49 protein-coding genes and 1 tRNA gene (1 of these 50 only partly in view) are annotated in these 57671 nt (G+C 72.3%); 36 read left to right on the top strand and 14 right to left on the bottom strand.

All coding sequences use genetic code 11. The features are described 5' to 3' along the window. Nucleotides 1-71: 71 nt before the first annotated feature. On the top strand, nucleotides 72-2939 hold the full coding sequence (locus tag AB0F82_RS10370; RefSeq protein WP_356811865.1) for a penicillin acylase family protein: 2868 nt from the start codon (nucleotides 72-74) through the stop codon (nucleotides 2937-2939). Here the strand turns inward: AB0F82_RS10370 and AB0F82_RS10365 are convergent. Next, nucleotides 2934-3548, bottom strand: a complete 615-nt coding sequence (locus AB0F82_RS10365; RefSeq protein WP_362625513.1) for a 5-formyltetrahydrofolate cyclo-ligase — start codon at nucleotides 3546-3548, stop codon at nucleotides 2934-2936. The two genes, AB0F82_RS10370 and AB0F82_RS10365, sit on opposite strands and share 6 nt — an antisense overlap. A gap of 91 nt (nucleotides 3549-3639) precedes the next feature. Here AB0F82_RS10365 and galU point away from each other — a divergent pair, with 91 nt between their 5' ends. From galU to AB0F82_RS10330, 7 genes are all read left to right on the top strand, one after another. Further along, on the top strand, nucleotides 3640-4542 hold the full coding sequence (gene galU, locus AB0F82_RS10360) for a UTP--glucose-1-phosphate uridylyltransferase GalU (protein ID WP_356811867.1): 903 nt from the start codon (nucleotides 3640-3642) through the stop codon (nucleotides 4540-4542). A 4-nt stretch (nucleotides 4543-4546) separates the two neighbouring features. Next, nucleotides 4547-5926, top strand: a complete 1380-nt coding sequence (glp, locus tag AB0F82_RS10355) for a molybdotransferase-like divisome protein Glp (protein WP_362625511.1) — start codon at nucleotides 4547-4549, stop codon at nucleotides 5924-5926. A gap of 123 nt (nucleotides 5927-6049) precedes the next feature. Further along, entirely contained in the window at nucleotides 6050-6529 is a 480-nt protein-coding gene (gene moaC / locus AB0F82_RS10350; protein ID WP_045321795.1) for a cyclic pyranopterin monophosphate synthase MoaC, read from the top strand. Between the two features lie 38 nt (nucleotides 6530-6567). After that, nucleotides 6568-7119 (top strand): MogA/MoaB family molybdenum cofactor biosynthesis protein, encoded by a 552-nt coding sequence (locus AB0F82_RS10345; protein ID WP_356811882.1) that lies wholly within the window; start codon nucleotides 6568-6570, stop codon nucleotides 7117-7119. A 17-nt stretch (nucleotides 7120-7136) separates the two neighbouring features. After that, nucleotides 7137-7745, top strand: coding sequence for a GNAT family N-acetyltransferase (locus AB0F82_RS10340; RefSeq protein WP_356811869.1), 609 nt, complete (start codon nucleotides 7137-7139; stop codon nucleotides 7743-7745). 191 nt (nucleotides 7746-7936) lie between these two features. Then, entirely contained in the window at nucleotides 7937-8986 is a 1050-nt protein-coding gene (gene sepX / locus AB0F82_RS10335; RefSeq protein ID WP_362625508.1) for a divisome protein SepX/GlpR, read from the top strand. A 78-nt stretch (nucleotides 8987-9064) separates the two neighbouring features. After that, nucleotides 9065-9138: transfer RNA gene (locus AB0F82_RS10330), tRNA-Ala, on the top strand. A gap of 409 nt (nucleotides 9139-9547) precedes the next feature. On the opposite strand, the gene AB0F82_RS10325 is transcribed toward AB0F82_RS10330, so the two are convergent. Further along, entirely contained in the window at nucleotides 9548-10060 is a 513-nt protein-coding gene (locus tag AB0F82_RS10325; RefSeq protein ID WP_356811871.1) for a GNAT family N-acetyltransferase, read from the bottom strand. A 38-nt stretch (nucleotides 10061-10098) separates the two neighbouring features. On the opposite strand from AB0F82_RS10325, the gene AB0F82_RS10320 reads away from it, so the two are divergent. Continuing rightward, the gene (locus AB0F82_RS10320; RefSeq protein ID WP_362625506.1) at nucleotides 10099-10902 is read left to right on the top strand and encodes an exodeoxyribonuclease III; all 804 of its coding nucleotides are present in this window, start codon (nucleotides 10099-10101) and stop codon (nucleotides 10900-10902) included. Here AB0F82_RS10320 and AB0F82_RS10315 read toward each other — a convergent pair. Beyond that, nucleotides 10884-11558 (bottom strand): MerR family transcriptional regulator, encoded by a 675-nt coding sequence (locus tag AB0F82_RS10315; protein ID WP_362625661.1) that lies wholly within the window; start codon nucleotides 11556-11558, stop codon nucleotides 10884-10886. The genes AB0F82_RS10320 and AB0F82_RS10315 overlap by 19 nt on opposite strands. A 180-nt stretch (nucleotides 11559-11738) precedes the next feature. Here AB0F82_RS10315 and AB0F82_RS10310 point away from each other — a divergent pair, with 180 nt between their 5' ends. The 3 genes from AB0F82_RS10310 to AB0F82_RS10300 are packed head-to-tail and all read left to right on the top strand — an operon-like array spanning nucleotide 11739 to nucleotide 15171. Next, nucleotides 11739-13367 carry a flavin-containing monooxygenase gene (locus AB0F82_RS10310; protein WP_362625504.1) on the top strand — a complete coding sequence of 543 codons (1629 nt, stop codon included), beginning with the start codon at nucleotides 11739-11741 and terminating at the stop codon, nucleotides 13365-13367. Next, complete coding sequence (locus AB0F82_RS10305; RefSeq protein WP_356811874.1) at nucleotides 13364-14290, top strand: alpha/beta fold hydrolase; 927 nt, start codon at nucleotides 13364-13366, stop codon at nucleotides 14288-14290. Before AB0F82_RS10310 ends, AB0F82_RS10305 begins: the two co-directional genes overlap by 4 nt. After that, entirely contained in the window at nucleotides 14287-15171 is an 885-nt protein-coding gene (locus AB0F82_RS10300; protein WP_362625502.1) for an SDR family oxidoreductase, read from the top strand. Before AB0F82_RS10305 ends, AB0F82_RS10300 begins: the two co-directional genes overlap by 4 nt. A 73-nt stretch (nucleotides 15172-15244) precedes the next feature. Here the strand turns inward: AB0F82_RS10300 and AB0F82_RS10295 are convergent, their stop codons facing one another. After that, nucleotides 15245-18514 carry a S41 family peptidase gene (locus AB0F82_RS10295; RefSeq protein WP_362625500.1) on the bottom strand — a complete coding sequence of 1090 codons (3270 nt, stop codon included), beginning with the start codon at nucleotides 18512-18514 and terminating at the stop codon, nucleotides 15245-15247. Between the two features lie 152 nt (nucleotides 18515-18666). On the opposite strand from AB0F82_RS10295, the gene AB0F82_RS10290 reads away from it, so the two are divergent. Together AB0F82_RS10290 and AB0F82_RS10285 are read left to right on the top strand one after the other, a co-directional pair. Then, a complete protein-coding gene (locus AB0F82_RS10290) occupies nucleotides 18667-19257 on the top strand; it encodes a TetR/AcrR family transcriptional regulator (RefSeq protein ID WP_030027812.1) in 591 nt (196 codons plus the stop codon). 131 nt (nucleotides 19258-19388) lie between these two features. After that, nucleotides 19389-21587: an MMPL family transporter gene (locus AB0F82_RS10285; protein WP_356814684.1), complete on the top strand. Its 2199-nt coding sequence runs from the start codon at nucleotides 19389-19391 to the stop codon at nucleotides 21585-21587. Nucleotides 21588-21666: 79 nt separating this feature from the next. Here the strand turns inward: AB0F82_RS10285 and AB0F82_RS10280 are convergent, their stop codons facing one another. Beyond that, nucleotides 21667-22059, bottom strand: coding sequence for an SsgA family sporulation/cell division regulator (locus AB0F82_RS10280; RefSeq protein ID WP_362625497.1), 393 nt, complete (start codon nucleotides 22057-22059; stop codon nucleotides 21667-21669). Nucleotides 22060-22226: 167 nt separating this feature from the next. Here AB0F82_RS10280 and AB0F82_RS10275 point away from each other — a divergent pair, with 167 nt between their 5' ends. The 4 genes from AB0F82_RS10275 (at nucleotide 22227) to AB0F82_RS10260 (ending at nucleotide 26170) form a co-directional block, all read left to right on the top strand. Beyond that, complete coding sequence (locus AB0F82_RS10275) at nucleotides 22227-23288, top strand: energy-coupling factor ABC transporter permease (RefSeq protein WP_362625495.1); 1062 nt, start codon at nucleotides 22227-22229, stop codon at nucleotides 23286-23288. 1 nt (nucleotide 23289) lies between these two features. Beyond that, on the top strand, nucleotides 23290-24051 hold the full coding sequence (gene cbiQ / locus AB0F82_RS10270; protein ID WP_356814687.1) for a cobalt ECF transporter T component CbiQ: 762 nt from the start codon (nucleotides 23290-23292) through the stop codon (nucleotides 24049-24051). Further along, a complete protein-coding gene (locus tag AB0F82_RS10265; protein ID WP_362625493.1) occupies nucleotides 24039-24824 on the top strand; it encodes an energy-coupling factor ABC transporter ATP-binding protein in 786 nt (261 codons plus the stop codon). The genes cbiQ and AB0F82_RS10265 overlap by 13 nt, the downstream gene beginning before the upstream one ends. Before the next feature lie 182 nt (nucleotides 24825-25006). Further along, entirely contained in the window at nucleotides 25007-26170 is a 1164-nt protein-coding gene (locus AB0F82_RS10260) for a serine hydrolase domain-containing protein (RefSeq protein ID WP_362625491.1), read from the top strand. 138 nt (nucleotides 26171-26308) lie between these two features. Here AB0F82_RS10260 and AB0F82_RS10255 read toward each other — a convergent pair whose 3' ends face one another. Next, on the bottom strand, nucleotides 26309-27934 hold the full coding sequence (locus AB0F82_RS10255) for a penicillin-binding transpeptidase domain-containing protein (protein WP_362625489.1): 1626 nt from the start codon (nucleotides 27932-27934) through the stop codon (nucleotides 26309-26311). A gap of 181 nt (nucleotides 27935-28115) precedes the next feature. On the opposite strand from AB0F82_RS10255, the gene AB0F82_RS10250 reads away from it, so the two are divergent. Next, entirely contained in the window at nucleotides 28116-28655 is a 540-nt protein-coding gene (locus tag AB0F82_RS10250) for a GNAT family N-acetyltransferase (protein ID WP_362625487.1), read from the top strand. 451 nt (nucleotides 28656-29106) lie between these two features. Further along, a complete protein-coding gene (locus AB0F82_RS10245; RefSeq protein ID WP_362625485.1) occupies nucleotides 29107-29796 on the top strand; it encodes a hypothetical protein in 690 nt (229 codons plus the stop codon). Between the two features lie 45 nt (nucleotides 29797-29841). On the opposite strand, the gene AB0F82_RS10240 is transcribed toward AB0F82_RS10245, so the two are convergent. From AB0F82_RS10240 to AB0F82_RS10230, 3 genes are all read right to left on the bottom strand, one after another. After that, nucleotides 29842-31140: a flavin monoamine oxidase family protein gene (locus AB0F82_RS10240; protein ID WP_362625483.1), complete on the bottom strand. Its 1299-nt coding sequence runs from the start codon at nucleotides 31138-31140 to the stop codon at nucleotides 29842-29844. Nucleotides 31141-31320: 180 nt separating this feature from the next. Then, entirely contained in the window at nucleotides 31321-31662 is a 342-nt protein-coding gene (locus AB0F82_RS10235) for a cupin domain-containing protein (RefSeq protein ID WP_362625481.1), read from the bottom strand. A 307-nt stretch (nucleotides 31663-31969) separates the two neighbouring features. Beyond that, entirely contained in the window at nucleotides 31970-33739 is a 1770-nt protein-coding gene (locus AB0F82_RS10230; protein ID WP_436842062.1) for a dolichyl-phosphate-mannose--protein mannosyltransferase, read from the bottom strand. Between the two features lie 78 nt (nucleotides 33740-33817). Between AB0F82_RS10230 and rsmI the strand changes: the two genes are divergently transcribed. The 13 genes from rsmI (at nucleotide 33818) to AB0F82_RS10165 (ending at nucleotide 50088) form a co-directional block, all read left to right on the top strand. Next, on the top strand, nucleotides 33818-34735 hold the full coding sequence (gene rsmI / locus AB0F82_RS10225) for a 16S rRNA (cytidine(1402)-2'-O)-methyltransferase (RefSeq protein ID WP_362625479.1): 918 nt from the start codon (nucleotides 33818-33820) through the stop codon (nucleotides 34733-34735). A 159-nt stretch (nucleotides 34736-34894) separates the two neighbouring features. Continuing rightward, nucleotides 34895-35389 (top strand): hypothetical protein, encoded by a 495-nt coding sequence (locus AB0F82_RS10220; RefSeq protein ID WP_436842061.1) that lies wholly within the window; start codon nucleotides 34895-34897, stop codon nucleotides 35387-35389. A 10-nt stretch (nucleotides 35390-35399) separates the two neighbouring features. Beyond that, on the top strand, nucleotides 35400-36281 hold the full coding sequence (locus AB0F82_RS10215) for a TatD family hydrolase (RefSeq protein ID WP_362625477.1): 882 nt from the start codon (nucleotides 35400-35402) through the stop codon (nucleotides 36279-36281). A 116-nt stretch (nucleotides 36282-36397) separates the two neighbouring features. Next, entirely contained in the window at nucleotides 36398-38086 is a 1689-nt protein-coding gene (locus AB0F82_RS10210) for a ubiquitin-like domain-containing protein (protein WP_362625475.1), read from the top strand. Between the two features lie 95 nt (nucleotides 38087-38181). Continuing rightward, nucleotides 38182-39093: a 16S rRNA (adenine(1518)-N(6)/adenine(1519)-N(6))-dimethyltransferase RsmA gene (gene rsmA, locus AB0F82_RS10205; RefSeq protein WP_356815148.1), complete on the top strand. Its 912-nt coding sequence runs from the start codon at nucleotides 38182-38184 to the stop codon at nucleotides 39091-39093. Next, nucleotides 39090-40001, top strand: a complete 912-nt coding sequence (locus AB0F82_RS10200; RefSeq protein WP_356815147.1) for a 4-(cytidine 5'-diphospho)-2-C-methyl-D-erythritol kinase — start codon at nucleotides 39090-39092, stop codon at nucleotides 39999-40001. The genes rsmA and AB0F82_RS10200 overlap by 4 nt, the downstream gene beginning before the upstream one ends. 122 nt (nucleotides 40002-40123) lie before the next feature. Continuing rightward, nucleotides 40124-41461 (top strand): acyltransferase family protein, encoded by a 1338-nt coding sequence (locus AB0F82_RS10195; RefSeq protein WP_362625472.1) that lies wholly within the window; start codon nucleotides 40124-40126, stop codon nucleotides 41459-41461. Nucleotides 41462-41489: 28 nt separating this feature from the next. Continuing rightward, a complete protein-coding gene (locus tag AB0F82_RS10190) occupies nucleotides 41490-43292 on the top strand; it encodes an ABC-F family ATP-binding cassette domain-containing protein (protein WP_356815145.1) in 1803 nt (600 codons plus the stop codon). 154 nt (nucleotides 43293-43446) lie between these two features. Continuing rightward, nucleotides 43447-45075 (top strand): outer membrane protein assembly factor BamB family protein, encoded by a 1629-nt coding sequence (locus tag AB0F82_RS10185; RefSeq protein WP_362625470.1) that lies wholly within the window; start codon nucleotides 43447-43449, stop codon nucleotides 45073-45075. Nucleotides 45076-45118: 43 nt separating this feature from the next. Next, the gene (locus AB0F82_RS10180; RefSeq protein ID WP_362625468.1) at nucleotides 45119-46828 is read left to right on the top strand and encodes an outer membrane protein assembly factor BamB family protein; all 1710 of its coding nucleotides are present in this window, start codon (nucleotides 45119-45121) and stop codon (nucleotides 46826-46828) included. A gap of 128 nt (nucleotides 46829-46956) precedes the next feature. Next, the gene (locus tag AB0F82_RS10175; protein ID WP_362625655.1) at nucleotides 46957-47649 is read left to right on the top strand and encodes a response regulator transcription factor; all 693 of its coding nucleotides are present in this window, start codon (nucleotides 46957-46959) and stop codon (nucleotides 47647-47649) included. A 113-nt stretch (nucleotides 47650-47762) separates the two neighbouring features. Then, on the top strand, nucleotides 47763-48722 hold the full coding sequence (galE, locus tag AB0F82_RS10170) for a UDP-glucose 4-epimerase GalE (RefSeq protein WP_362625466.1): 960 nt from the start codon (nucleotides 47763-47765) through the stop codon (nucleotides 48720-48722). A 598-nt stretch (nucleotides 48723-49320) separates the two neighbouring features. Next, nucleotides 49321-50088 carry a response regulator transcription factor gene (locus tag AB0F82_RS10165; protein ID WP_362625464.1) on the top strand — a complete coding sequence of 256 codons (768 nt, stop codon included), beginning with the start codon at nucleotides 49321-49323 and terminating at the stop codon, nucleotides 50086-50088. Here AB0F82_RS10165 and AB0F82_RS10160 read toward each other — a convergent pair. Further along, entirely contained in the window at nucleotides 50047-50544 is a 498-nt protein-coding gene (locus AB0F82_RS10160; RefSeq protein WP_030659599.1) for a MarR family winged helix-turn-helix transcriptional regulator, read from the bottom strand. The genes AB0F82_RS10165 and AB0F82_RS10160 overlap by 42 nt on opposite strands. Nucleotides 50545-50705: 161 nt before the next feature. On the opposite strand from AB0F82_RS10160, the gene AB0F82_RS10155 reads away from it, so the two are divergent. Together AB0F82_RS10155 and AB0F82_RS10150 are read left to right on the top strand one after the other, a co-directional pair. Continuing rightward, nucleotides 50706-51563 (top strand): trans-aconitate 2-methyltransferase, encoded by an 858-nt coding sequence (locus AB0F82_RS10155; protein ID WP_362625462.1) that lies wholly within the window; start codon nucleotides 50706-50708, stop codon nucleotides 51561-51563. A gap of 2 nt (nucleotides 51564-51565) precedes the next feature. After that, the gene (locus AB0F82_RS10150; protein ID WP_356815139.1) at nucleotides 51566-51943 is read left to right on the top strand and encodes a VOC family protein; all 378 of its coding nucleotides are present in this window, start codon (nucleotides 51566-51568) and stop codon (nucleotides 51941-51943) included. A 75-nt stretch (nucleotides 51944-52018) separates the two neighbouring features. Here the strand turns inward: AB0F82_RS10150 and AB0F82_RS10145 are convergent, their stop codons facing one another. Both AB0F82_RS10145 and AB0F82_RS10140 read right to left on the bottom strand, forming a co-directional pair. Next, on the bottom strand, nucleotides 52019-52693 hold the full coding sequence (locus tag AB0F82_RS10145) for a TetR/AcrR family transcriptional regulator (RefSeq protein WP_356815138.1): 675 nt from the start codon (nucleotides 52691-52693) through the stop codon (nucleotides 52019-52021). Then, a complete protein-coding gene (locus tag AB0F82_RS10140; RefSeq protein WP_356815137.1) occupies nucleotides 52690-53670 on the bottom strand; it encodes an acyl-CoA desaturase in 981 nt (326 codons plus the stop codon). Before AB0F82_RS10140 ends, AB0F82_RS10145 begins: the two co-directional genes overlap by 4 nt. A 371-nt stretch (nucleotides 53671-54041) precedes the next feature. Between AB0F82_RS10140 and ppc the strand changes: the two genes are divergently transcribed. Next, nucleotides 54042-56810: a phosphoenolpyruvate carboxylase gene (ppc, locus tag AB0F82_RS10135; protein ID WP_390076498.1), complete on the top strand. Its 2769-nt coding sequence runs from the start codon at nucleotides 54042-54044 to the stop codon at nucleotides 56808-56810. 74 nt (nucleotides 56811-56884) lie between these two features. Here ppc and pth read toward each other — a convergent pair whose 3' ends face one another. Further along, nucleotides 56885-57475 (bottom strand): aminoacyl-tRNA hydrolase, encoded by a 591-nt coding sequence (pth, locus tag AB0F82_RS10130; protein ID WP_356815136.1) that lies wholly within the window; start codon nucleotides 57473-57475, stop codon nucleotides 56885-56887. A gap of 99 nt (nucleotides 57476-57574) precedes the next feature. Continuing rightward, nucleotides 57575-57671 carry the final stretch of a 50S ribosomal protein L25/general stress protein Ctc gene (locus tag AB0F82_RS10125; RefSeq protein ID WP_362625459.1) on the bottom strand. The gene runs 491 nt beyond the window's last position, so only the last 97 of its 588 coding nucleotides appear in the window; its start codon lies beyond the right edge, outside the window; its stop codon occupies nucleotides 57575-57577.

Here is a 57671-nt window from a genome sequence, read left to right as displayed (position 1 = left end):
AACGGAGTCGGTCCTGCGCCTATGGTTGCTCCCAGCACTCCCAGGACCACCCTGCCCCTCTAAGGACAGCGATGCCCGCCAACGAAACCGCTCCTCCCGTCAAGAAGAAGGGACGACGCGCCCGTCTGATCGTGCTCGTACTGGTCCTGGGACTCGTCGCGGGCCTCGGCTACGGGGCGTACTGGAGCGTGGACGGCGTGCGCGCCTCCTTCCCCCAGACGACCGGCTCCCTCGACGTGCCCGGCCTGACCGGGACGGTCGAGGTGAAGCGCGACGCCAACGGCATTCCCCAGCTCTACGCGGACAACGACGGCGACCTCTTCCGCGCGCAGGGCTTCGTGCACGCGCAGGACCGCTTCTGGGAGATGGACGTACGCCGCCACATGACCTCGGGGCGGCTCTCGGAGATGTTCGGCGCCGGCCAGGTCGAGACCGACGCCTTCCTGCGCACGCTGGGCTGGCGCCAGGTCGCGCAGGAGGAGTACGACACCAAGCTCTCCGCCGAGACGAAGAAGAACCTGCAGTCCTACGCCGACGGGGTCAACGCGTACCTGAAGGGGAAGTCCGGCAAGGACCTCTCCGTCGAGCACGCCGCCCTGGGGCTCAGCGACGGCTACGCCCCCGAGAAGTGGTCGCCGGTGGACTCGGTGGCCTGGCTCAAGGCGATGGCCTGGGACCTGCGCGGCAACATGCAGGACGAGATCGACCGCGCGCTGATGACCGGCAAGCTCTCGCAGGCGCAGATCGCCGAGCTCTACCCGCCGTACCCCTTCGACCGGAACAAGCCGGTCGTCGAGGGCGGCAAGGTCGACGGCGGGAAGTACACCCCCCAGGGCCAGACCGGGAACTCCGGCAGCGGCTCGGGCAGCGGCTCCGGATCCGGCAGCGGCTCGGGCGGCGGCCCCGCCGCGTCCCAGGCCTCCACCGCCGCGGGCGCCGGCGACCCCACCGGCCTCGCCGGCAACGCCACCGCCCAGGGCGCGACCGTGGGCCTGCGCACCCAGCTGAGCGCCCTGGCCGACACCCTGGAGAAGGTGCCCGCGATCCTCGGCCCCAACGGCAGCGGCATCGGCTCGAACTCCTGGGTCATTTCGGGCAAGTACACGACCACCGGCAAGCCGCTGCTCGCCAACGACCCGCACCTGTCGCCGCAACTGCCCTCGGTCTGGTACCAGATGGGCCTGCACTGCCGCACCGTCTCGGCCCAGTGCAAGTACGACGTGGCCGGCTTCACCTTCTCCGGCATGCCCGGCGTGGTCATCGGCCACAACGCCGACATCGCCTGGGGCATGACCAACCTCGGCGCCGATGTCACCGACCTCTACCTGGAGCAGATCAAGCCCGAGGGCTACGTCTACGACAACCGGGTGATCCCCTTCGGCCTGCGCGAAGAGGTCATCAAGGTCGCGGGCGGCGCCAGCAAGAAGATCACGGTCCGCACCACCAACAACGGCCCGCTCGTCTCCGACCGCAGCGAGGAGCTCGGTACGGTCGGCACCCGCGCCCCCGTGGACGTCTCCGCCCCCGACCGCGGCGACGGCTACGCCATCGCCCTGCGCTGGACCGCGCTGGACCCGGGCAGGACCATGGACGCGGTCTTCAAGCTCGACCAGGCCAAGAACTTCGACGACTTCCGCAAGGCGGCCGCCGACTTCGACGTCCCCTCGCAGAACCTGATCTACGCCGACAACAGGGGCCAGAGCGGCAACATCGGCTACCAGGCCCCCGGCCGCATCCCGGTCCGCGGCCAGGGCGACGGCCGGATGCCCGCCCCGGGCTGGGACTCCAAGTACGCCTGGAAGGGCGGCCGGGACGGCAACACCGGCTACATCCCGCAGAACGAGCTCCCCTGGGACCAGAACCCCTCGCGCGGCTACATCGTCACCGCGAACCAGGCCGTCGCGGAGGGCGGGACCGGCGCGGGCAAGTACCCGCACCTGCTGACCACCGACTGGGGTTACGGCGCCCGCAGCCAGCGGATCAACGACCTCATCGAGGCGAAGATCAAGGACGGCGGCAAGATCTCGACCGACGACATGCGCACCATGCAGATGGACAACAGCAGCGAGATCGCCGCGCTCCTGACCCCGATGCTGTCGAAGATCCAGATCTCGGACCCGGGCGTGCGCGCCGCACAGAAGCTGCTGGACGGCTGGAACTACACGCAGGAGTCCGACTCGGCGGCCGCGGCCTACTTCAACGCGGTCTGGCGCAACATCCTCAAGCTGTCCTTCGGCGACAAGATGCCCAAGGAGCTGCGCATCGAGGGCAGCTGCATGAACGTCCTCGGCAACGGCACCGGCCCGGCCGACGACCTGTCCAAGACGGTCCGCGAGTGCGGCACCCGTGACGCGGACTCGGCGCAGCCCGACGGCGGCGACCGCTGGTTCGAGGTGGTCCGCCGCCTGGTCAAGGACGAGAAGTCGGCCTGGTGGAGCGCGCCCGCCAAGGGCCTGAACAAGCCGGCCACCACCACCCGCGACGAGCTGTTCGCGCGGGCCATGGCGGACGCCCGCTGGGAGCTGACCGCCAAGCTCGGCAAGGACCAGTCCACCTGGAGCTGGGGCCGGCTGCACCAGCTGAACCTGAAGAACCAGACGATCGGCACCGAGGGCCCCGGCTTCATGCAGTGGCTCCTCAACCGCGGCCCGTGGAACGTGGGCGGCGGCGAGGCGACCGTCAACGCCACCGGCTGGAACGCCTCCAGCGGCTACGGGGTCACGTGGGTGCCGTCGATGCGGATGGTCGTCAACCTCAACGACCTCGACAAGTCCCGCTGGATCAACCTCACGGGCGCCTCGGGCCACGCGTACAACTCCCACTACACGGACCAGACGCACATGTGGGCCAAGGGCGAGCTGCTGGAGTGGCCCTTCGGCAAGGACGCCGTCGACAAGGCCACGGTCGACACCCTGACCCTCAGGCCGGCCGCCTCATGAGCTGAAGCGGCGCACCCCCGAGGGGGTGGCCACCGCCTGTACGGGGTGGTCGTGCGGTTCCTCCGGGACCCGCGCGACCACCTCGTCGTCGTAGAGGAGCACGACCAGCGCCGGATGCGCCCCGGCCCGCTCCAGCCGCTGGAGCACCCGGTCGTAACTGCCTCCGCCGCGGCCCAGCCGCATGCCGCGCCCGTCCACCGCGAGCCCGGGCAGCAGCACGGCGTCGGCCCCCGTCACCGCGTCCGGGCCGAGCGCCGGGCCGGACGGCTCCAGCAGCAGCATCCTGCCCGGGTGCGCCACCTCGGCGAGGCTGCCCGGGCCCTCGTACGCCGCCCAGTCGAGGTCGTTGTCGGGCAGCAGGAGGGGCAGCAGCACCCGCTTTCCGGCCGCGCGCAGGGCGTCGAGGAGTGCGCGGGTGCCGGGCTCGCCGCCGACCGAGACGTACGCCGCGACCGTGTGCGCACCGGCCAGTTCGGGCAGTTCGAGAGCGGTCACGGCGAGCGCCGCGGCCGCCGTGCGGCGGGCGTCGGGGGACAAGGCGCGACGGGCCGCGAGGAGTTCCCGGCGCAGCTCGGACTTGGCGGACGCCGTGGGCGGTTTCTCTGCCACGAGAATCAAATTTCCTTCGAATCAGGGCATATATGGACCTACTGACCGCGGACTCGTCGGGCGTTCGGCAGGACCCACTATCGTTCTGGCCATGACTATGTTGCACCCCGTGATCAAGAAGGCCGTCATTCCGGCCGCTGGCCTCGGCACCCGCTTCCTTCCGGCGACCAAGGCGACCCCGAAGGAAATGCTCCCGGTTGTGGACAAGCCGGCCATCCAGTACGTGGTGGAGGAGGCCGTCGCGGCCGGGCTCGATGACGTCCTCATGATCACTGGGCGTAACAAGCGTCCCCTGGAAGACCACTTCGACCGCAACTACGAGCTGGAGTCGGCCCTCATCGCCAAGGGCGACGACGACCGACTGAAGAAGGTCCAGGAATCCAGCGACCTCGCGACCATGCACTACGTCCGCCAGGGCGACCCGCGGGGCCTGGGCCACGCGGTGCTGTGCGCCGAGCCGCACGTCGGCCGCGAGCCCTTCGCCGTCCTCCTCGGTGACGACCTCATCGACCCGCGCGACCCGCTGCTGCGTCAGATGGCCGACATCCACGCCCGCACCGGCGGCACCGTCATCGCCCTCATGGAGGTCGACCCGGCCAGCGTCCACCTCTACGGGTGCGCCGCCGTCGAGGCCACCGACGAGGCGGACGTGGTCCGCATCACCGGCCTCGTGGAGAAGCCGGAGCCCCAGGACGCCCCCAGCAACTACGCGGTCATCGGACGCTACGTCCTCAACCCCGCGATCTTCGACATACTGCGGGAGACCGAGCCGGGCCGCGGTGGGGAGATCCAGCTCACCGACGCCCTGCAGAAGCTGGCCGCCGACGAGAGCGTCGGCGGCCCGGTGCACGGCGTGGTCTTCCGGGGCCGTCGCTACGACACCGGGGACCGCGGCGACTACCTGCGGGCCATCGTCCGCCTCGCGTGCGAGCGCGAGGACCTGGGCCCCGAGTTCCGCACCTGGCTTCACCGTTACGTCACGGAGGAGATGTAGCACCTTGAGCAGTTCCGCACCGCAGCATCCACGACCGGCGGGCGGCCACCGTCTGTGGTCCGTGGACGAGCACCTCGCGGACGTCCTCGGGGCCGTCCGGCCGCTGGAGCCGATCGAGCTCCAGCTGCTGGACGCCCAGGGCTGTGTCCTGGTCGAAGACGTCACCGTGCCCGTCGCCCTCCCGCCCTTCGACAACAGCTCCATGGACGGCTACGCCGTCCGCACGGCCGACGTTCAGGGTGTGAGCGAGGAGTTCCCCGCGGTGCTGACGGTCATCGGGGACGTCGCGGCGGGCAGCGGCGAGCTGCCCACCGTCGGCCCCGGCGAGGCCGCGCGGATCATGACCGGGGCCCCGCTGCCGCCCGGTGCGGAAGCCGTCGTACCGGTGGAGTGGACCGACGGCGGCACCGGAGGCGGCGCCGCCCCCGGGATGACCCCGGCCAGCGCCGCCCCCGAGCAGGCGGGCGGCGAGGTACGGGTGCACCGCGCGGCCGAGGCGCGGGCGCACGTCCGCGCGCGCGGCAGCGACGTCCAGGCGGGCGACCTGGCCCTCGCCGCCGGCACGGTGCTCGGCCCGCCCCAGATCGCCCTGCTCGCCGCCATCGGGCGCGGCACCGTCCGGGTGCGCCCGCGCCCGCGCGTGGTGGTCCTGTCGACCGGCAGCGAGCTGGTCCAGCCCGGCGAGCCGCTCACCGCCGGCACGATCTACGACTCCAACAGCTTCGCCCTGGCGGCGGCCGCGCGGGACGCCGGCGCCATCGCCTACCGGGTGGGCGCCGTGGCCGACGACGCCGACACCCTGCGCTCCACCATCGAGGACCAGCTGATCCGGGCCGACCTGCTGGTGACCACGGGCGGCGTCAGCGTCGGCGCCTACGACGTGGTCAAGGAGGCCCTCTCCTCCGTCGGTTCGTCCGGCTCGTCCGGTACGGGCGACAGCGACGCGGACGTGGACGTGGACGCGACCCGGATCGACTTCCGCAAGCTCGCCATGCAGCCCGGCAAGCCGCAGGGCTTCGGCACGATCGGCCCGGACCACACCCCGCTGCTGGCGCTGCCCGGCAACCCGGTCTCCTCCTACGTCTCCTTCGAGCTGTTCGTGCGCCCCGCGATCCGCGCCCTCATGGGGCTGCCGGAGTCCGAGGTCCGGCGGCCGAGCGTGCGGGCCGTGCTCAAGGCCGACGAGGCACTCGGCTCCCCGGCCGGCCGCCGCCAGTTCCTGCGCGGCAAGTACGACGCCGAGACCGGCACGGTCAGTCCGGTCGGCGGATCGGGCTCCCACCTGATCGCCGCACTGGCGCACGCCGACTCGCTGATGGTCGTACCGGAGGACGTCACCTCGGTGGAGCCCGGAACCGAGCTGGAAGTGGTCCTGCTCGGCTGAGCCGCGTCGTCGCCGCGGGCGGGCCCGGAGCCGTTCCCCCGGGGCGCCCCTCCGGCGGCCCGTGCGGGTAGCGTGTGTCGCACCACACAGGCCCCCGGGGGCCCAGAGCGGAGCGGCACAGCAATGAGTACCGAGAGCAGGCTCACCCACATCGACGAGGCCGGTGCGGCCCGGATGGTCGACGTCTCCGCGAAGGACGTCACCACCCGGACGGCGCGCGCCAGTGGACGCGTACTGGTCTCCCCCCGGGTGATCGAGCTGCTGCGCGGCGAGGGCGTGCCCAAGGGGGACGCCCTCGCCACAGCGCGCATCGCCGGGATCATGGGGGCGAAGAAGACCCCCGACCTGATCCCGCTGTGCCACCCGCTGGCCGTCTCGGGCGTGAAGGTCGACCTGTCGGTCGCCGACGACGCCGTGGAGATCCTCGCCACGGTGAAGACGACCGACCGCACGGGCGTCGAGATGGAGGCGCTGACCGCCGTCGCGGTCGCCGGCCTCACCGTGATCGACATGGTGAAGGCGGTCGACAAGGGCGCCGTCATCACGGACGTCCGGGTGGAGGAGAAGACCGGCGGCAAGTCCGGCGACTGGACGCGCTCGTGAACGCCCCGCGCGGCGGGGAGGTGCACAGCCACCACGCGGTGGCGGCGCCGGAGGCCGGCGCGGCCCCGGCCGGGGCCGCGGAGTCCCTCGGGAGGGCTCTCGTCGTCACGGCGTCCAACCGGGCCTCGCAGGGCGTGTACGCCGACAAGGGCGGCCCGCTGCTGGCCGAGGCCCTGGAGAAGCTCGGCTTCACGGTGGACGGCCCGCGGGTCGTCCCGGACGGCGACCCCGTCGAGCGGGCCCTGCGCGAGGGCGTGGCCGCCGCGTACGACGTCATCCTGACCACCGGCGGCACCGGGATCTCGCCGACCGACCGCACCCCGGACGCCACCGCGCGGGTGCTGGACTACGAGATCCCGGGGATCCCGCAGGCGATCCGCGCCGAGGGCCTGGCGAAGGTGCCGACCGCGGCTCTGTCCCGGGGCCTGGCGGGCGTCGCCGGGCGCACCCTCATCGTCAACCTCCCCGGTTCCACGGGCGGGGTGCGCGACGGCCTCGCGGTTCTGTCCCGCATCCTGTCGCACGCGGTGGACCAGATCCGCGGCGGCGACCACCCCAGACCGGCGGGACCCTCCGGGAGTGCGAGCTGAACGGCCCCACCTGGCCCGTGGTCCTGACCGACGGCGATGTCACGCTCCGGCCGATAAAACTGCGCGACCAGAAGGACTGGCGCGAGGTCAACCAGCGCAACCGCGACTGGCTCCGGCCGTGGGAGGCCACGATCCCGCCGCCCGCGCCGTGGGGGCCGGTGATCCAGCGGCCCACGTACCGCCAGATGGTCCGCCACCTGCGGGCGGAGGCGAACGCGGGCCGGATGCTGCCCTTCGTCATCGAGTACCAGGGGCGGCTGGTGGGCCAGCTGACGGTCGCCGGCATCACCTGGGGGTCGATGTGCGCGGCGCACATCGGCTACTGGGTGGACCGCGACGTGGCGGGCCGCGGCGTGATGCCGACGGCGGTCGCGATGGCGGTCGACCACTGCTTCCGCAAGGTCGGCCTGCACCGGATCGAGGTGTGCATCCGCCCCGAGAACGGGCCGAGCCGACGGGTCGTGGAGAAGCTGGGCCTGCGCGAGGAGGGACTGCGTCCGCGCTACCTCCACATCGACGGCGCGTGGCGCGACCACCTCGTGTACGCGATCACCGAGGAGGAGGTGCCGGAAGGGCTGCTGCGCCGCTGGCACCGGTCGCGCCACTCGCAGTCCCCGCCGAAATAGGGATGACGAACCGGCCGTGCCCGGACACAGCGATAAACGAATCTGTGTTCGAATTAATGGCCCGGGGTAACCGATTCGCCCATAACCTGATCCGAAGAATCACAAAAAAAGTCCGTGATATCAGCGAGAACGCGCGACACACCGGCCCAATTGGCCGATCCCCTCGCCCGCGCCCCTCTACGGTGTGAGGTGTGAGCAGCAGCGGCCTCATCTACGCAGTCATTGTCGGGGCCTGGGCCGCCTACTTGGTGCCCATGTGGCTCCGGAGGCAGGACGAGCTGAACGAAGCCCGTCCGACGGAACGCTTCTCCACTGCCATTCGGCTGCTTTCCGGCCGGGCGGGAATGGAGCGCCGTTACGCCAAGGGGCTGCGTGAGCGCGGTGACGAGGAGGCGGAGCCCGAGCCCCACGCGGACCCGGACGCCGAGACGGAAACGGTGAATTCCGTCGACGCCGGCGCCCGGGCCTTCGGCGTGTCCCCGACCAGGGCGGAGCCGCGCTCGGCGGCCGCCGAGCGGGAACACCGGGCGGAGCGGGCCCGGCGGGAACAGCGCCTCCAGGTCCTCGCACGCCGTCGGCGTACGACCGCACTCCTCTTCCTGGTCTTCACCGCCGGCGCCGTCGTCGCGGCGGTGGGCGGGCTGCGCTACCTGTGGGCCCCCGCCGTGCCCGCCCTCCTGCTGAGCGCGTACATCGCGCACCTGCGGGTCCAGGAGCGGCGGCGCTACGAGTTCACCATGGACCGGCGGCGCGCCGAGGCGGCCGCGCGGCAGCTGCGGGAGGCCCGCCCGCGCCGCCGCCACCCCGAGGAGAGCGCGGAGGCGGGCAGCGAACCGGACCCTGCCCCACCGGTCTCCCCGCAGGAGGCCGGACGGCGCGCGCTGGTCGAGCAGACCGACCACGCCGAGTGGGTGGACCAGCAGCGCGAGCGCGAACGCGGCCCCGTCCGCGGTGACAGCTGGGAGCCGGTCCCGGTCCCGCTGCCGACGTACGTGACGGCCCCGGTCGCCCCCCGCGCCACCGGCCCCCTGACCCCGGACGCCTGGAGCGCGACCCGCTCCAGCACGGCCGAGCCGACGGAGCCCCGCCTGCGCGCCCAGCCGGCGGTCCCCGCTCCGGCCACCGGCGAGGACGACGCGCAGGACCGGACCGCCCAGCGCCCCCGCGGCCAGGGCCGCGGCCGCACCCCGCTCTTCGACCAGTACGAGAGCGAGGACCGCCCGCGGGCGGCGAACGAGTGATCGGTGACCTGCGCGGACCCTCGTGCATACGCGTTTTGGAGCACCGGCGCGGGGGTGCTAATGTTTCACACGTCGCAAGGGCCTGTGGCGCAGTCTGGTAGCGCACCTCGTTCGCATCGAGGGGGTCTGGGGTTCAAATCCCCACAGGTCCACAGACGACAGTTCGCGAGTAGCTCTCGTGAACGTCACGAGATCCCGTCCGGTCGAAAGACCGGGCGGGATCTCGGCGTTTCCGGGGGCGGTTGGGACTTCGGGCCGGCCCGGTCCAGGGGGGCGCGCGGTGGCGCACCGGAGCTCGTCGGACGGGCGCGGTACGCCGCAAGCGCCGCTGTCGGGAAGGGCCGCTCCCGGTGCGGGAGTTGGCGCGCGCGGCCGTCGCGGTCCGCGGACCGCGACGGCCGGGTCCGCAGGCACGCCAACTACCCGCACCATGAAGCCGCGCTGGTACGGGCGCTGCGGCTGCCGTCCCCGACACCGGAGGCGCCTGGTCGGCGGAGCCGTGGCTGCGGGAGACGGGTCGGTGGCGCCGTCGCCGGGGGCGCCGCCCAGGGCCCCCGCGCCTCAGACCCCGGCGGGGCTGTGTGCCCGGAGGGGTTTGGCCATGCAGCGGCTGGAGTCGTAGAAGCGGTAGAAGCCGAACTTCGGCGACGGGGTGTAGCCCGCGGAGAGGTAGAGGGCTATCGCCTCCGGCTGCCGGTCGCCCGTTTCGAGGACCATGCGCAGGCGGCCCGCCGCGCGGGCGTCCTCCTCCAGGGTCGCCAGGATGCGGCGGGCCAGGCCCAGGCCGCGGGCCTCCGGGACGACGTACATCCGCTTGAGTTCGGCGTCGCCGTCCGAGTAGCCCTCGTCGTTCTGCTCCTGGCTGCGCCAGCCGCCGGTCGCCACCGGGGCGCCCGTGGTGTCGTACGCCACGATGTACAGGCCCTGCGGCGGGGCGAACATAGCCGGGTCCAGATGGGTGGCGTCGCCCTCGCCCTGGTACCGCACCTGGTATTCGAGCTGGACCTGGTCGTTGAGCTTGACCGCGTCCGGGTGGTCGTACGGCACGGTGCGGAGGTCGATCCCATGAGACATCCGAACATCGTACGGAACCATCCCGCTATGGTGCTGGGATGCTCACTGTGACCTCCGTGAATGTGAATGGGATTCGGGCCGCCGCCAAGAAGGGCTTCGGGGCGTGGCTCGCGGGATCCGACGCCGACGTGGTGTGCCTGCAGGAGGTACGGGCCGAGGAGGGGCAGATCCCGGACGGGGTGCGCTCTCCCGAGGGCTGGCACACCGTCTTCGCTCCGGCCGCCGTGAAGGGGCGCGCCGGGGTCGCGCTGTACACGCGGCGCGCGCCCGAGCAGGTGCGGGTCGGGTTCGGCAGTGCGGAGTTCGACGCCTCCGGGCGGTACCTGGAGGTCGACCTGCCCGGTGTGACCGTGGCCAGCCTCTACCTGCCCTCCGGTGAGGCGGGGACGGAGAGGCAGGACGAGAAGTACCGGTTCATGGGGGAGTTCCTGACCTACCTCGCCGAGCTGAAGGTGCGGGCCGCCGCCGACGGGCGCGAGGTCGTCGTCTGTGGTGACTGGAACATCTGTCACCAGGAGGCCGATCTCAAGAACTGGAAGACCAACCGCAAGAACGCCGGCTTCCTCCCCGAGGAGCGCGAGTGGCTGGGGAAGGTCTACGCGCAGGCCGGCTACGTCGACGTGGTGCGCGAGCTGCACCCCGACACCGAGGGCCCGTACTCCTGGTGGTCCTACCGCGGACGCGCCTTCGACAACGACGCCGGCTGGCGCATCGACCTGCAGGTGGCGACCCCGGGGCTGGCCGCGAAGGCCGTGAAGGCCTTCGTCGAGCGGGCCGAGACGCACCCCGAGCGCTGGTCCGACCACGCGCCCGTGACGGTCGTCTACGAGCTCGGCGTCTGACCCGGCCCGGAAGCCAGCAGGCGGTCCATCGCCATCGTCAGCTCCGCCTCGACCACGCTCTTGGCCAGTGGGCGCAGCCGCGTGAGCGCCTCCGGCGAGATGTGGTCCGAGATCAGCTCGGTGAACAGCAGCGCCATCGCGTCCGCGTGCTCGCGGACGCGGCGCCCCGTCTCCAGGACCGCCGCCAGCGGCACCCCTTCGCGTACCAGCGCCGAGGAGACGTCCAGCAGGCGGCGGCTGACGTGCACGATCGTGTCGCCGTCCACGGCGAGGTAGCCCAGGTCGAGGGAGGCCGCCAGGTTCTCCGGGGTGACCTCGCCCTCGAAGTAGTCGGCCAGTTCCTCCGGGGTGAGCCGCACCGGGGTCTCCTCCGACCGGCCGATGCCGAGCAGCTCGCCCAGCTGGCCGACGTCGCGGCCCTTCTCGAAGGCGGCGGTCAGCTCCGCGATGCCGCCGAGGGTGTGACCGCGTTCCAGCAGGCCGGCGATGGTGCGCAGCCGCGCCAGGTGGTGGTCGTCGTACCAGGCGATGCGGCCCTCTCGGCGGGGCGGCGGGAGCAGTCTGCGCTCGCGGTAGAAGCGCAGGGTGCGCACCGGTATGCCGGCCGCTTCGGCCAGCTCCTCGGTGCGGTACTCGCGCCCCGTCTTCGCTTGCATCTCATCCTTCGCCACGGATGCAGCCTATGAGGTACCGGCGGTAACTTTCCGGGTCCGCCCCCTACCCATGAGTACGGGGCTGCTCTACCCTCCCGATTGTGCCAGTGATTGCTGGCAGTGTTTCGATGTTGTGTGCGGCGTTGCGTGGCTGGGACTGCGATGAGGCGGAAGGCGGCGGACATGGGTGACAAGGGCGGCAGGGGGCGGGCGCGCGAGCACGTGCGCGTGGCGGTGATCGGGTCCGGGTTCAGCGGACTGGGCGCCGCCGTACGGCTGCGGCGCGAGGGGATCACCGACTTCGTCGTGCTGGAACGCGCCGGCTCGGTCGGCGGCACGTGGCGCGACAACAGCTATCCCGGGTGCGCCTGCGACGTGCCGTCGCACCTGTACTCCTTCTCCTTCGCGCCCAACCCCGACTGGCCCCGGTCCTTCTCCGGGCAGCCCCACATCCGGGCGTACCTGGAGCACGTCGCCGACACCTTCGGACTGCGCCCGCACATCCGGCTGGACTCCGAGGTCCGGATGATGCGCTGGGACGAGTCGGAACTGCGCTGGGAGATCGAGACGGCGCAGGGGGAGCTCACCGCCGACGTCGTGGTGTCGGCGACCGGCCCGCTGTCCGAGCCGAAGCTCCCGGAGATCCCGGGTCTGGCGGGCTTCCCCGGCAAGGTCTTCCACTCCGCGCGCTGGGACCACGGCTACGACCTGCGCGGCAAGCGCGTCGCCGTGATCGGTACGGGCGCCTCCGCCATCCAGATCGTGCCCGCCGTCGCCCCCGACGTGGAGCGCCTCACCCTCTTCCAGCGGACCCCGGCGTGGGTGATGCCGCGCACCGACCGGGCCATCACGGCGGTGGAGCGCTGGATGCACCGCCGGCTGCCCTTCACCCAGGCGGCGCGCCGCGGGCTGACCTGGGCGATCCGGGACCTCCAGGTCGGCGCCTTCACCAAGCGGCCGAACCAGCTCGGCTTCGTCGAGGCCCTGGCCAAGGCCAACATGGCCCGGTCGATCAAGGACCCGGCGATGCGCGCCAGGCTGACGCCCTCCTACCGGATCGGCTGCAAGCGGATCCTGCTCTCCAGCACCTTCTATCCGGCGCTGGCCCGGCCCAATGTGGACCTGGTCGCCTCCGGGCTGAAGGAGGTCCGCGGCTCGGTCCTGGTCGCCGCCGACGGAACCGAGGCCGAGGTCGACGCGATCGTCTTCAGCACCGGCTTCCGCGTCACCGACCTGCCGATCGCCGAGCGGGTCGTGGGCGTCGACGGCCGCTCCCTCGCGGACACGTGGAAGGACGGGATGGCCTCGCTGCGCGGTGCGACCGCGGCCGGCTTCCCCAACTGGATGACGATCATCGGCCCGAACACCGGGCTGGGGAACACCTCGATGATCCTGATGATCGAGTCGCAGCTCAACTACATGGCCGACTACCTGCGCCAGCTCACCGTGCTCGGCGGGAACGGCACGGCGGACGGGGCCGGGAGGGTCGCCCTGGCCGCCCGCCCCTCCGCCGTGAAGGCCTGGAACCGCATGGTGCAGGCGCGGATGGAGCGGACCGTGTGGAACACCGGCGGCTGCACCAGCTGGTACCTGGACGAGAACGGGCGCAACACCACCGTCTGGCCCGGCACGACCGGTGAGTTCCGCCGCGAGACCCGGACGGTCGACCTCGCCGAGTACGAGGTCGTACGGGTACGGGGGCGCGAGCGCGACCGGATCACGGCGCCCGCACCGCTGCCGGCCCGCGATCCGGCGCCGCTGCCCGCCGCCGATGCCGCACCGCTCGCCGCGCAGGCGGAGGGCGCCGCGTGAGCCGGCCCGCGCACGTCACCTCCGGTCCCTACGCCCCGCCCGCCGCGCGGCGCGAACTCGTCGCCGTCTCCGCCGACGGGGCCCGCCTGCACGTCGAGGTGCACGGGGACGAGGGGGCGCCGCCCGTGGTGCTGTCCCACGGCTGGACCTGCTCCACCGCGTTCTGGGCCGCGCAGATACGGGCCCTGGCCGCCACCCACCGGGTCGTCGCCTACGACCAGCGCGGACACGGGCGCAGCCCCGCCGCCCGGGAGCACAGCACCACCGCACTCGCCGACGACCTCGTGGCGGTGCTCGGCGCCACCCTCGCCCCGGGGGAGCGCGCGGTCGTCGCCGGGCACTCCATGGGCGGCATGACGATCATGGCGGCCGCGGCCCGGCCGGAGTTCACCGAGCACGCCGCGGCCGCGCTGCTGTGCAGCACCGGCAGTTCCGCCCTGGTCGCGCAGGCGCGGGTGCTGCCGGTCCGCGCCGGGCGTGCCCGGACCCGTGTCACCGGCGCGTTCCTCGGATCGCGCGCCCCGCTCGGACCGGTCACGCCCGTGGCCCGTTCGATCCTGAAGTACGCCACCATGGGCCCCGGTTCCGCGCCCGACAAGGTCGAGGCGTGCGCCCGTATCGTCCATGCGTGCCCCACCGGGGTGCGGCACGCCTGGTCCCGGGTGCTGTCCGGGCTGGACCTCGACGCCGACGTGGCACGGCTGACCGTCCCCACCACCGTGATCGGCGGCACCGCGGACCGGCTCACGCCGATCGTGCACGCCCGAGGACTCGCCGCGGCGCTGCCGAACTGCGTGGGCCTCACCGAGCTCACCGGCATCGGGCACATGACCCCGGTCGAGGCTCCCGAGGCCGTCACCCGTGCCCTGTGCGAGCTGACCGCGCACTATCTCGACACCACCGAGAAGGAGAAGACACCGTGAGTGCTCGCAGGAGTCTGGAAGGCCGGGTCGCCGTCGTCACGGGGGCCGCCCGCGGGGTCGGCGAGCTGCTCGCCCGCAAGCTGTCGGCCCGGGGCGCGCAGATCGCGCTCGTCGGCCTGGAGCCGGAGGCCCTCAAGGAGGTCTCCCAGCGCCTGCACACCGACAGCGAACACTGGTACGCCGACGTCACCGACCACGAGGCGATGGCGCGCGTGGCGCAGGAGGCCAAGGAGCGCTTCGGGAAGGTCGACATCGTCGTCGCCAACGCGGGCGTCGCCGCGGGCGGACCGTTCGCACACTCCGACCCCGACGCCTGGCGCCGGGTGATCGAGGTGAACCTGATCGGCGGGGCCGTCACCGCCCGGGCCTTCCTGCCCGTGCTGACGGAGAGCCGCGGCTACTTCCTCCAGATCGCCTCGCTCGCCGCCATCACCCCGGCGCCGATGATGACCGCCTACTGCGCGTCCAAGTCCGGCGTCGAGGCCTTCGCGCACTGCCTGCGCGCCGAGGTCGCCCACAAGGGCGTGGGCGTCGGCGTCGGCTACCTCTCCTGGACCGACACGGACATGGTGCGCGGCGCCGACCAGGACGAGGTCATGCGGGAGCTGCGCCAGAGGCTGCCGTGGCCGTCGAACCGCACCTACCCGCTGGGGCCTGCCGTCGACCGGATCGTCGCGGGCATCGAGCGGCGCTCCCCGCACGTGTACGCGCAGTGGTGGCTGCGCGGGATGCAGGGGGTGCGCGGCTACCTGCCCGGGATCATCGCGACGGTCGGGCAGCGGGAGATGAAGCGCTTCGAGCCCCGACTGTCCGGTGTCTCCCGGGGGCTCGTCGGGGCGGGCGGCGCCGCGGACGAGCAGGAGCGCACCCGGAGCCGCTGATCGGCCGGCACCGGACGCCCGGAAGGGGCGCGGCCGTCACGGACGGCCGCGCCCCTCGCGTCCGGTCCGCCGCTCACTCCCGCGGCGGCAGCTTCGGACGACGCCGGTCCGGTACGTCCGTGTAGCCGGGCGGCATCGCGGCCGGGTCCTGTTCGAGCAGCTCCAGCGCCAGGTGCACGGCGTCGTCCATCTGGGCGTGCCGCCCCTCCGCCCAGTCGAGCGGGGTGCGCAGGATCTCGAAGTCCGGCTCCACGCCGTGGTTCTCCACCGACCACCCGTACTCGGGGAACCAGGCGGCGTTCATCGGCACCGTGATCACCGTGCCGTCGCCGAGGGTGTGCCGGCCCGTCATGCCGACCACCCCGCCCCAGGTGCGCTGCCCCACCACCGGTCCCAGCCCCAGCAGTTTGAAGGCCGCGGTGATCATGTCCCCGTCGGAGGAGGTCGCCTCGTCGGCCAGCGCCACGATCGGGCCGCGGGGCGCGTTGGAGGCGTAGCTGACGGGCTGGGCGTCGCGCGTCAGGTCCCAGCCGAGGATGGAGCGGGTGAGTTTCTCCACCACCAGCTCGCTGATGTGGCCGCCCGCGTTGCCGCGTACGTCCACGATCAGCGCGGGCCGGGACATCTCCATGCGCAGGTCGCGGTTGAACTGCGCCCAGCCCGAGCCGCCCATGTCGGGGATGTGGAGGTAGCCGCACCGGCCGCCGCTGAGCTCCCGGACCACCTGGCGCCGCTTGGACACCCAGTCCTGGTAGCGCAGCGGCCGTTCGTCGATCAGCGGGACGACGGCGACCCGGCGGGAGCGGCCCGAGCCGTCCGCCGGCTGGAAGGTCAGCTCGACCGTGGTGCCGCCCGCTCCCGCCAGCAGCGGGTAGGGGCCGGCGACCGGGTCCACGGGGCGGCCGTCCACGTGGGTGAGCACCGCGCCCTCCCGGATGCCGGTTCCGGCCAGCGGGGAGCGGGCCTTGGAGTCGGAGGACTCGCCGGGCAGGATCTTGCTGACCACCCATGTCCCGTCGCGGGGGACCAGGTTGGCGCCGAGCAGGCCGATGGCCCGCTGGTAGTGCGGGGGGCCCTCGTTGCGGCGGGCGGGGGAGACGTAGGCGTGCGAGGTGCCGAGCTCGCCGAGGACCTCGCGCAGCAGGTCGGCGAACTCGTCGGGGGAGGCGACCCGTTCGACCAGGGGGCGGTACTGGCGCAGTACGCCGTCCCAGTCGATGCCGCACATGTTCGGCTCCCAGAAGTACGCGCGGATGATCCGCCCGGCCTCCTCGAAGGCCTGGCGCCACTCGGCCGCCGGGTCCACCTCGTGCAGGATGCGCCGCAGGTCCAGGTAGACCGTGGAGTCGCCGTCGCCCGACTCGGTGGCGGGGACCGCGCGCAGGTCCCCGTCGTCGTTGATGACGAGGCGGGTGCCGTCGCCGCTGACCGCGAACCAGTCCAGCCCCGAGGCCAGTTCGCTCTTGCGGGCCTTGGTCAGGTCGAAGTGCTCCAGTGTGGGCTTGCCGCTGATGTCGTTGGGGTTGGCGAAGGTCTCGCCGAGCGCGCCCGAGATCGGCCAGCGCAGCCAGACCAGTCCGCCGCCGCTGACCGGGTACAGGGCCGAGTACTTGGAGGCGCTCACCGGGAAGGGGGTGACCCGGCTCTCCAGCCCTTCCACCTCCACGGTCACGGCGCTGCCTTCGCCCGAGTTCTCCGAGTCGCCCTCGGCCGGGTCCAGTCCGCCCGCAGCCGGCCGCCCCTCGGCCGAGAGGGCGAAGGGCGAGGGGGTCGCTGAGGACAGCGGCACCAGGTACGGGCGGCAGCCCAGCGGGAAGGACAGGTCGCCGGTGTGCACGTCGTAGACCGGGTCGAAACCGCGCCAGGACAGGAAGGCCAGGTAGCGCCCGTCGCGGGTGAAGACCGGATTCTCGTCGGCGAAGCGGCCGTTGGTGACGTCGACGACGGTGCGCGCGCCGGGCCCGGAGATGCGGGCCATCTTGATCTGCCGCAGCGAGCGCCCGATGCCCGGGTGCGACCAGGTCAGCCAGGTCCCGTCGGGGGAGAAGGCCAGGTCGGTGACGGGCCCGTTGATGGACCGGATCAGCTCGGTGACCTCGCCGTCGGACTCCTCCGTCGCGTCGACGAGCAGCAGCCGCCCGTCGTTCGAGGCGATGGCGAGGCGCTCCCCGTCCGGATCCGAGAGCAGCTCGGTCACGCGACCCAGCTCGCCCGACGCCAGCCGGCGCGGCTGCCGTTCGCCGGAGGCCCGGGGCAGGTAGGCGATCTCGATGGCGTCCTCGCCCTCGGCGTCGGTGACGTAGGCGACCTGTCCGCCGCTGCCGAGCATCTCCGGCAGCCGCACCCGCACGCCCGGGGTGTCGGCGATGGTCCGGGCCGGCCCGTCGCGGTGGGTCAGCCAGTACAGGCTGCCGCGCACCACCACCGCGCTGGCCCGCCCGGTGGCGTCCACGGAGAGCGAGTCGACGTGGCTGGCGGCCGGCACCTGGTAGCTGCGCCGGCCGGCGCGCGGACCGCCGAGGCGGACCTGGAGCTTGCGCGGGGTGGCGTCGGGGGCCAGGGAGTCGACGAGCCAGAGGTCCCCGGCGCACTGGTAGACGACCCGGGAGCCGTCGCTGGAGGCGTGCCGGGCGTAGAACTCGTCGTGGTCGGTGTGGCGGCGCAGGTCGGTGCCGTCGGGCCGGCAGGAGTAGAGGTTGCCGATGCCCTCGTGGTCCGAGAGGAAGGCGATCCGGCCGCCCACGAACATCGCGGCGTCCAGGTGCCCTTCGAGGTGCTCCAGGAGCTGGCGCCCGTGGAGCCAGAGGCGGCCCATGGCGCCGCCCCGGTAGCGCTTCCAGGCCGCGGGCTCGTGCGGTGGCTTGCCGGTGAGCAGCAGACTGCGGTGCTCGCCGTCGATGTCGGCGACCTGGATGTCGGACACCGGCCCCCAGGGCAGGCGCCCGCCGGGGCTGCCGTCGGTGGGCAGTTTGTAGGCCCAGGAGAAGTACGAGAACGGCTGTTCGTGCGACGAGACCGCGAGGATGTTGCCGTCGGGGTCCCAGCCGCAGACGCGGGTGTCGGTGGCGCCCCAGTGGGTCAGCCGGCGGGCGGGGCCGCCGTCGACGGGCGCCAGGTGGATCTCGGGATCGAGGCTGCGCCAGGTGGTGAAGGCGATGTGGCGGCCGTCGGGGGAGAAGCGGGGGTGGCCGACCCGGGTCCGGTCGACGGTGACCCGCCAGGCACGTCCGGGGGTCTGGCCGTCGGGGACCAGCGGGGCGACCCAGAGGTCGTCCTCGGTGGCGAAACACAGGAGGTCGTCGTGCAGGTGCGGGAACCGGAGGTACGCGACGTCGTGACTCACCCCCCAATGCTTTCCGCGTGGAGGGCCCGCGGCAACTCGTACTGGTGATCCACGCCACCCCTTTCAGCGAAACGGAACGGTTTCGTTTCGCTTGCGAGGGGGGTATCGTCTTGAACGTACGGAACAGTTTCGTTCGGATGGAGGGCACGGAGATGACCGAGGCGATGGCGGCCCGGCGCAGCCGGATCACCCCCGAACGGCAGGCCGAACTGCACGAGGCGGTCCTCGACCTCCTGCGTGACGTCGGCTACGAGGCGCTGACCATGGATGCGGTCGCCGCCCGTACGAAGTCCAGCAAGGCCACCCTCTACCGCCAGTGGGGGAGCAAGCCGGAGCTGGTCGCCAAGGCCCTGCGGTGCACGCAGCCCGTCTCGCTGCGCGAGATCGACACGGGCAGCCTGCGCGGGGACTTCGCGCTCATGGTGGAGCACTCGGACGACGCGCAGATGGCCAAGGACACCGCGCTGATGCGGGGTCTGGCCCATGCCGTCCACGAGAGCCCGGAGCTCCACAAGGCGCTGCGGGACCTGTTGGTCGACCCGGAGATCACCGGGCTGCAGGTGATGCTGCAGCGCGCGGTGGACCGGGGCGAGATCGCCCCGGGGTGCCCGGCCCTGGGCTTCGTACCGCACATGCTCATCGGGGCGTTCATCGCGCTCCCGCTGATCGAGGACCGGCCGGTGGACCGGGCGTTCCTCGGTGACTTCATCGACGCCGTGGTCTTCCCCGCCCTCGGCGTCTGAACTCCCCGTCCCCAGTCCCGGCATCCCGTGCCGGCTTGCTGCTCCTGACACGCCGCTCTCGTCGTCGGGCCGGCTCCCCACGCCCTGATCCCTCCGGATCCATCCCACGACCTGAACGGGAGAACCACGACGTGGCCACCTTCCTTTACCGACTCGGCCGGGGCGCCTTCAGGCGCCGCGGGCTCGTCGCCCTCCTCTGGGTGGCGCTGCTGTTCGCCGCCGGATTCGGCGCGGCCTCCGCCGCCGCCCCGACCTCCGGCTCGTTCTCCATACCCGGCACGGAGGCCCAGAAGGCCTTCGACCTGCTGGACAAGAAGTTCCCGGGCATGGCCGCCGACGGCGCCACCGCGCGCATCGTCGTCAAGGCCCCCCAGGGCGCGAAGGTCACCGACCCCGGCCCCAAGGCCGAGGTCGAGAAGATCGTGGGCGGGCTGAAGACCGGTCCGGGCGCGGAGCAGATCTCCTCCGTGACCAACCCGTACGAGACGCAGGCGGTCAGCCAGGACGGCTCCACCACCTACATCAGCGCCAAGTACACCGTCAGCGGCATGGAGCTGAAGGACGCCACCCGCGAGGCGCTCAAGGAGTCCGGCGACGGCGCCAAGGCCGCGGGCCTGAACGTCCAGATCGGCGGTGACGCCCTGATGGCGGCCCCCGAGACCGGTTCCGGCGAGATCATCGGCATCCTCGTCGCCGCGATCGTCCTCGTGATCACCTTCGGCTCGCTGGTCGCGGCCGGTCTGCCGCTGCTGACGGCGATCATCGGCGTGGGCATCGGCGTCTCCTCCATCACCGCGCTCGCCAACGTGCTGGACCTCGGCAACACCACCGCCACCCTCGCCACGATGATCGGCCTCGCGGTCGGCATCGACTACGCCCTCTTCATCGTCTCCCGCTACCGCGCGGAGCTCGCCGAGGGCCGCGCGCGGGACGAGGCCGCCGGCCGGGCTGCCGGAACCGCTGGTTCCGCTGTGGTCTTCGCCGGTCTGACCGTGGTCATCGCCCTGGTGGGCCTGGCCGTGGTGAACATCCCGATGCTGACCAAGATGGGCGTCGCGGCCGCGGGCACGGTGGTCATCGCCGTGCTCGTCGCGCTCACCCTGGTCCCGGCCATCCTCGGCTTCGCCGGCAAGAAGGTCCTGCCCGCGGGCGAGAAGAGCAAGCTGTTCGGCAAGGGCAAGCCCGCCGGCGCCGAGAAGAAGGCCAACGGCGGTACCCGATGGGCCCGGTTCGTCCTGCGCCGCCCCGTCATGGTGCTGCTGGCCGGTGTGATCGGCCTCGGCGTCATCGCCGTCCCGGCGAGCAAGCTGGAGATGGGCCTGCCGGACGACGGCGCCCAGCCGGTCTCCACCACCCAGCGCCAGGCGTACGACCTGCTGTCCGAGGGCTTCGGCCCGGGCTTCAACGGCCCGCTGATGGTGGTCGTCGACGGGAACAAGGCCCTCGCAGACTCCACCGTCGACCGGATCAAGGGCCTGGAGGGCGTTGCCGCAGTCACCCCGCCGACCCCCAACGAGGCCGGGGACGCCGCGGTGATCACCGTCATCCCGAAGGACCGCCCCTCCTCCACCCAGACCGAGGACCTGGTCCACGAGATCCGCGACGGCAGCGGCGACGACGTCCTCGTCACCGGCGCCACCGCGATGAACATCGACTTCTCGCAGAAGATGAACGACGCGCTGCTGCCCTACCTGGCACTCGTCGTCGGCCTCGCCTTCCTGCTGCTGATGCTCGTCTTCCGCTCGGTCCTGGTCCCGCTCAAGGCGGCCCTCGGCTTCCTGCTCTCGGTCGTCGCGGCCCTCGGTGCGGTCGTCGCGGTCTTCCAGTGGGGCTGGCTCGGCTCGGTCTTCGGGGTGGAGCAGACCGGTCCGATCATGTCGATGATGCCGATCTTCATGGTCGGCGTGGTCTTCGGCCTGGCCATGGACTACGAGGTCTTCCTCGTCACCCGCATGCGCGAGGCGTACGTCCACGGCGAGCGCCCGGGCCAGGCGGTCGTGACCGGCTTCCAGTACAGCGCGCGGGTCGTCGTGGCCGCCGCCGTCATCATGATCGCCGTGTTCGCGGGCTTCATCGGGGCCAGCGAGCAGATGGTCAAGATGATCGGCTTCGGTCTGGCCGTCGCGGTCTTCTTCGACGCCTTCGTGGTCCGCATGGCCATCGTCCCGGCGGTGCTCGCGCTCCTCGGCCACAAGGCCTGGTGGCTGCCCAAGTGGCTGGACCGGCTGCTGCCGAACGTGGACGTGGAGGGTGAGAGCCTGCGCAAGCACCTCGCCGAGTCCGCGCAGGGCGAGGGCCCGGACAAGGACCGCGAGCTGGTCAACGCCTGACCGCCGCGTCAGGACGGCCCGGCCCCGTACCCCCCGATCGACAGGGGAGTGCGGGGCCGGGCCCGTTGCGCCGGGCGGGCTAACGCGTGGCGGAGGCGGCGTACGTGCGGCGCAGGAAGCGGCGCAGGGCGGCGATGTCGAACTGCACCACCGCCACGCCCTCGGGGGAGTGGAACTCCACGATCGCCTGGACGCGGCCGCAGGGCCAGACGCGAACGTCCCCGGTCCCCGTAGGAGCCTGGAGGCCCGCTTCGAGCAGCGCCCGGGGGAAGACCCACTCGTTGTCGGTGCCCTCGGGGGACAGGTCGGCGGGGAAGACGATCCGCACGGCCAGGGGCTCGGCGGGGGTGAAGCGCAGGGCTACGGGGATCGCCCGGTAGAGGGGGTCGTCCGTGATCACACGGGCGCGGACCCGCTCTTCTACGGGGGCCGCGGTCGCGGTCGCTGGGAGATTCTCGGCGGGGGCTGACATCGACCAGACTCCTCGAATCGGAACGTACCCGTCCGTTTACCCTCCAGCCTCGCACATTCCCACGAAAACGCGCGACGCTATTTGTGGTGCACCCGCTCTTGCCAACGGTTTGCAACTGGGCATTACTCTTGAACGGTTAAAGACCGTAAAGAAGCGGAGCCCACTCCATGCATGTGCCCGACGGATTCATCAACGCACCCGTCTCGGTGGCCGCCGGAGTGGCGGCGGCCGCGGCGGTGGCCGTCAGCCTCCGCGGCGCCCGCCGCGAACTCGACGAGCGGACCGCGCCGCTCGCCGGACTCGTCGCCGCCTTCATCTTCGCCGTGCAGATGCTGAACTTCCCCGTCGCCGCCGGCACCAGCGGCCACCTGCTGGGCGGCGCGCTCGCCGCGATACTCGTCGGCCCCTACACCGGTGTGCTCTGCGTGTCCGTCGTCCTGCTGATGCAGGGCATCCTCTTCGCCGACGGCGGCCTGACCGCCCTCGGCGTGAACATCACCGTCATGGGCGTCGTCACCGTCGTCACCGCGCACCTGGTCTTCCGCGGCCTGCTCCGCGTCCTGCCGCCCACCCGCCGCTCCGTGACCGTGGCCGGCTTCGTCGCGGCCCTGCTCTCGGTGCCCGCCGCGGCCGCCGCCTTCACCGCCGTCTTCGCCGTCGGCGGCACCACCGACGTGCCCCTCGGCAAGGTGCTCGCCGCCATGGTCGGTGTACACGTCCTCATCGGCATCGGCGAGGCCCTCATCACCGCAGCGACCGTGGGCGCCGTGATCGCCGTACGGCCCGACCTGGTGCACGGGGCCCGCCGGCTGACCACGCCGCTGAAGCTGCGCGTCGACGGCGCGCTCGTCGACGCGCCCGCCGCGACTCCGACGCCCGCGGCCGGTGCCGCGGCCGGCTCGACGAAGAAGGTGTGGGCGACCGGCCTGGCCACCGCCCTCGTGCTCGCCGGGTTCGTCTCCTTCTACGCCTCCGCCAGCCCCGACGGCCTGGAGAAGGTCGCCGCCGACAAGGGCATCGACGAGAAGGTCGAGGAGCACGCCGCCGCCGGCTCGCCCCTCGCCGACTACGCCGTCGAGGACGTCGACGACGCCCGCCTGTCCGGCGGACTCGCCGGCGTCATCGGCGTCGGCGTCACCGTCGTCGCCGGCACCGGGATCTTCTGGGCCGTGCGCCGCCGCCGCACGGACGACATGACCGCCACCGCCACCTCCACCCCGGTCGCCTGACATGGGCGCCGGCCACGCCCACAGGCTCTACCGCCCGGGCCGCTCGCCGGTCCACGCCCTGCCCCCGCACTGCAAGCTCGCCGCGACCTTCGGCTTCGTCCTGGTCGTCGTGTCCACCCCGCGGGAGGCGGTGTGGGCCTTCGGCCTGTACGCACTCCTCCTCGCCGGCGTCGCGGCCGTGGCCCGGATCCCGGCAGGCCTCCTGCTGCGCAGGCTGCTCATCGAGGTCCCCTTCGTCGCGTTCGCCGTGCTCATGCCCTTCGTGGCCGAGGGCGAGCGGGTCGAGGTGCTCGGCATGTCGCTCAGCGTCTCCGGCCTGTGGGGCGCCTGGAACGTCCTCGCCAAGGGAACCCTCGGCGTGGCCGCGTCCGTCCTGCTCGCCTCGACCACCGAGCTGCGGGCCCTGCTGCTGGGCCTCCAGCGGCTGCGGCTCCCGCCCCTGCTCGTCCAGATCGCCTCCTTCATGATCCGCTACGGCGACGTGATCGGTGACGAGCTGCGCCGGATGTCCGTCGCCCGCCGCTCGCGCGGTTTCGAGGCGAGCGGAATCCGGCACTGGGGAGTGCTGGCGAAGACCGCCGGCGCGCTGTTCATCCGCTCCTACGAACGCGGCGAGCGGGTCTACCTGGCGATGGTCAGCCGCGGCTACGCCGGTTCCATGCCGGTGATCGACGAGGCCGTGGCCACGCGCGGCCAGTGGGCGTACGCGGCCGTGCTCCCGGTGACGGCCCTCGCCGTCTGTCTGATGGGATGGACCCTGTGACCGCTACCCCCGCCCCCGCCCCCTCGCTCGAAGTCGCCGGGCTGGCGTACGCCTATCCGGACGGCCACCAGGCCCTGTACGGCGTCGACCTGACCGTCGGGCGCGGCGAACGCGTCGCCCTGCTCGGCCCCAACGGCGCCGGCAAGACCACCCTCGTGCTGCACCTCAACGGCATCCTCACCGGCGGGGTCGGCTCGGTGGCCGTGGCCGGGCTCCCGGTGGAGAAGCGGAACCTGGCCGAGATCCGGCGCCGGGTCGGGATCGTCTTCCAGGACCCCGACGACCAGCTGTTCATGCCGACCGTGCGGGAGGACGTGGCCTTCGGACCGGCGGCGGCCGGCATGCGGGGCGCGGAGCTGGAGGAGCGGGTCAGGGCCGCACTCGACCAGGTCGCCATGGCCGACTTCGCCGACCGGCCGCCGCACCACCTGTCCTTCGGGCAGCGCCGCCGGGTGGCCGTGGCGACCGTACTGGCCATGCGGCCGGAGATCCTCGTCCTGGACGAGCCCTCCTCCAACCTGGACCCGGCCTCGCGCCGCGAGCTCGCCGACATCCTGCGCTCGCTCGACGTGACCGTGCTGATGGTGACCCACGACCTGCCGTACGCGCTGGAGCTGTGCCCGCGCTCGGTGGTCCTCAGCGAGGGGGTCATCGCGGCGGACGGCCGCACGCAGGACCTGTTGTGCGACGAGAAGCTGATGCGGGCCCACCGGCTGGAGCTGCCCTTCGGCTTCGACCCCCGTACGCCCCTTGTGGCGCACCCCTCGCACTGATCGGCGCCGGGACGCCTCGCGGCCTTCGGGCCGCTGCGTCGGACTCCGTCCGCCGGCCGGTATGCCGGGCCCCACGGGTCGCTCCCGGGACCCGGGAAGCAGGACCGTCCGGTCAGCGTTGCTCTGTGGCGTAGGGGTAGACGTAGGCGCCCTCGGCGTCGCGGCAGGTGGTGGGAGCAGACGTGGATGTCCGCGGGACGGTGGCGGAGGGCTTCGAGCCCGTCAGGGACGCGTTCGTACGCAACTTCGAGGTGCTCGGGGACCGGGGCGCGGCCGTGGCCGTCTACCGGGACGGCCGCAAGGTCGTCGACCTGTGGGGCGGCACCCGGGACGCCGACGGCACCGAGCCGTGGACCGAGGACACCGCGCAGATCGTCCGCTCCGCCACCAAGGGCGTGGCCGCCGCCGTCCCGCTGCTCCTGCACCAGCGCGGGCTGCTCGACCTGGACGCGCCGGTCGGCTCGTACTGGCCGGAGTTCAAGGCGGGCGGCAAGGAGAGGATCCTCGTACGGGACCTCCTGGCGCACCGCGCGGGCATACCGGCCCTGGACCGGGGGCTGACCCCCGCCGAGGCCGCGGACGGGGTGTCCGGGCCGCGCGCCGTCGCCGCACAGCGCCCCTTCTGGGAGCCCGGCACCGGGCACGGCTACCACGCGCAGACCTACAGCTGGCTGCTGTCCGAGCTGGTGCTCCGGGTGACGGGACGCACGCTGGGCTCCGTCCTGGCGGAGGACATCGCCGAGCCGCTCGGTGTGGACTTCTGGATCGGCCTGCCGGAGGCGGAGGCCGAGGCCGGCCGGGTGGGCCGGGTGGCCCCCGTCGACCCGCCGGAGAGCGCCGGGATGCTGAGGACCCGGCCGCGCAGGAACGTTTCGGAGGCGTACGCCGACCCCGGCTCCCTCACCCGCCGCGCCTTCGCCGCCATCGACCCGCTGCCTGACGAGAACGCCCCCGCGTACCGGGCCGCCGAGCTCCCCGCCTCCAACGGCATCGGCACGGCCCGCGCCCTGGCCCGCTTCTACGGGGCCACCATCGGCGTGGTCGAGGACGGCGCGCGGATCTTCACCCCGGCCACCACCGGACTCGCCGCCCGCGAACACTCCTCGGGCCCGGACCGGGTACTGGTCGTCAACACCCGCTTCGGCGCCGGCTACATGCTGCACGGCCCCGCCTCGCCGCTGCTCTCGCCCGCCTCCTTCGGCCACCCCGGCCGCGGCGGCTCCCTGGCCTTCGCCGACCCGGAGGCCGGCATCGGCTTCGGCTACGTCACCAACGCCCTGGCCAAGTCGGTCACCGCCGACCCCCGCGCCCAGGCCCTGGTCCGGGCCCTGCGGTCAGCCCTCTGACCGGCCGGGGACCTCGCGTACGGCGGCCACGGCGGCCACGGCGGCCACGGCGGCGCCGGCGGCGCCGGCGGCGCCGGCGTGGCCGACGAGGTCGCCGACCCAGGCGCTCAGCGCCTCGGCGAAACGGCGGCCCCGGCGTCAGCGCGCGTTCAGTACCGCCGCGACGATCGGGCCGGCCGCCTCGCCGCCGTGGCCGCCGCCTTCGACCATCGCGGCCGCGGCCACGTCGCCGCTGAAGCCGGTGAACCAACTGTCCGGGCTGGCGTCGGCGCCGCCGACCTCCGCCGAGCCGGTCTTCGCGCCCTTGTCCGAGCCGCGGACCGGGGCCATGGCCTCGCGGGCGGTCCCGCTGGTCGCCGTCAGCTTCATCATGCCGACGAGCTGTTGCTGGACGGAGGACTTCATCCGGCGCTCGGCCGTCGCGATCGTCCGGCCGTCGAGCTCCGGCGAGACCAGCAACGGCTGGCGGAACACACCGGTGCGGGCGGTCGCCGTGATGGACGCGACGTTCAGGGGGTTCATGGTGATCTGGCCCTGCCCGATGTACGCGGCGGCGGCCGAGGCGCCCGTCGCCGGGGGGACCTTGCCGTCGGTGGACTTGATGCCGGTCTTCCAGTCCAGGCCGATGCCGAAGACCTCCGTGGCCTCCTTGGGCAGTGCGGAGTCGTCGTCGACGGGCTTTATCTGTTTGATGAAGGCGGTGTTGCAGGACCGGGCGAACGAGGTCGCGAAGCTGGTACCGGGCGGCAGGTCGAAGTTCTTCAGGTTGTGGAACTCCCGGCCCCACGTCACCGTCTTCGGGCACTCCGCGGCCTTGTCGGCGGCGACCAGGCCGCGGTCCATCAGCATCGCGGCCGTCACTATCTTCATCGTCGATCCGGGGGCCCGGTTGCCCCTCATCGCCGCGTTGAAGCCGTCCTTGCGGTTGTTCGCGACGGCCAGGACGTGCCCGCTGCTCGGCTGCACGGCGACCACCGAGGCCTCCGGAAACTTGCCGACCGCCGCTTCCGCCGCCGCCTGCACCTTCGCGTCCAGGTACGTCTTGAGGGTGCTCGGCTCGCCCTCGACCAGTGTCAGCAGGGTCCGCTTGGGAGCGTCCTTCGCCGCCGGCTCGATCCACACCTCGGCCCCGGCCCTGCCGCCCGCCCTGGTGCCGTAGTTCTGGCGCAGCTCGTCCAGGACCTGGCGCAGCGAGGGGTACTTCTCCGCGGTCAGCTCCTCGCCGTTGCGGTCGACAGCCTTGACCGGCGGGCTCGCCGGCGCGCCCGCGCGCAGCTTCTCGTCCTTCTGCAGCTGCGGGTGGATCACCGAGGGCTGCCAGTCGACCAGGGGCTTGCCGCTGGTCAGGCCGCGCACCACCGTGAGCTGGGAGTCGTAGGCGAGGGGCTTGGTCGTGCCCTCGTAGGTGATCTCCGCCTCGACCTTGAAGGGCACGGTCGTGCCGTTCGCCCTGCCGGGGGTGATCACGGCCTTGGAGACGTACGCCTTCGTCCGGAACTCCCCGACCGCGCTCTGCGCGGCCGCGGCGTTGTTGGTCAGGTCGGCCGCTCCCCGCTCGTCGCCGGCCGCCCATGCGGCGAGGAAGGCCTTCGCGGCCGCCTCGGCCTCCTTCTCCTTGACCGGGCCGGTGCCTTCGGACAGGGCGGAGACGTCGTCCCCGTCCCCGCCGCCGTCCCCGACCAGCGCGTACACCCCGTATCCGGCACCGCCGACCATCGCGAGGAACACCCCGCCGATGATGGCGCCCTTTGCTGCCCCGTTCACTGTCGTCCTCCCCCATGGTCACGGCCCTCTGAACGCGTTCAAAGAGCCCTTGGCTCCGACCTTACTCTGTGGAGTCGCGCGGTGTGCAGTTGTTACCGGACCGGAATGTGCGGGAGGCCGCCGCCGAAGGTCCGCCCCCAATTCGCTTGGGAGCGGCCGGTGTTCGCCCTAGAGTGCGCCCGTGGAGCTCACTTACCGGCGGTTCGACCCCTCCGAGGGCGATGCCCTGGTCGCCTTCCTCACCGCGGACACCTGGCCTTTCCACGGCGCGGCCGTGGTCGGCCCCGACCAGGCGCGGCGCTGGGTCGCGGACGGCCGCTTCGACGGCGACGACACCAGGACCTTCTGGATCGGCGACGGCGACGACATCCTCGGCCTGGTCCGCCTGATGGACCTCGGTGACGGCACGCCCGTCTTCGATCTGCGCATTCGCACCCGTTACCGGGGCCGGGGCATCGGCGGCCACGTCCTGAACTGGCTGACGGCGTACCTGTTCGCCGAGCTCCCCCGGATCCTGCGCATCGAGGGCACCACGCGCCGGGACAACGCGGCGATGCGCCGCACCTTCCGGCGGTGCGGCTACGTCAAGGAGGCCCACTACCGGGACGGATGGCCCGGCGCCGACGGCACGGTCCACGACGCGGTCGGGTACGCCGTCCTGCGACGGGACTGGCTCACCGGTACGACCACGCCGCCCGCCTGGGACGACGAGCCGTCCTGACCGGTCGACATGCATGCGCCAGGGCTGTGTTCCAGCGTCGGAGGGCGAGGGCGACCGATGCGCCGAGCCGCGCCCTTGGAGCCTCGCGCCCCTGGAGCCCCGCTGAGCGCCGCCCAGGGCCAGATCGGTAACCGGACCAGCTGCGTGTCGAGTCTCGTAGCGGTCGGCGCGAGCAGGACGCGGCGAACTCCGCCTGCGAAGCCTCCCGCTGACCCGGACGGCGAAGGGCCCGACACCTGATGTCGGTGCCGGGCCCTTCGTTTCGCGCCGCTAGCCCCAGGTGTCCAGCCACATGCGGCCGCGCCAGGAGTCCATGGGGAGGGTCTGGCCCGTGTAGATCGGCCAGAAGTAGACGTCTCTGACGTTGCCAAGCGACACCTGAAATCCTTGCCGTGCGGGCTGATCAGTGGGTCTGCGCTGCGGGCGGGGCTTGGCACGGTAGGAGTGGGTGATGACCGCTTCTGGCTCTGCCCGTGAGGTGCCGGCGTCGAGTGGGTGGGAGCCCCGCCTGTACTGGCGCTGGATCGCGTACAACTCGATCGCATTCGTCATCGTCCTGAGCGTGGGCATCGCGCTGGCACTCCTCGGAGGTGACGTGCTGCACCTGAGTCTCGTCAGCCGCCACGTGTGGGTCGCTCTGGTGATCGCGACACTGGGAGCCTTGCTGTTCGGGGGTGTCCTCGGCACGCTGCAGTGGCTCGTCGTGCGGGAGCGGGCGGCCATTGCCCGCAGGGCGTGGGTGACGTCCAACATCGGCCCGGCGCTGCTGGCCTGGCTGCTGGTGATCATGCCCGCCGTGATCGGCGCCCAGAAATCGGACCAGGACGTGTCCATGGCCTACCTCCTGGCCGCCAGCCAGAGCCTGGCCCTGGGGCCCCTGCTCGGCCTGTCGCAGTCGCTCGTACTGCGCAAGGTCACCACACGCTGGAAGTGGTGGATCGGCGCCAACCTGGCCTCATGGCTCATCGTCGACGTCGCCCTGCTCCTGTTGTCGCGGCTGTCCGGCGGCCTCGACGTCCTACGGGGCGACGGAGCAGTGGCCGAGGTCTACCTCTCCCTCATCGCCACCACGCCACTCACCGGCCGAGCCCTGCTCTGGGTTCTCGCCCCATCCGCCCTGACCGTCACCGAGGACCCGTAGCCGAATCACGGCGGCGGCGCCCGAAGCAGGCGCCGCCGCCGGTGATCAGCTCGTCAGGTAGTTGTCGATGTCGCGGGCGGAGCGGTAGCCGCTCTCGATCGCCCCGTCGATGAAACCGCGCCACACGGTCGCCGAGTCGGCGCCCGCGAAGAACAGCCGCCCTTCGGTGGTGCGCAGGTCCGGCAGCACCTTCGCCAGCTGCCCCGGCCTAAAGATGCACCACGTGCCGAGCGCGAGCGGGTCGTTGCTCCAGTCCCAGCCGACGATGCTCTCCACCTCGACACCCGGCAGGAGCGGCTGCAGCGCTGCCTGCATGCCCTGGACGTCGTCGAACTGGGGCATCTGCAGCTTGTCCGGGTTGGCGGAGAACACGATCAGCCACGAGCCTTCCGAGTCGTGGGTGTAGGTCACCAGATAGTTCACCGCCTGGGCTTCGGGGGCCACGATGCTGACGTTGCCGATGTCGCCCTTGACGCGGACGAAGCACTTCCTACCGGCACCCGCGTGCCGGTCGGCCGATGCGGTCCTCTTGATCTCGGACAGCTCAGGTTCGAACTTCACGCTGTTCAGGACGTTCATCGGCAGCGCGATCAGGGCGGTCGGAGCGCTCACGGTCTCGCCGTTCTCCAGCTCGACCTGTACTCCGCCGTCGGTCTGGGCGACGCGCCGCACGGGCGAGTTGAGGCGGATGTCAGCCAGGGTGGCTTGTCCGGCGATGGAGTTGATCAGCTCCCGTGTCCCCTTGACCAGCTTCGTCTGCGACAGGGAGGCCATGGCCTGCGCCGCGCTGTACCCGGCCAGGGCGTGGCAGCGGAAGATCTCGGAGGCGCCGGACTTCTCGAGGGGGCCGAACGCGATCAGGCAGCACATCCCCTCCACCCAGTCATGCAGCACCGGCTCGGTCTTGAAGGAGTCGAGCAGGTCACGCATCGACCGTCGGCCCAGGCCGTCCGGGTCCGAACTCACCGTTTCCAGGAAGGGCTCCGGGAACAGACTCATGCCCGGGGCGCAGAACTCGTCGAACGCCTCCAGCGCCCGCTCGAGGTCCTCGTCGGACAGGTCCACGACGCGGCCGTCGGAGACGACCGCCTGCCGCAGCCCCTCCAGCACCGGGAACGTCTCCGTCTCGACCTCGTAGCGGTCGACCTCCGACCACACGTGCGGCTGCAGAGGGTGGACCCACGTGCCGCCAAACTCCATCGGATGCCCGCCGTGATCCTTCGTGTACGTGCGGCCGCCCAGGCGGTCACGCGCCTCGACCAGCACCGCCCGTCGCCCGCGCGCCGACAATTCACGCGCGGCCGTCACCCCGGCAAAACCGCCGCCCACGATCACGACATCCACTTCAGAATCTGACGTCGCCACGTTCTGCTCCCTTACTTTGTCTGGCCTGACTCGCGAGCCACTATCCGGGAATGGGCGGCAGCCCGTCGCGCGCCACGCTTTGCCTGCATCTCGTGTCTTCTCGATTGATCTCCTGTGGGTACGCCGACGCCGGTGTCACGCTGCGCACAGTTCCGGTTCTCAGCCCACGACGAAGAACTTCACGAACGGCGACCGGGTTCTCCAGGTGGCCGCGAACCCGGCCGGGAAGGAATAGATACCCCCGGCGACGACCTCGATTTTCTCGCCGTCCGGGGTTTCCAGCTCGGCCTCACCCTCGATCACGTGGAACGTGTCGGTGGCCGCGGGCTTGTAGGGGAACTCCGCACCCTCCTCGGGGCCGATCCTCCACAGCCCCGACACCTGGCCCTCCTCCGCCTGGACGAGCCAATGAATCTCCCCCGTCTCCCGACCGTCCTCAACGTAGGGCTCCCACGACTGGGCCGTTACCGATGAGCTTGCATAACCCGCAGAGTTAGTCATATTTCCCTCCACAGGGAGTGAGGTCGACATTTGCCCGCTAGCGATAGCGGTGTCGAAGAGCAGATCGTTCGTTCCACGGCCGGCGGCGCCTCTACCCTGAGTGGATTGACCACTGATTCGCCGGTGGATCTTCTAGTGGGTTGCGCACCCCTCCCACACCAACGTACCCACGGTCGGGGCTTTGAGCCCGACGGAGGTCTTGGGCCGTCTGTGGGCCGTCGGGGGGCAGCCCACGACGGCCGGCGACCACCACTGACAACCACGACGGGCCCGGCACCATCCGGTGCCGGGCCCGTCGTTTTCGCTGCTAGACCCAGGTGTCCAGCCACATGCGGCCGCGCCAGGAGTCCATGGGGAGGGTCTGGCCCGTGTAGATCGGCCAGAAGTAGATGAAGTTCCACACGATCAGCAGGACCAGTACGCCCGCGCCGATCGCGCCCAGGGCGCGGCGGCGCTCCGACGAGCCCGCCGGGCCCAGCAGTGCGCCGATCATCATCGCCACCGCCAGGCACAGGTACGGGACGAAGACCACCGCGTAGAAGTAGAAGATCGTCCGTTCCTGGTAGTTGAACCAGGGCAGCAGGCCCGCGCCCAGGGCGCAGGCGATCGCGCCCGCCCGCCAGTCGCGGCGGAAGAACCACCGCCACAGCACGTACAGCAGCGCGAAGCAGCCCGCCCACCACAGCAGCGGCGTACCCAGCGCCAGGACCTCGCGGGCGCACTTGCCCGCCGCCGTCGCCGGGCAGCCGTCGGTGCCGGGTTCGGGGGACTCGTAGAAGTACGAGACGGGCCGGCCCAGCACCAGCCAGCTCCACGGGTTGGACTCGTAGGTGTGCCCCGAGGTCAGGCCGACGTGGAAGTTGTAGACCTCGGTCTCGTAGTGCCACAGGCTGCGCAACCATTCCGGGAGGAACGACAGCGAGCTGTTCTGGTCGCTCTTGGCCGCCCAGTCGCGCAGGTAGCCGCCCTTGCCGTTGTCCGGGCTGAAGATCCAGCCCGACCACGACGCCACGTACGTCACGACCGCCACGGGCACCGTGGACACGAACGCGGGCAGCGCGTCACGGCGCAGCATCGCCGCGTAGGGGGCACCCGCGCCGGCGGTGCGGCGGGCGGCCGCGTCCCACAGCACGGTGAGGATGCCGAAGAAGGCCAGGACGACGAAGCCGTTCCACTTCGTGCCGGCGGCCAGCCCCAGGCAGACCCCGGCCAGGATCCGGTACGGGCGCCGGCCCAGCCGCAGCGTCTCGGCGATCCTCGTGTCGGGGCGGGTACGGCACTCTTCGTCCACCGGTAGCGCGTCCGCGAGCCGGGCGCGGGCCCGGTCCCGGTCGATGAGCAGCGCCCCGAACGCGGCGAGCACGAAGAACATCAGCACCAGGTCCAGCAGCGCCGTACGGCTCATCACCAGGTGCAGGCCGTCCACCGCCAGCAGCGCGCCCGCCAGGCAGCCCAGGAACGTCGAGCGGAACAGCCGCCGGCCGATCCGGCACAGCATCAGCACCGACAGGGTGCCGAGCACGGCGGTCATGAACCGCCAGCCGAACGGCGTGAGGCCGAACATCCATTCGCCGAGCCCGATCACCCACTTGCCGACGGGCGGGTGCACGACGTAGCCCGGGTCCGCCGGCAGGGCGACCCCGTCGGGGTTGGCGAGGATCGACTTGTCGATGTCCTTGGGCCAGTTCGCCTCGTAGCCCTGCTTGATCGTGGCCCAGGCGTCCTTGGCGTAGTACGTCTCGTCGAATATCACCGCCTTCGGGCTGCCCAGGTGCACGAACCGCAGCACGCCCGCGACCAGCGCCACCAGCAGCGGCCCGGCCCACGACACGATGCGCTGCCAGGTCCCCCACACCTCTGGCGAAAGCCCGAAGGTCATCCACAGCTGCCGGGACGGCTTCGTGTACGGGGGCACCAGGCGGGTGCGGACGTCCACGTGCGGGGACGCGCCGGCGCGCGGCGCGTAACCGAAGCGGCGCAGGTCGCGCAGCCAGGTGGACGGCTCTTCTGCGCCGCCGGCCATTGCGGAGGGCATGGCCCCCGCGGGGCTGGGCGGCGGCGTCGCGGTACTGGTCACCGGCACATCGTAGGGAAGAGATCTGTGTGCGCCCCAGTGGCGTGGGGTGACGAGCCGTGGGACTGAGAGGATGGGCGGGTGACAACTGACCAGCCCCACGGCACCGAGCCCACCTCCACAGCCGCCGCGGCCGAAGGCCGGACGGGCACGCTCGTCCTCGCCGGCACCCCCATCGGCGACCTCGCCGACGCCCCGCCGCGCCTGGCGGCGGAGCTGGAGCGGGCCGATGTCGTCGCCGCCGAGGACACCCGGCGGCTGCGCCGGCTGACCCAGGGGCTCGGCGTGCACACCACCGGGCGCGTCCTGTCGTACTTCGAGGGCAACGAGTCGGCCCGCACCCCGGAGCTGGTCGAGGCGCTGGCCGGCGGGGCGCGCGTCCTGCTGGTGACGGACGCCGGCATGCCGTCGGTCTCCGACCCCGGCTACCGGCTGGTCGCCGCCGCCGTGGAGAAGGACATCAAGGTCACCGCCGTCCCCGGGCCGTCCGCCGTGCTCACCGCGCTGGCGCTGTCCGGGCTGCCCGTGGACCGGTTCTGCTTCGAGGGCTTCCTGCCGCGCAAGGCGGGCGAGCGCCTCGGCCGGCTGCGCGAGGTCGAGGGCGAGCGGCGCACGCTCGTCTACTTCGAGGCCCCGCACCGGCTCGACGCCACCCTGGCGGCGATGGCCGAGGTCTTCGGCGCCGAGCGGCGGGCCGCGGTCTGCCGCGAACTGACGAAGACGTACGAGGAGGTCAAGCGCGGCGGGCTCGGCGACCTCGCCGCTTGGGCCGCCGAGGGCGTGCGCGGGGAAATCACCGTCGTGGTGGAGGGCGCCCCTGCGGCCGGCCCCGGCGACGTGGACGACGAGGAGCTGGTGCGCCGGGTACGGGTGCGAGAGGAGGCGGGGGAGCGCCGCAAGGAGGCCATCGCGGCCGTCGCGGCCGAGGCCGGCGTACCCAAGCGCGATGTCTTCGACGCTGTCGTGGCGGCAAAGAATGCGGCACAAAAGGCGCCATGAACCGGTAAAGAGCTAACCTGAAAAGCAAAGCTCAGACCGTGCGCCGGGCGCTTTGGGCATGAGTCGCCCAAAGGCCGTCCAACACTGGACAGGACCTGATGCGCTCCCGCCCGGAGAGGCGTCCACTGGCAGAGGCACCAGTGGACAAGAGGAGCTGGCATGAGTGAGATCGCAGACACCCCGGTACCGGTCCAGGCCCCGGCCCCCGCACGTTTTTCCGGCCCCGACGTGCAGACCGTGCACGAGGCCTACTCCTTCGCGTGCATGCGCTGCGGGTACGGCTGGGAGCAGGAGTACCGGATCGAGCACCACGTCGACGGCCGGGGCGAGCCGTTCATCATGTACACGGTCGACGGCGAACGCGTGTCCTCCCCGCTGTCCAACCCGACCTGCATGAACTGCGGCGGGCACGTCGTGCGGATCATGCGGGCGGGGCAGGTCTCCTCGGTGCTCGGAATGATCGACCATCTCTACCACCACCGCATCGCCCCCGGTATCGCGGGACCGGTGCCGGCCGGGGCGGACGTCCCCCGCACCCCCAAGCCGCGCGGCGCCGCCGCACACCACGACGCCCCCGGACCCGTCGCCGTCAGCGAGACGGACAGGCGCGGGGGCCTGCTCTCCCGGCTGATGGGGTTCTTCCGCCGGTCATAAGATCGGCCCCATGAGCCCTTCCACCGCCTCCAAGGACGCACTGCCGCCGCTGCCCGAACCCCTCCGGGTGGCGGTCGCGGATTCGCACACCCACCTGGACATGCAGTCGGGGACCGTCGAGGAGGGCCTCGCCAGGGCCGCCTCGGTCGGCGTGACCATCGTCGTCCAGGTCGGCTGCGACGTGAAGGGCTCCCGGTGGGCCGCCGAGACGGCCGCCGCGTACGACAACGTCCACGCGGCCGTCGCCCTCCATCCCAACGAAGCCCCCCGCATCGTGCACGGGGACCCCGACGGCTGGTCCCGCCAGGGCGCCCGGACCGGCGGGGGTGAATCCGCCCTCGACGAGGCACTCGCGGAGATCGAGGCGCTCGCCGCCCTCGGCCACGTCAAGGCGGTCGGCGAGACCGGCCTCGACCACTTCCGCACCGGACCGGAGGGCATGGCCGCGCAGGAGCGTTCCTTCCGCGCCCACATCGAGATCGCCAAGCGGCAGGGCAAGGCCCTCGTCATCCACGACCGCGACGCCCACGCCGACGTGCTGCGGGTACTGCGCGAGGAGGGCGCCCCCGAGCGGACCGTCTTCCACTGCTACTCCGGGGACGCCGACATGGCCCGCGAGTGCGCCGCCGCCGGCTACTACATGTCCTTCGCCGGAACGGTCACCTTCAAGAACGCCGCGCCGCTGCGCGAGGCACTGGCCGTGGCCCCGCTGGAGCTGGTCCTCGTCGAGACGGACGCGCCGTACCTGACCCCCGCGCCGTACCGCGGACGGCCCAACGCCCCGTACCTCATTCCGCTGACGGTACGGGCGATGGCCGCGGTCCGCGGGATCGACGAGGACGCGATGGCCACCGCCCTCGCGGCCAACACCGCCCGCGCCTTCGACTACTGACCGGCTCCACCTGGTCGACACGTAGGGTAGTCGTACGACTTTGTTCCGTGACAGCTCCTCCGCTAGGGTGCCGTGCCCCAACCAACGGGTGCCGGACCACCAGTGGAGCGAGCATCGTGAGCGATACGCAGGGCAGTCACCGCCGAGGCGCTCCCGTCACGGAGGCGTACGGGAGCGAAATCCCGGCGGCATGGCCCTCCTGGACGGCCGATCCCCGGCCCGGCGAACCCGGGGCCGGCGATCCCGCGGCCGGCGACCCCTGGTCCGGGGGTCCGTGGCACGGCGCTGCGGGGACCCGGGACCTCGTGCCGGCCGATGCCGGGCCCTCCTCCTGGGACACCGAACCCGCCGTCCCCGTACCCTTCCCGCGCGCCGAGGACCGGCGGGCCGGACGCCGCCGGCGCGCCGCGGAACCCGCCGCCCCGGCGGACGCCGCGGGCCGGGACGGCGAACGGCCCGGGCCTGCCTCCGCCCCGGGGACGGGCCGGCGCCGCGCCCCCGCACCGACCCCGACCATCGCCGACTGGGCCGCCCAGGGCCGCCGGGCCCGAGGCCGTACCGCCGTCGCGGAACCCCCGGCCGGCACCGGCCGCCGCCGCGGCCCGGCCGCCCCGGCCCCCGCCGCGGCGCCCGCCGGGGCGGGGCACGGCCGCCGCCGGGCGGCGGGACCGGTGCTCCTCGGCCCCGCCGCGCCGGGCGCGCCCGGCGCCCCCGGCCGGAACTGGCGGCGCATCGTGCCGCAGGCCCTGGTCGTCGCCTTCCTCGCCGGAGGCACGACCGCCTTCGTCGCCGCCGACAAATCGGTACGCCTCACCGTGGACGGAGTCCCCCGGGAGCTGCACACCTTCGCCGGCGACGTCGAGGAACTGCTCGCCGCGGAAGGCCTCGACGTCGGCCCCCACGACCTCGTCGCCCCCGCCCCCGGCGAACCCCTCGACGACGGCGAGGAGATCGTCGTCCGTTACGGCCGCCCCCTGAGACTCATCCTCGACGGACAGCAGCGCCAGGTGTGGACCACCGCCCGCACCGTCGACGGCGCCCTGCGCCAGTTCGGCATCCGCGCCGAGGGCGCCTACCTCTCCGCCCCGCGCACCGCCCCCGTACCGCATGCCGGCCTGACCCTCAGCGTCCGCACCGAGCGCAGCGTCACCTTCATGGCCGACGGCCGCGAACGCACCATCCGCACCAACGCGGCCACCGTCCAGGAGGCCCTCGACCAGGCCGGCATCACCCTCCAGGGCCAGGACACCACCTCCGTGCCGCCCACCGCCTTCCCGCGCGACGGCCAGACCGTGACCGTGCTCCGGATCACCGGCACCCGCGAGGTCCGCGAGGAGCGCATCCCCTTCGAGACCGAGAAGGTCAAGGACGACGATCTGTTCGCCGGGACCGAGGTCGTCGAGCGCGCCGGCCGGCCCGGGGCGCGCAGGGTCACCTACAGCCTGCGCACGGTCAACGGGGTCCGGCAGAGGCCCCGCGCCATCGCCGACGAGGTCGTGCGCGAGCCCGTCACCCAGCTCGTCCGGGTCGGCACCAGGTCGCTGCCCAGCTCCGTCTCCGGCGCGGACGGCCTCAACTGGGCGGCCCTCGCCCGGTGCGAGTCCGGCGGCCGGGCCTCCGCCACCGACGCCTCGGGCACGTACGGCGGCCTGTACCAGTTCGACGTCCGCACCTGGCAGGCCCTCGGCGGCAGCGGCCGCCCCCAGGACGCCCCGGCCGCGGAACAGACCTACCGGGCGAAGAAGCTCTACGTGCAGCGGGGGGCGAGCCCCTGGCCCCACTGCGGCCGCAGGCTCACGTCGTAGGCCGCGGGCCCACGTCGGAGCCCGCCGGCTGACGTCGTCGGCCGCATGCTCACGTCGTCGTCAGGACCACTCGGCCGATCTGAGACGCTTTACCGGTGAGCACCGCAGAGCAGCAGCCCGATAATCCCGCGCCCAGCACCCCCGACGCCCTCCTCGGCCCCGCCGACATCCGGGAGCTGGCCGCCGCCCTCGGCGTACGCCCGACGAAGCAGAAGGGGCAGAACTTCGTCATCGACGCCAATACGGTGCGCCGGATCGTGCGCACCGCGGAGGTCCGCCCGGACGACGTGGTCGTCGAGGTCGGCCCCGGCCTGGGCTCGCTGACGCTCGCGCTGCTGGAGGCCGCTGACCGGGTCGTCGCCGTCGAGATCGACGACATCCTCGCGGCCGCCCTGCCCGCCACGATCGAGGCCCGCATGCCGGCGAAGAAGGACCGCTTCGCGCTGGTCCACTCCGACGCGATGCTGGTCACCGAGCTGCCCGGCCCGCCGCCGACCGCGCTCGTCGCGAACCTGCCGTACAACGTGGCCGTGCCCGTCCTGCTGACCATGCTCGACCGCTTCCCGAGCATCGAGCGGACCCTCGTCATGGTCCAGGCGGAGGTCGCCGACCGGCTGGCCGCCGAGCCCGGCAACAAGGTCTACGGGGTGCCCTCCGTCAAGGCCAACTGGTACGCACACGTCAAGCGCGCCGGAGCCATCGGCCGCAAGGTCTTCTGGCCCGCCCCGAACGTCGACTCCGGGCTCGTCTCCCTCGTGCGCCGCACCGAGCCGATCAGGACCAGCGCCTCGAAGGAAGAGGTCTTCGCGGTCGTCGACGCGGCGTTCGCGCAGCGCCGCAAGACCCTGCGCGCCGCCCTGGCCGGCTGGGCCGGCTCGGCGGCCGGCGCGGAGACCGCGCTGGTCGCCGCGGGCGTCTCCCCGCAGGCGCGCGGGGAGTCCCTGACGGTGGAGCAGTTCGCCGCGATCGCCGAGCACAAGCCCGCACCGGAGAGGCCCGCCCTGTGAGCACGCGCACGACGCCCGTCACCGTACGGGTCCCCGCGAAGGTCAACGTCCAGCTGGCGGTGGGCGCGGCACGGCCCGACGGCTTCCACGACCTGGCCAACGTCTTCCTCGCCGTCTCCCTGTTCGACGAGGTGACGGCGACCGCGGCCGACGCCCTGACGGTGACGTGCGAGGGCCCGGACGCCGACAAGGTCCCGCTGGACCGCACCAACCTGGCGGCGCGGGCCGCCGAGATCCTCGCCGCCCGCAACGGCCTCTCCCCGCTCGTCCACCTGCACATCGCCAAGAACATCCCGGTCGCGGGCGGCATGGCGGGCGGCAGCGCCGACGGCGCGGCGGCCCTCCTGGCCTGCGACACCCTGTGGGGCCTGAACACCCCCCGCGAGGAACTCCTCGACATCTGCGCCGAGCTGGGCAGCGACGTCCCCTTCAGCCTCGTCGGCGGCGCCGCGCTCGGCACCGGCCGCGGCGAGGTCCTCACCCCGGTGACCGCCGGCTCCTTCCACTGGGTGTTCGCGGTGGCCGACGGCGGCCTGTCCACACCGGCGGTGTTCCGCGAGTTCGACCGCCTCGCCGAGGGCACGCAGATCCCGGAGCCCGCGGCCTCCCCGGCCCTCCTCGCCGCCCTCGCCTCCGGCGACCCGGACGCACTGGCCGCCACCCTGGCCAACGACCTCCAGCCGGCCGCCCTCTCCCTGCGGCCCTCGCTGCGGGCGACCCTGGACGCGGGACTCGGAGCCGGCGCCCTGGCCGCGCTGGTCTCAGGCTCGGGCCCCACGACGGCCTTCCTGGTCGCCGACGAGCAGGCCGCCGCCAAGGCCGCGTCCGCCCTCGAAGCCTCCGGCACCTGCCGCGCCACCCGTATCGCCTCCAGCCCGTCCCCGGGCGCCACGGTCCTGCCGCGGTGAATCCCCGCCCAGGCCGCCTGCCCCGGTCGGCCGGGTGGTCCGGCCCGGCTGACACGTACTCAGGCCGGAGCTGAGTACCCACGCCCTGTCGGGCGGCGGGCGGCGGCGGGCACCGTGGCTCCATGACGACACGACCTAGCGCACGCGCCATGGCCGCCGCCACCCCCGCCGACCGCGACCGGTACGTCGACCTGTTGCGCGTCGCCTCGCTCGGCACCGTCATCGCCGGACACTGGCTGATGGCCGCGGTCAGCACGGACGGCATAGGGAACCTGCTCGCCCTCGTGCCCGCCCTGCAGGTGCTCACCTGGGCGCTGCAGATCATGCCCGTCTTCTTCTTCGTCGGCGGCTTCTCGCACGCCCTCTCCCACCGCTCCCTGGCCCGCCGCGGCGAAGGCTCCGTCTACGCCGCCTTCCTGCGGGCCCGGCTGCGCCGACTGCTGCGCCCCACCCTCGCCTTCGTCCTGGTGTGGGCCGCCGTCGCGCTCGCCGTGCAGCTCGCCGGCCACGGCGGCGGAACGCTGACCGGCGCCGCCCTGCGGCTGGTCACCCAGCCGCTGTGGTTCATCGGGATCTACCTGGCCATGGTCGCCTTCACCCCGCCGCTGCTGAAGCTGCACGAACGCCACGGCTGGGCGGCCTTCGCCGCGCTGGCCGGCGCCGCCGCGCTGGTCGACGTACTGCGCTTCGCGCTCGGCGTGCCGTACGTGGAGTTCCTCAACTTCGCCCTCGTCTGGCTCGCCGTCCACCAGCTCGGCTTCCTGCGCGCCGACGGCCGGATCCGCCGGCCCGCCGTCCTCGCCGCCGCCGGCCTCGCCGGAGCCGCTCTGCTGGTTGCCTTCGGACCGTACCCGCTGTCCATGGTCGGGATGCCCGGCGAGAAGGTGTCCAACATGGCGCCGCCCACCCTGGCCCTGCTCTGCCACGGCCTGTGGCTCGTCGGCGCCGTACAGCTCGCCGCCCGGCCCGCCGGCGCCTGGCTGGAGCGCCCCCGCGTGTGGCGTACGGTCGTCGCCGCCAACGGGGTCGCCATGACCGCCTTCCTCTGGCACCTCACCGCGATGCTCGCCGTGTACGGGGCCCAGCTCGCCCTCGGCATGGACCTGCCCGCTCCCGCCACCGCCGCCTGGTGGGCGCAGGTCCCCGTACGGATCCTGGCCGCGGCCGCGCTGACCGGCGTGTTCGTCGCCCTCCTGCGCCGCTTCGAGGCCCCCGCTCCCGGCCGGCCGGCCGGTCCGGCGGGCGCCGCCGCCGGCCCCGTCGCCGCCCTCGGGATCACCCTGTGCCTGCTCGGCGTGCTGGGCCTGTCCATGACCGGCCTCGGCGGCCTCCTCGACGGCCACAGCGCCACCCTCATCGCCGTCCCGGTCACCGCACCCGCCGCGATCGCCATGGCGCTCGGAGGCGCTTTGCTGGTGGAACGGTCAGCCCGGGCCCGGAGGGTTAGGCTGAGGGGCTGATCCACACCCTTTCCCTGGAGCGCGTCTGATGGCCGTCAATCTGGTCAATGTCGAGGCAGTCAGCAAGGTGTACGGCACACGTACCCTGCTGGACGGTATCTCCCTCGGCGTGTCCGAGGGAGACCGGATCGGCGTCGTCGGCCGCAACGGCGACGGCAAGACCACCCTCATCCGCATGCTCGCCAAGCTGGAGGAGCCCGACAGCGGCCGGGTCACCCAGTCCGGCGGCCTGCGCATGGGCGTCCTCACCCAGCACGACTCGCTCGACCCCGCCGCGACCGTCCGCCACGAGATCATCGGCGACATGGCCGACCACGAGTGGGCCGGCGACGCCAAGATCCGCGACGTCCTCACCGGGCTCTTCGGCGGCCTCGACCTGCCGGGTTTCAACCAGGGCCTCGACACCGTCATCGGCCCGCTCTCCGGCGGCGAGCGCCGGCGCATCGCCCTCGCCAAGCTGCTCATCGCCGACCAGGACCTCCTGATCCTCGACGAGCCCACCAACCACCTCGACGTCGAGGGCATCTCCTGGCTGGCCGGCCACCTCCAGACGCGCCGCTCCGCCCTCGTCTGCGTCACCCACGACCGCTGGTTCCTCGACCAGGTCTGCACCAGCATGTGGGACGTCCAGCGCGGCGAGGTCTTCGAGTACGAGGGCGGCTACAGCGACTACGTCTTCGCCCGCGCCGAACGCGAACGCATCGCCGCCACCGAAGAGGTCAAGCGGCAGAACCTGATGCGCAAGGAGCTCGCCTGGCTGCGCCGCGGCGCCCCCGCGCGCACCTCCAAGCCGCGCTACCGCATCGAGGCCGCCAACGAGCTCATCGCCGACGTCCCGCCGCCGCGCGACAAGTCGGAGCTGATGCGCTTCGCCAACGCCCGCCTCGGCAAGACCGTCTTCGACCTCGAGGACGTCACCGTCCAGGCCGGCCCCAAGACCCTCCTCAAGCACCTCACCTGGCACCTGGGTCCCGGCGACCGCGTCGGCCTCGTCGGCGTCAACGGCGCCGGCAAGACCTCCCTGCTGCGCGCCCTCGCCGAGGCCGCCCGCACCCAGGGCGAGGCCCAGCCCGCCGCGGGCCAGGTCATCGTCGGCAAGACCGTCAAGCTGGCCTACCTCTCCCAGGAGGTCGGCGAACTCGACCCGTCCCTGCGGGTCCTGGAGGCCGTCCAGCGCGTCCGCGACCGCGTCGACCTCGGCAAGGGCCGCGAGATGACGGCGGGCCAGCTGTGCGAGCAGTTCGGCTTCACCAAGGAGAAGCAGTGGACGCCGGTCGGCGACCTCTCCGGCGGCGAGCGCCGCCGGCTGCAGATCCTGCGCCTGCTGATGGACGAGCCCAATGTCCTCTTCCTCGACGAGCCCACCAACGACCTCGACATCGAGACCCTGACCCAGCTGGAGGACCTCCTCGACGGCTGGCCCGGCTCGATGATCGTGATCTCCCACGACCGGTTCTTCATCGAGCGCACCACCGACACCGTGATGGCGCTGCTCGGCGACGCGAGCCTGCGGATGCTGCCGCGCGGCCTGGACGAGTACCTGGAGCGCCGGCGGCGCATGATCGAGGCGGCCGCCCCGGTGCCCGCACCGGCCGCCGCCGCGGCGAAGTCCAGTGCATCGGGGGACTCGCGCGCCGCGAAGAAGGAGCTCCAGAAGATCGAGCGGCAGCTGAACAAGCTGGCCGACCGCGAGGGGAACCTGCACGCCCAGATCGCCGAGCACTCCACCGACTACGACAAGGTCGCCAAGCTCGACGCGGAGCTGCGCGAACTGCTCTCCGACCGCGACGACTTGGAGATGCGCTGGCTGGAGCTGGCCGAGGAGGCATAGCTTCCGCCGGTCCTCGGGGCCAACTGGCCGGATAACGGCGGCATCACGGGCCGGTCCTCCCTTGGGAACAGGGGGCGGACCGGTCCGTTGTATGTACGGCGTCAGTGATAGAAAGGTCATTCTCCCCGCCCCCCCCGAAGCCGAAAGTGCGCTGATGACCGAGCCGCCCCAGCCGCCGAACCAGCCGCCGACACCTTCCGGTTACGGACACCTGCCGGGCCCGCCCCAACAGGGCTACGGATACCCGCAGCAGGGAGAGAACCCCTACGCGCAGCAGCCCGCCCCCGGGCAGCCGCCGTACCCGCAGCAGCCGGCCACCGTCCCGGCGTACCCGGCCCACGGCCTGCAGCCGCCCGCGCCCGGCACGGCCGGCATGCCGCCGAAGAAGAAGCTCACGCTGCTCGTCGCCGCCTCGGTCGCCTCCCTCCTCGTGCTCGGCGGCGTCGGCTACGTCGCCTTGGGCGGGGACGGCGAGGACCCCGAGCAGCCCGTCGCCCAGGAGTCAGGCGACGCCAAGCCCTCCGGCTCCCCGTCCGTGGACGTGGGCGACGGCAGCGGCCCCGGCGGCAACCAGCAGACCGACCTCAACGCCGGCCGCAAGCAGGGCGAGGACAAGGTCCTCTGGCTCAAGACCACCAAGATCGACGGCCCCGGCGCCGGGGTGGCCACCAAGGGCCAGTGGGTCGTCGGTGACACCGTGGCCAAGACCGTCGGCAAGGCGATCAAGGGCTACGCGGTGGCCGACGGCAAAGAGAAGTGGTCGATCGACTTCCCCGCAGAGATCTGCGGCATGTCCAACCGGACCACCGACGACGGCAAGACCGTCGTCATGTTCCGTGACGGCACGACGGAGACCGCCACCTGCAACCAGATCCAGATGATCGATCTCAAGGCCGGCAAGGGGGGCTGGAAGAAGGAGGTCACCAAGGAGAACGACTTCGACCTCTTCGTCGACCCCAGCCTGGCCATGACCGGGGACACCGTCACCGTCAACCGGCTCACCCGCGCCACCGCCTTCAGGATCAGCACCGGCGACAAGCTCTTCGCCACCCCCAACGAGGGCTGCAAGGCGGGCGCCTACGCCGGCGGCAGCGGCAAGATGATCGGTGTCGCCACCTGCGGCGACGCCGACATGACCGTCGAGGTCCAGGACGCCGACCCGGTCACCGGCAAGAAGACCTGGGCCTACCGGCTCCCCAAGGGCTGGAAAGTCGCCCGGGTCTACTCCCTCGACCCGATCGTCCTCCACCTCACGAACGCGACCTCCAAGGAGAGCTCCATCGTGGTCCTCGGACCCGACGGCAAGCAGCGCACCACGCTCTCCGGCGAGGGCAACTTCTCGACCGACTGCAGCATGAGTCACGACGACACCCTGCAGGGCTGCGCCACCGCCGTGGTCGACGCGGGCACCCTTTACCTGCCCACCACCGTGGACCTCGGCAAGGCCAACGAGATCGTCGCCTTCGACCTGAACACCGGCAAGGTCAAGTGGCGCGTCCCGGCAGGGGAGGGGCGCACCCTCATTCCGGTCAAGGCCGAGAACGGAAAGCTGATCGCCTACCGCCAGGCCGAGCCCAACCTGGGCGGCGAGGTCCTCTCGATCCCGGCCGACGGCAGCACCCCCACCGCGCTCCTGCGCCACCCGTCGGGCCTCTCCGCACCGATCGAGAGCTCCTTCTACTCCCCGAAGGTCGACTACGTCGACGGGCGCTTCTTCATCTCCACGTCCCGCCTGCTCGCCCAGGAGAAGGACGAGAAGCTCCTGATGGTCTTCGGCAAGTGAAACCGCGTCCAACGAGCCGCCCAGCGAGAGGCAACAGCAACCGATGAGTACCCCGCCGCCCCCCAGCCAGCCGCCGTCCGGCGGCTTCGGAGCGCCGCAGGATCCCCCGCCGGGCGGGTTCGGAGCGCCCACGCCGCCCGCGGGACCGCCCTCGCCGCCGCCCGGGCCGCCCGCGGCCGCCCCGCAGCCGCCGGCCCAGCAGCCCGCGTACGGCTACCCGCAGGCCGACCCCGGCTACGGCTACCCGCAGCAGCCCCCCGCGCCCTCCCCGTACGGCGTGCCCGCGCCCCCCGCCCAGCCCCCGGCCGGCGGTGGCGGCGGCGGGGACAAGCGCACCCAGCTGATGATCGTCGGCGCGGCCCTCCTGGCCATCGTCCTGATCGTCGGCGGCGGCCTCTGGTACGCCTCCGGCGACGGCGGCGGGACCACCGCGCAGAGCGACCCCAGCGCCTCCCCGGGCGGCGACAAGAACCAGGCCTCCACGCCCGGCACCGAGAAGGTCCCTGGCAACCCCAAGTCGAAGACGCTGTACAACCAGCCGGCCCCCACGGTCGCCGACCTGGTCTCCGTCAACGGCTCCTGGCTGACCGACACCACCTACGTCAAGTCCGACGTGTCCAAGGTCGTCGGCTACAACCTCGTCGACGGCGCCAAGAAGTGGGAGGTCCCCCTCACGGGCGAGATCTGCGGCGCCACCCACCACGTCAGCGAGAACAAGACCGCCGTCATCTTCCGGCCCACCCAGCCCACGGCCGAGAACAAGTACCCGCCGTGCACCGAGGTCGGCGTCATCGACCTGGAGGCCGGCAAGCTCGCCTGGTCCGGCAACGTCAAGAGCGCCAACGGCGGCGACAAGCCCGTCCAGTTCTCCGAGGTCACCATCAGCGGCAAGACCGTCGCCGCGGCCGGCGTCTCCAACGGCGGCGCCGCCTGGAACCTCGCCGACGGCAAGAACCTCTGGCAGCCCAAGGTCGACGGCGAAAGCTGCCGCGACACCGGCTACGCCGGCGGCGAGGCCCTCGCCGTCATCCGCAAGTGCGGCCAGCACCCCAACTACACGCTGAACGCGCAGATCCTCGACCCCGCCACCGGCGCGCCCACCGCCTCGTACAAGCTCTCCCAGGGCATCGAGTACGCGCACATCGTCTCCACCAAGCCGTTCGTCGTCGCCGCCGACGTCGGCGACAACGCCAAGGGCGGCAAGGGCGTCAGCGACCTGTTCGTCGTCGACCCCAAGGGCGAGCTGAAGGCCCGCATCCCGCTCGCCGCGGGCACCTTCGCCGCCAAGTGCGCCTCCACCGACGTGGAGAAGTGCTCGCACATGGTCGTCGGCAACGGCAAGATCTACGTGCCCTCCGCGGAGCACCAGGGCCAGTCCCCCACCGGCCGCACCAACGAGCTGCTCTCCTTCGACCTGGAGACCGGCAAGCAGACCACCGACCGCGCCGACGCGGGCGAGCGGTACACCATGTACCCGCTGCGCATGGACGGGTCGAACATCATCGCCTACAAGGTCCCCCCGTACGACAAGGGCGGCCAGATCGTCAGCATCGACGGCAAGACGATGAAGGAGACCCTCCTCATGGAGAATCCGGCCGACAAGGACGTCCGGCGCGCCGAGACCTCCTTCTCGCCCGAGTTCTCCTCCGAGCTGCGCTACCACAACGGCAAGCTCTTCATGTCCAAGCAGAACGTCAGCAAGCCGTACTCGACCGATCCGGAATACCTGTTCGTCTCGTTCACCGCGAGCTGATGCGCACAGCACCGCCTGGAGCCCCCGAACGGTCCGTACCGATCGGGGGCTTCTGCGCGGTATCCCCCTCGCGCCGTCGAACAAGCGTGTAGCTTGCCGGGTCAGAAGGGTGGGGGGTGGGTTCCTCAATGGGCGTACGCGTCGTGGTGGTCGACGACCACCGACTGCTGGCCGAGGCACTGGCCTCTGCCCTGAAACTGCGCGGCCACCGGGTCCTGGCGGCCGCGGCCCCGGCGGCCGGCGCCGCCGAGCTGGTCATCAGCCGCGCCCCGGAGGTCTGCCTCCTCGGCACGGCCAACCCCGCCGAGCCCGGCGCCTTCGAGCCCGTCGTCCGCATCAAGCGGGAGCGCCCGCAGATCGCCGTGGTCGTCCTCGGCCCGGTGCCCAGCCCGCGCGGGATCGCCGCAGCCTTCGCCGCCGGCGCCTCCGGGTACGTACGCCAGGACGAGCGCATCGAGGGCGTCGAGCGGGCGCTGGCCAAGGCGAGGTCGGGAGAGGCGGCGATCGCCCCGCAACTGCTCCAGGGAGCCTTCGCGGAGCTCCTGAACCCCGCCGTCCAGCCCGACGACGAGGGCAGCCGGCTGCTGCGGCTGCTGACCCCGCGCGAGGTGGAGGTGCTGGTGCGGGTCGCCGAGGGCGAGGACACCCGGCTGATCGCCGCGGGCATGGCGATCGCGCCGAGCACCGCCCGTACGCACGTACAGCGGGTCCTGATGAAGCTGGGCGTCGGATCGCGGCTGGAGGCGGCCGCGCTGGCCGCCCGTACCGGCCTGCTGGACCGGGCCCTGCCCGGGCCGTCGTCCACCGCGCCGCAGGGCTGACCGGGAGGCCTCCGACGGCCGCCGATTTCCCCCGCGGGTGCCGCATCGGGTAAGCCAGTGCCCAAGCACGCGCACGCACACGTGCGTGGTCCCCCGCGAGAGGCAGTAGGCGAGTGAGCAAGTACCTGGTAACCGGTGGCGCCGGATACGTCGGCAGCGTGGTCGCGGCCCACCTCCTGGAGGCCGGCCACGAGGTCACCGTCCTCGACGACCTCAGCACCGGCTTCCGCGTCGGGGTCCCGGCGGGCGCGACGTTCGTCGAGGGCCGGATCCAGGACGCCGCGCGGTACCTGGACCCCTCCTTCGACGCGGTGCTGCACTTCGCCGCCTCCTCGCAGGTCGGCGAGTCCGTGGTGAACCCGGGCAAGTACTGGGAGAACAACGTCGGCGGCACGCTCGCCCTGCTCGCCGCGATGCGCGGGGCGGGCGTGCGCAGGCTCGTCTTCTCCTCCACCGCCGCCACCTACGGCGAGCCCACCGAGGGCCTGCTCACCGAGGCCTCGGTGACCGCGCCGACCAACCCCTACGGCGCCTCGAAGCTCGCCGTCGACCACATGATCGCGGGCGAGTGCGTGGCGCACGGCCTGGCCGCGGTGTCCCTGCGCTACTTCAACGTGGCCGGCGCCTACGGCGAGTTCGGCGAGCGGCACAGCCCCGAGACGCACCTGATCCCCCTGGTCCTCCAGGTCGCGCTCGGCGAGCGGGAGTCGATCTCGGTGTTCGGCGAGGACTACCCGACCCCGGACGGCACCTGCGTACGCGACTACATCCACGTGGCCGACCTGGCGGAGGCCCACCTGGCCGCCCTCCGGTCCGCCACCGCCGGGGAGCACCTGATCTGCAACCTGGGCAACGGCAGCGGGTTCTCGGTCCGCGAGGTGATCGAGACCGTCCGCAAGGTCACCGGGCGGGAGATCCCCGAGGTCGTCGCCCCGCGGCGGGCCGGCGACCCGGCGATGCTGGTCGCCTCTGCCCGCACGGCCCACGAGCGCCTCGGCTGGACCCCGAGCCGATCGGACCTCACCGGCATCATCCAGGACGCCTGGAACTTCGCCCGCACCCACACCGCCTGATCGGGGCTCCTCCCCCTCCGGGACACCCCCTGGCAGGCTCGGGGGGCCGTACATGCTCGGAAGCCGCTCAACACCGCGGTCTCTCCGCGTGTTCGGCCCCACTCCCCGTCGCGCCCCTTCGGCCCACTCGCCGGCGCAGCGGTTCCGTCGACCCTGGGCGCCCGGGAGGGGTGTGCGCCCGGCGGGGGCGTGTGTGCTGGAGGCACGCGCCGCGGCCGGGCACCGCGCGCGGGCGCCCGGCGTGCACACGCCGGGTGAAATGCCCCCCGTGCAACTGCCCATGGCACACGCCCGCCCGGAAGTCGTCCCACAGCCCCCGATTCAGGCGATTTCCAGCCACAGCCGAGCCCGTTCGGGACGCACAATCCTGAAAACCGCGGGGAAAACTTCTGCTATTCGGCCAACCGCGGGCCGCCCCCGGCCCTACGCTGATGCGTGACACCGGTGGGGGCCGGTGTTGATTCAGGGGTCGAGACAAGTCGGGTACGGCGTCCGGTCCGGGGTAGTGCAGATATGTCTCGGCGGCGGCCGGGTCTGCGGATCACCCGGTCCTGGCGCCGTACCCGCCGTCGTCCGTTCCCCTACCCTTGGGGGTTTTGTGGTTCGTATCCGGGTTCTCGTCGTCGACGATCACCGCATCTTCGCCGAATCGCTCGCAGCCGCGCTCGCGGCCGAGCCGGACGTGGACGTGTCCGCGGCCGGCAGCGGCCCCGCCGCGCTGCGCTGTCTCGAACGCGCGGTGGCCGAGGGCCGCCGCTTCGACGTCCTGCTGGTCGACGCCGATCTCGGCGCGGCCCCCGGGGCCGTGCCGGCCATGCGGGAGCCGGGGGCCGGGCCCCCGCCACCCGCCTCGGACGGGATCGCGCTCGTGGCCGGCGTACGGGTGGCCCATCCAGGGGTCCGTACGGTCGTCCTCGCCGAGCGCGACGACCCGCGCCGGGCCGCCCTCGCACTGCAGGCGGGCGCCTCGGGCTGGGTGGCCAAGGACTGCTCGCTCTCGCGCCTGCTGGCCGTCATCCGCGGGGTCCTGCGGGAGGAGACCCACCTCCCGCCCGCACTGCTCACCGGAGTGCTCCGCGAACTGACCGCGGCGCGCAAGCACCGTACGGACAGCGAACGGCTCGTGGAGTCCCTCACCCCGCGCGAACACGAGGTGCTGCGCTGCATGGTGGCGGGGCTGGGCCGCAAGGACGTGGCGGCCAGGCTGTTCCTGTCCCCGCACACGGTCCGCACGCACATGCAGAACGTGCTGGGCAAGCTCGGCGTGCACTCCACCCTGGCCGCGGTGGCGCTGGCCCGGCGGGCCGGCGTGCGACCCGCCGACCTAGCCGGGGATGTTGTCGAACGGAGCGGTCAACTGGCGTAGCAGTCCGGCGAGATCACCACGCTGGCTCTGCGAGAGCTGTGCCAGGATCGCCCGTTCCTGGGCCAGCAGCCCGGCGAGGGCCTGGTCGGCGCGGTCCCGGCCCTCGGGGGTGAGCCGCACCAGGACCCCGCGGCGGTCGCTGGGGTCCGGGAGCCGCTCGACGAGGCCCTTCTTGGCGAGCCGGTCGATGCGGTTGGTCATGGTGCCGGAGGTGACCAGGGTCTGGGTCAACAGCTGGCCGGGGGAGAGCTGGTAGGGGGCGCCGGCGCGGCGCAGCGACGTGAGGACGTCGAACTCCCAGGGCTCCAGGCCGTGCTCGGAGAAGGCCAGCCTGCGGGCGCGGTCGAGATGGCGCGCGAGCCTGCTGACGCGGCTCAGGACCTCGAGCGGTTCCACGTCGAGGTCAGGGCGCTCCCGCCGCCATGCCGCCACCAGTCGGTCGACCTCGTCCTCCATGCCGATCAGTGTAAGGGGTCTGTCGATGTGAAGTCTCTTCATCCCGAGTATCTCGACCACGAGTATCTTGACATCGAGATATAAATGAAGCGAGCATGGGGCATGGAGGGGGCCGGAACAGATTCCGCTTCCGAACGCCCCGCCAGCAGGGAGGCTCGAACATGTATTCCGATACCACGCGTGCAGGGACCCCCACGTCCACCGCGCCCTCCGCACCCACCTGGGATCCCCAGCAGTACCTCCGGCACGCGGGCCACCGCACACGGCCCTTCCTCGACCTGCTCACCCGCATACCCGAACTCCCCCACCGGCCCGCCCGCATCGCCGACCTCGGCTGCGGCCCCGGCAACGTCACCGAACTCCTCGCCACCCGCTGGCCCGAGGCCGCCATCACCGGCTTCGACCTCTCCCCGGAGATGCTCCAGCGCGCCGACGAGCAGTACGCCGGCCCCACCGCCGGCGGCGGCAGCCTCGACTTCCGCCACGGCGACATCGCCGGCTGGCTCCCCGAGGAGCCCTACGACCTGATCGTCTCCAACGCAGCCCTCCAGTGGGTCCCCGGCCACCCGGGCTCCTTCGGCGCCTGGATCAACGGCCTGCGCCCCGGGGGCACCTTCGCCTTCCAGATTCCCGGCAACTTCACCGCCCCCAGCCATGCCCTGCTCGCCGAGCAGTGCGACACCCCGCGCTGGCGCTCCCGCCTCGCCGGACACGGCGCCCGCTACACCCACCTTCTCGAACCCGCCGAATACCTCGCCCGGTTCACCGCGCTGGGCTGCACCGCCGATGTCTGGGAAACCACATACCACCAGCTCCTCCACGGCCCCGACCCCGTCCTCGACTGGGTCAAGGGCACCGCCCTGCGGCCCGTCCTCACCGCCCTCGGCGACGACCGCGAAGCCGTCGACGCCTTCCTCGCCGAATACCGAGACCGGCTGCGCGCGGCCTACCCGAGCGGGCCGCGCGGAACCGTCTTCCCGTTCCGCAGGATCTTCGCCGTAGCCCGCAAGGAGGCCTGACCGTGCTCACCGCCGTCGACCACGTCCAACTCGCCGCGCCGCCGGACTCGGAGGACCGGCTCCGCGTCTACTACACCGACGTCCTGGGCATGACCGAGATCCCCAAGCCGCCCGTCCTCGCCGCCCGCGGAGGCTGCTGGTTCGCCGCAGGACCCGTACAGCTGCACCTCGGCGTCGAGGACGACTTCCGGCCCGCCCGCAAGGCGCACCCCGGGCTCCGGGTCACCGGCATCGAGGAGTACGCGCAGAGACTGAAGGAGCGGGGCGCCAAGGTCGTCTGGGACGAGAACCTGCCGGGCCACCGCCGCTTCTACTCCGAGGACCCCGTCGGCAACCGGCTCGAATTCCTGGAACCGTACGAAGCGGAGCCCCGCCGCTAGGCCCGCACGACACGACGGCGCCCCGCCACCGGACCACCGGTGACGGGGCGCCGTCGTAGCCTGTGAGGACAGCCCTCAGCTCTTGCGGCGGCCCACCAGCTGCGGCTTCGACTCCAGCCCGTCCAGCCCGTGCCACGCCAGGTTCACCAGGTGCGCGGCCACCTCGGCCTTCTTCGGCTTGCGCACGTCCAGCCACCACTGCCCGGTCAGCGCCACCATCCCGACCAGCGCCTGCGCGTACAGCGGTGCCAGCTTCGGATCGAAGCCGCGGGCCTTGAACTCCAGACCCAGGATGTCCTCGACCTGCGTGGCGATGTCACTGATCAGCGACGCGAACGTACCCGTCGACTGCGCGACCGGGGAATCCCGCACCAGGATCCGGAAGCCGTCCGTGTACGACTCGATGTAGTCCAGCAGCGCGAACGCCGCCTGCTCCAGCAGCTCCCGCGGGTGCCCCGCCGTCAGTGCGCCGGTCACCCCGTCCAGCAACTGGCGCATCTCCCGGTCCACGACGACCGCGTACAGCCCTTCCTTGCCGCCGAAGTGCTCGTACACCACCGGCTTGGACACCCCGGCCTTCGCCGCGATCTCCTCCACCGACGTGCCCTCGAAGCCCTTCTCAGCGAACAGGGCCCGGCCGATGTCCAGCAACTGCTGGCGCCGCTCCGCGCCCGTCATCCGCACCCGGCGGCCCCGCCGGGGCTTGTCGCTGCTGGAATTACCGCCGTCGATCGCCACGCCCCCCATCATGCCGCGTTCGGCTCGTTTTCCCTGCGCCGGGCGTCGATGCGGGCCGCGGACGGCCACCGCACGTCGGTGGCCCACCCCAGCTGCTCGAACCAGCGGATCAGCCGCGCACTGGAGTCGACCTGGCCCCGCAGCACACCGTGCCGGGCCGACGTCGGGTCGGCGTGGTGCAGGTTGTGCCACGACTCGCCGCACGACAGCACCGCCAGCCACCACACGTTGCCCGACCGGTCCCGGGACTTGAACGGCCGCTTGCCCACCGCGTGGCAGATGGAATTGATCGACCACGTCACGTGGTGCAGGAGTGCCACCCGCACCAGGGAGCCCCAGAAGAACGCCGTGAACGCCCCCCACCACGACATCGTCACCAGGCCGCCCACCAGCGGCGGGATCGCCAGCGAGAAGATCGTCCAGAAGACGAAGTGCCGCGAGATGCGCCGGATCGCCGGGTCCTTGACCAGGTCCGGGGCGTACTTCTGCTGATCGGTCTGCTCCTCGTCGAAGAGCCAGCCGATGTGCGCCCACCACAGGCCTTTCATCAGCGCCGGCACCGTCTCACCGAACCGCCACGGCGAATGCGGGTCACCCTCGTGGTCCGAGAACTTGTGGTGCTTGCGGTGGTCCGCCACCCACCGCACGAGCGGGCCCTCCACCGCCATCGAGCCCATCACCGCGAGCACGATCCTGAGCGGCCGCTTCGCCTTGAAGGAACCGTGAGTGAAGTAGCGGTGGAAACCGATGGTGATCCCGTGGCAGGCCAGGAAGTACATGAACACCATCAGGCCCAGGTCCAGCCAGCTCACCCCCCAGCCCCAGGCCAGCGGCACCGCCGCCAGCAGCGCCACGAAGGGAACGGTGATGAACAGCAGCAGGGCGATCTGCTCGATCGACCGCTTGTTCTCGCCGCCCAGCGTCGCGGACGGCACAGATGTCTCGGAGGGCGCGGAGGAACCCTCGATCGTATCGGGACTGGTGGTCATGGGGTGTCCCCTGGGGGTGAGGGAAGTCGGCAGGCTCGCCGGCCACGAACCCTACGGGTCCGTAACCTACGGCATCGTAAGTATGGCAAAGCCGGGGACCGGGGCAAGAGGAGCGCGACCACGGCCACCGTCGTGCGCCCGCGCCGCCCGCCACCCGTCACAGGGCCTGGACGACTCGGCCTATGAGACGTTTGCCCAGGCACACGCAGAGGACACCTATCCTGTTCCCCGTCGGACAGCGCGGTCCGCACGGGCAGCCCGAGCCACACGCAGCAGCGGCGTCCCCCGGACGGAGTCCGACGGGGTGCACGCCGCGCACGGCCGGGAGCCCACCGCCCAGTAGCGCTCGAACACTGCAAGGAGCCGCACCTGTGAGCAGTGCTGACAAGGCCCCCCTGGCCGCCCAGCAGGCCCCCGTCTCCCCGGCCGCCACCGCCAACGCGGAACTGCGCGCGGACATCCGCCGCCTCGGCGACCTCCTCGGGGAGACCCTCGTACGCCAGGAGGGCCAGGACCTGCTCGACCTCGTCGAGCGCGTCCGCGCCCTCACCCGTACCGACGGCGAGGCCGCCGCCGCCCTCCTCGGCGACACGGACCTGGAGACCGCCGCCAAGCTCGTGCGCGCCTTCTCCACCTACTTCCACCTCGCCAACATCACCGAGCAGGTCCACCGCGGCAAGGAACTGCGCGCCCACCGGGCCGCCGAAGGCGGGCTCCTCGCCCGCACCGCCGACATGCTCAAGGACGCCGACCCCGAGCACCTGCGCGAGACGGTCAAGAACCTCAACGTCCGACCCGTCTTCACCGCGCACCCCACCGAGGCGGCCCGCCGCAGCGTCCTCAACAAGCTGCGCCGCATCGCGGCCCTCCTGGAGGAGCCCGTCACCGGCGCCGGCGACCGCCGCCGCCACGACCTGCGCCTCGCCGAGAACATCGACCTCGTCTGGCAGACCGACGAGCTGCGCGTCGTCCGCCCCGAGCCCGCCGACGAGGCCCGCAACGCCATCTACTACCTCGACGAACTGCACGCCGGCGCGGTCGGCGACGTACTGGAGGACCTCGCCGCCGAACTGCGCCGCGTCGGCATCGAGCTGCCCCCCGGCACCCGCCCCCTCACCTTCGGCACCTGGATCGGCGGCGACCGCGACGGCAACCCCAACGTCACCCCCGACGTCACCCGCGACGTGCTGATCCTCCAGCACGAGCACGGCATCACCGACGCCCTCGAACTCGTCGACTTCCTGCGCAGCCTCCTCTCCAACTCCATCCGCTACACCGGAGCCACCGAGGAACTCCTCGCCTCCCTCCAGGCCGACCTCGAACGCCTCCCCGAGATCAGCCCCCGCTACAAGCGGCTGAACGCCGAAGAGCCCTACCGGCTCAAGGCCACCTGCATCCGCCAGAAGCTCCTCAACACCCGGGAGCGGCTCGCCAGGGGCATCCCCCACGAGGAAGGCCGCGACTACCTCGGCACCGCCGAGTTCCTCACCGACCTCACCCTCATCCAGACCTCCCTGCGCGAGCACCGCGGCGGCCTCTTCGCCGACGGCCACATGGACCGCACCATCCGCACCCTCGCCGCCTTCGGCCTCCAGCTCGCCACCATGGACGTGCGCGAGCACGCCGACGCCCACCACCACGCCCTCGGCCAGCTCTTCGACCGGCTCGGCGAGGAATCCTGGCGCTACGCCGACATGCCCCGCGACTACCGGCAGAAGCTCCTGGCGAAGGAACTCCGCTCCCGGCGCCCGCTGGCCCCCACCCCGGCACCCCTGGACGCCGCCGGCGCCAAGACCCTCGGCGTCTTCGGCGCCGTCAAGGACGCCTTCGAGAAGTTCGGCCCCGAGGTCATCGAGTCCTACATCATCTCGATGTGCCAGGGCGCCGACGACGTCTTCGCCGCCGCAGTCCTCGCCCGCGAAGCCGGCCTCATCGACCTCCACGCCGGCTGGGCCAAGATCGGCATCGTCCCGCTCCTGGAGACCACCGACGAGCTCCGCGCCGCCGACGTCATCCTCGACGAAATGCTCGCCGACCCCTCCTACCGGCGCCTGGTCTCCCTCCGCGGCGACGTCCAGGAGGTCATGCTCGGCTACTCCGACTCCTCCAAGTTCGGCGGCATCACCACCAGCCAGTGGGAGATCCACCGCGCCCAGCGCCGCCTGCGCGACGTGGCCCACCGCTACGGCGTCCGCCTGCGCCTCTTCCACGGCCGCGGCGGCACCGTCGGCCGCGGCGGCGGCCCCTCCCACGACGCGATCCTCGCCCAGCCCTGGGGCACCCTCGAAGGCGAGATCAAGGTCACCGAACAGGGCGAGGTCATCTCCGACAAGTACCTCGTCCCGTCGCTGGCCCGCGAGAACCTCGAACTGACCGTCGCCGCCACCCTGCAGGCCTCCGCCCTGCACACCGCGCCCCGCCAGTCCGACGAAGCCCTCGCCCGCTGGGACGCGGCCATGGACACCGTCTCCGACGCCGCCCACGCCGCCTACCGCGAACTCGTCGAAGACCCCGACCTGCCCGCCTACTTCTTCGCCGCCACCCCCGTCGACCAGCTCGCCGACCTCCACCTCGGCTCCCGGCCCTCCCGCCGCCCCGACTCCGGAGCCGGCCTCGACGGCCTGCGCGCCATCCCGTGGGTCTTCGGCTGGACCCAGTCCCGCCAGATCGTCCCCGGCTGGTACGGCGTCGGCTCCGGCCTCAAGGCGCTGCGCGAAGCCGGCCACGAGGACGCCCTCACCGAGATGGGCGAGCGCTGGCACTTCTTCCGCAACTTCCTGTCCAACGTTGAGATGACACTGGCCAAGACCGACCTGCGGATCGCCCGCCACTACGTCGACACCCTCGTCCCCGACCACCTCAAGCACGTCTTCGCCCGCATCGAGGCCGAGCACGAACTCACCGTCCGCGAGGTCCTGCGCATCACCGGGGGCGAGAGGCTCCTCGACTCCCACCCGGTGCTCCAGCAGACCTTCGCCGTACGAGACGCCTACCTCGACCCCATCTCCTACCTCCAGGTCTCCCTCCTGGCCCGCCAGCGCGCGGCCGCCGCCCGCGGAGAGGCGGCCGACCCGCTGCTCGCCCGCGCCCTGCTGCTCACCGTCAACGGCGTCGCCGCGGGCCTGCGCAACACCGGCTGACCCGCCCGCACCACCACGTACGGGAGCCCCCGCACCGACCGGTGCGGGGGCTCCCGTACATCCACACGCCGAGGTCAGGAGTTGTACGCCGACTGTGCGCGCTCCAGGCCCTCCGAGACCAGGCACTCCACCGCGTCCGCCGCCCGGTCCACGAACCAGTCCAGCTCCTTGCGCTCCGTGGAGGAGAAGTCCTTGAGCACGAAGTCCGCGACCTGCATCCGGCCCGGCGGCCGACCGATGCCGCACCGCACCCGGTGGTAGTCCGCACCCATCGACTTCGTCATCGACTTCAGACCGTTGTGCCCGTTGTCCCCGCCGCCCAGCTTCAGGCGCAGCGTCGGGTAGTCGATGTCCAGCTCGTCGTGGACGGCGACGATCCGCTCCAGCGGCACCTTGTAGAAGTCGCGCAGAGCCGTCACCGGACCACCCGACAGGTTCATGAACGACATCGGCTTCGCCAGCACCACCCGGCGGTTCGCCGGCCCCGGCGGACCCGTCCGGCCCTCGACCACCTGTGCCCGCGCCTTGTGCGCCTTGAACCTGCCGCCGATCCGCTCCGCCAGCAGGTCGACCACCATGAACCCGATGTTGTGGCGGTTCCCGGCGTACTCCGGCCCAGGATTGCCCAGACCCACGATCAGCCAGGGCGCCGCGTCGTCCGACATCAAAAGCTCCTTACCGCCTAGAACGAAGACGACCGCCGTCCCGCTCCAGTGGAGCCGGACGGCGGTCGGTCAGCAACTGCTGAGAGGAAGGGGCGAGGCTCAGGCCTCGGCGCCCTCGGTCTCACCCTCGGCGGCCGGCTCCTCGGCCTGCGGGGCGACGACCTGCAGGACGGCGGTCTCGCCCTCGACGGCCAGG

The organism is Streptomyces virginiae (genome assembly GCF_040638905.1).
GTDB lineage: Bacteria > Actinomycetota > Actinomycetes > Streptomycetales > Streptomycetaceae > Streptomyces > Streptomyces virginiae_B.
This window is presented reverse-complemented; position numbering and strand designations above follow the sequence as displayed.

Bases quoted from the DNA above. Each gene is read 5' to 3' on its own strand.
- AB0F82_RS10370 (WP_356811865.1), top strand. From the start codon at position 72: ATGCCCGCCAACGAAACCGCTCCTCCCGTCAAGAAGAAGGGACGACGC.
- galU (WP_356811867.1), top strand. From the start codon at position 3,640: ATGACTATGTTGCACCCCGTGATCAAGAAGGCCGTCATTCCGGCCGCT.
- moaC (WP_045321795.1), top strand. From the start codon at position 6,050: ATGAGTACCGAGAGCAGGCTCACCCACATCGACGAGGCCGGTGCGGCC.
- AB0F82_RS10325 (WP_356811871.1), bottom strand. From the start codon at position 10,060: ATGTCTCATGGGATCGACCTCCGCACCGTGCCGTACGACCACCCGGAC.
- AB0F82_RS10320 (WP_362625506.1), top strand. From the start codon at position 10,099: ATGCTCACTGTGACCTCCGTGAATGTGAATGGGATTCGGGCCGCCGCC.
- AB0F82_RS10315 (WP_362625661.1), bottom strand. From the start codon at position 11,558: ATGCAAGCGAAGACGGGGCGCGAGTACCGCACCGAGGAGCTGGCCGAA.
- AB0F82_RS10310 (WP_362625504.1), top strand. From the start codon at position 11,739: ATGGGTGACAAGGGCGGCAGGGGGCGGGCGCGCGAGCACGTGCGCGTG.
- AB0F82_RS10290 (WP_030027812.1), top strand. From the start codon at position 18,667: ATGACCGAGGCGATGGCGGCCCGGCGCAGCCGGATCACCCCCGAACGG.
- AB0F82_RS10280 (WP_362625497.1), bottom strand. From the start codon at position 22,059: ATGTCAGCCCCCGCCGAGAATCTCCCAGCGACCGCGACCGCGGCCCCC.
- AB0F82_RS10275 (WP_362625495.1), top strand. From the start codon at position 22,227: ATGCATGTGCCCGACGGATTCATCAACGCACCCGTCTCGGTGGCCGCC.
- cbiQ (WP_356814687.1), top strand. From the start codon at position 23,290: ATGGGCGCCGGCCACGCCCACAGGCTCTACCGCCCGGGCCGCTCGCCG.
- AB0F82_RS10265 (WP_362625493.1), top strand. From the start codon at position 24,039: ATGGACCCTGTGACCGCTACCCCCGCCCCCGCCCCCTCGCTCGAAGTC.
- AB0F82_RS10245 (WP_362625485.1), top strand. From the start codon at position 29,107: ATGACCGCTTCTGGCTCTGCCCGTGAGGTGCCGGCGTCGAGTGGGTGG.
- AB0F82_RS10235 (WP_362625481.1), bottom strand. From the start codon at position 31,662: ATGACTAACTCTGCGGGTTATGCAAGCTCATCGGTAACGGCCCAGTCG.
- AB0F82_RS10220 (WP_436842061.1), top strand. From the start codon at position 34,895: ATGAGTGAGATCGCAGACACCCCGGTACCGGTCCAGGCCCCGGCCCCC.
- AB0F82_RS10215 (WP_362625477.1), top strand. From the start codon at position 35,400: ATGAGCCCTTCCACCGCCTCCAAGGACGCACTGCCGCCGCTGCCCGAA.
- AB0F82_RS10195 (WP_362625472.1), top strand. From the start codon at position 40,124: ATGACGACACGACCTAGCGCACGCGCCATGGCCGCCGCCACCCCCGCC.
- AB0F82_RS10190 (WP_356815145.1), top strand. From the start codon at position 41,490: ATGGCCGTCAATCTGGTCAATGTCGAGGCAGTCAGCAAGGTGTACGGC.
- AB0F82_RS10185 (WP_362625470.1), top strand. From the start codon at position 43,447: ATGACCGAGCCGCCCCAGCCGCCGAACCAGCCGCCGACACCTTCCGGT.
- AB0F82_RS10180 (WP_362625468.1), top strand. From the start codon at position 45,119: ATGAGTACCCCGCCGCCCCCCAGCCAGCCGCCGTCCGGCGGCTTCGGA.
- AB0F82_RS10175 (WP_362625655.1), top strand. From the start codon at position 46,957: ATGGGCGTACGCGTCGTGGTGGTCGACGACCACCGACTGCTGGCCGAG.
- AB0F82_RS10160 (WP_030659599.1), bottom strand. From the start codon at position 50,544: ATGGAGGACGAGGTCGACCGACTGGTGGCGGCATGGCGGCGGGAGCGC.
- AB0F82_RS10155 (WP_362625462.1), top strand. From the start codon at position 50,706: ATGTATTCCGATACCACGCGTGCAGGGACCCCCACGTCCACCGCGCCC.
- AB0F82_RS10145 (WP_356815138.1), bottom strand. From the start codon at position 52,693: ATGATGGGGGGCGTGGCGATCGACGGCGGTAATTCCAGCAGCGACAAG.
- AB0F82_RS10140 (WP_356815137.1), bottom strand. From the start codon at position 53,670: ATGACCACCAGTCCCGATACGATCGAGGGTTCCTCCGCGCCCTCCGAG.
- pth (WP_356815136.1), bottom strand. From the start codon at position 57,475: ATGTCGGACGACGCGGCGCCCTGGCTGATCGTGGGTCTGGGCAATCCT.